We start from the raw sequence: 57,671 nt of genomic DNA on the forward strand, positions 1-57,671 counted from the left end.
CCTGATGATGACGCGCACCATCATATCATTCCTTGTTCTGTACACGCTGTCCTCCAGCATCGCCCAAGGGCAGGATTTCAATGCCATCGCACGCATAGATACCAGCGAAGTGGTGATTGGAGACCAGGTGTGGTTGCATATCAAGGTCAAACACCCGGTGAATAAAACCGTGGTATGGCCAACGGTAGGAGACACCATCATCACCGGCATCGAAGTTCTGAAAGACTCAGGCATAGACACCGCCTTATCCAGAAACGAGAAAGAGATCATCCAATCACGCGCCTACCTCATTACCTCCTTTGATTCCGGGCATTACATGATCCCTCCGTTCACTTTCAGGTACCACACCGACACCTCTTCTATCGCACAAACAGACGCATTATTTTTTGATGTCCTGACCATCCAGGTAGATACAACACAGGCCATCAGGGATATCAAGGCTCCGTTGGAAAAACCATTCTCTATCAAAGAAATTCTCAAAGAACTGATCATCGGAGGCGTGGTCCTGTTGCTATTGATTGCGCTGGTCATTTACTACCTGAAAAGAAAAAAACAGGCACCGCCTCCGGTCACTGTGTCCGCTCCGCCTCCCCTCCCAATACCTCCCGGTGAAAAAGCATTGGTGGCATTGGAACAGCTGGAAGAAGAAAAGCTGTGGCAGAATGATCAACATAAAACCTACCACAGCAAGCTGACCGATATCATACGTATATACCTGGAAGAGCAGTTTGATTTGCATGCCATGGAAATGACATCGGATGAGTTGCTCACGCACATGCGCAGCCTTGCCATCGACGATCAGGCCAAACAAAAGATCCGGCCCGTGTTTCTTCTGGCAGACATGGTGAAGTTCGCTAAACTGAAACCACTCGTATCGGAAAACGAACTAAGTCTGAAGCAAGCCCGGGAATTTGTAATGTCAACACGGCTTGATCTTTTGGAAACCAATCAGGAGGATCAAAACCCATGAAGGATATAACCTTTGCATATCCCTGGGTGTTCCTTGCCCTCCTGCTCATTCCGGTGCTGGTATTTCTGTATTTCAGCAAACTCAGGCATGCCCGTCCTGCACTGATCCTATCTTCATTGCCGTATATCCCACGGGAAAAAGCAGGATTAAGAAGCCGGTTGGTTCATGTTCCGTTTTTTCTCCGGCTTCTCACGCTTGCTGTTATCATCACGGCTTTGGCCAGGCCACAATCCAGTCTCAGTCAGCGAAGCATATCAACGGAAGGAATTGATATTGTTGTTGCCATGGATATTTCCAGCAGTATGTTGGCCAGGGATTTCAAGCCGGATCGCCTGGAGTCATCAAAAAGACTGGCATCGGAATTCATCGAACGAAGACCAAATGACAGGATAGGCCTGGTGGTCTTTGCCGGAGAAAGCTTTACGCAGTGCCCGCTTACAACCGACCATTCAATCCTGATCAATCGCTTTGGCTCTATTCGCGTTGGCCTGCTTCAGGATGGCACTGCCATCGGATTGGGGCTGGCCAATGCAGTAAACAGACTGCGTTCAAGTGAAGCCAAAAGCAAGGTGGTAATCCTCCTTACCGACGGTGTGAACAATAGCGGTTCCATCACGCCTGAAACAGCTACCGAACTGGCAGAGACCATGGGCGTCCGGGTGTACACGATTGGCGTAGGCACCAAAGGGATGGCTTATGGTCCGATCGGGCAAAGGCCGGATGGGAAAGTGGTATTTGATATGGTTCCGGTAGAGATTGATGAAAAGGTCCTGGGAAGTATCGCTGACAATACGGGCGGTCAATACTTCCGGGCACAGAATGAAAATGAGCTCCGCACGATTTACAAGCAAATCGATCAGCTGGAAAAATCAAAGATCGATGTCACCGAATTTACCGAGAAAGGTGAGGAATTTTTACCCCTTGCCTTGCTAGCCATCGGATTGCTCCTGGCTGAATTCATCCTTAGTCAAACCTTGTTCAGAAGCACACCCTGATGTTCCGTTTTGAACATAGCGAATTTCTGCACGGGCTTTGGATCATCGCCCTGTTGTTTCTTCTTGCAATCCTCGGCGTGCGGATCAGGCGCAGGATTCTGGGTCGCTTTACGGATGAGAAGTTGACTGATCGCCTGGCACCTGACCGATCACGTACCCGTCCCTGGATAAAAACCAGTTTACTGATCATGGCTTTCGCCTTGCTGATCCTGGGCGCTGCCAATCCGCAACTCGGCTCGAAGCTTCAGGAGGCGAAACAGGAAGGGATTGACCTGATGGTGGCCTTCGATCTCTCCAATAGTATGATGGCAGAGGATGTCAAACCCAACAGACTGGAGCAGGCAAAACAAATGGTATCCCGGCTGGTTGAAAAACTGAAGGGAGACAGGATCGGTATCGTGGTGTTCGGAGGCAAAGCATATACACAGCTTCCCATCACGTCCGACTATGCTGCCGCCCGTCTGTACCTGTCAACATTCAATACGGAACTTATCCCCACGCAAGGCACCGCCATCGGTGATGCCATCCGCACATCCATGGAAGCGTTCAGTGAAGACAATGATCACGGCAAAGCCATCCTGGTGATCAGTGACGGGGAGAACCATGAAGATGATGCCATTGAAGCAGCCAAAGAGGCGAACGAAGCCAATGTGATCATCCTTACAATGGGCATCGGTTCACCTGACGGTGGCCCCATCCCCATATACCGTGGAAAAAACATGGTCGGGTATCGGAAAGACCAGGAAGGCAATACGGTGGTGACACGCATGAATGCAACGATGCTACAGGAGGTCGCAGCTGCCGGCCAGGGATCCTATATCACATATACCGGAAGCGAAAGTTCTGCGAAACGCGTTCTTGAAGAGATCGGTAAATTGCAGAAAGGTGAGATCGCCACGAGGTTGTTCACCGATTATGAAGACCGGTTTTACTATCTCTTATGGGCGGCACTTATCCTGCTGGTTGCGGAAACACTGATTCCGGAAAAACGAAGCAAATGGTTCGACAAATGGACAATATGAGACGGATTCCCTCTTTGCTCTGGCTGGCGATACTGTTGGCGGGAGCAGCTACATCCTTTGCTCAGGACGATGCGAAATATATCCGGGAAGGCAATAAACACTATGAAGCGCAGGCTTTCGACAAGGCCGGAGAAGCGTATCAGAAATCCCAAAAGGAAAATCCGGAATCCCGGGAGGCACGATTCAACCTTGGCGATGCCTATTACAAACAAAAGAAATATGAAGAAGCCGCCCAACAATTCAGGAGCCTGGCCAGCGAAGGAAAGGGAGATGAGGCATTCAAAGGAAAAGTTTACCATAATCTTGGAAACACATACCTTCAATCCAGGAAACTGGAAGAAAGCATTGAAGCCTATAAGCAGGCTTTGCGCCTTCAACCGAATGATCCGGAAACCAAGTACAACCTGGCTTATGCGCAATCCCTGCTAAAGAAGCAGCAACAGCAGGATCAGGAAAAACAGGATCAGGAGAATAAGGATAAAGACAAAAAAGACGAAGAGAACAAGGACCAACAGGAAAAAGAAAAGGAAAAAGAGCAAGACGAAAAGAAAGATCAGCAGGACAAGAAAGATCAGCAGGACAAAAAAGATCAGCAGGACGAGAAAAAGAATCAGGAGGACAGCAAGGAATCACAGGAAAAGGAAGGCCAGAAGAACGATGAACAGAAACAGGGAAATAAACCTGATAAGCCCGATAAGATATCCAGGGAAGATGCCGAGCGCTTGCTGGATGCTTTGCAGTATGAGGAAAAGAAATTATTAGATGAACAACAAAAAGTCATCAAAGGCAAAAAAGTACCTGTAGCGAAAGACTGGTAAATGAAAAGCCGCTATCACATATTGAGGTTGACCGGATACATCCTGATCCTGCTAGCCATGGCATGCACAGGATTGCATGCGCAGGTTAGGTTCCAGGCAAGTGTAGACAAGAACCAGGTGGGTGTGGGTGAATACTTCCAGTTGAATTATGAGCTGAATTCCATGGGTAGTGACTTCCGGCCTCCCAGCGTGGCAGGCATCGAAGTGGTTCAGCAGCTCGGCCCTAGCCGGCAAAGCTATAATATCAACGGACAGGTATCTGAAAAATGGACAATGAAATACCTTCTCCAAACCAAGCAGGAAGGTGAAGTGGTTATTCCGCCCGCATCCATTAAGGTCAAGGGAGAAGTATATGAGACAGAAACGATCCGCGTTAAGGTTACCAAGGCAGCGAGCTCAGGCAGCGCTGTTGCCGAATCAGGAGACAAGGATGTTTTCCTTAAACTGGAGAGCTCAAAAAACTCCGCCTATGTCGGTGAAGTACTGACCTTATCATGCTACCTCTACAGCAAAGTAAACATCGGGAATTTCGAACCCTTTGACATTCAAAAAGACGGCTTCCTCCACTTCACCGTACCACCGGTCAGAAAGCCGGGAGAACCCGTATCTGTTAACGGTGTCCGATACACCAGGTGGCGTATGCAAAAAGACATCCTTGTGCCTCAGAAAGCCGGTCAACTCGAGATCCCCGCCATCTCTACCACCTTTTATGTGCAAGAGGCTATTCCAGGGCGCCGGTCGTGGGCGGATGCCATATTCGGCACACCCACCCGAAACGTTCCCAGATCGGTAAAGACCCCCCCGATGAGGTTTAACATCAAGCCCTTGCCGGAGGAAGGAAAGCCGGTAGGGTTTACCGGTGCAGTGGGTGATCTGCGCATGAAAGTTGAAACGGACCGCAACCGCCTGAAAGCAAACGAAGCTGTTACGCTTACCATTACGCTTTCCGGTAACGGCAATTTACAGTTACTGGAAACGCCCCATCCGGATTTCTCGGCATCTTTTGAGGTTTACGACCCGAAGAAATCCGAGAACATATCCATCAATGAAAATGGCATCTCCGGGAGTGTAAAATTCGAGTATGTGCTGATCCCGCGACGGGACGGAAAGATCACCATTCCATCATTCCCGTTTCACTATTTCAATCCGGTCAGATCCAGTTACGTAACCCTGGAGTCCCCGGAATTTGTCATTGAAGTTGAACCCGGAAGCGCACCCCATACCAATGCGGTTCGTGCACCCGGACAACCGGAAATGATCGGAGATGACATCCGTTATATTCACACCGGAAATGGCCAGCTTGCTTCCATTGACAACAATTTCTTCGCATCCGCCACCCACCTGGCACTGTCAGGTTTACCGGTGCTGGCGTTGTTCTGGCTGATCGGATATGCCCGGAAAAGAAAGCGCGAAGACGCCGATGTACAGGGAAGCCAAAGCCGGAAGGCTCGGAAAATGGCACGTAAAAGATTGGCCAAAGCGGAATCCCTGCTGAAAGCAAATCAAAAGGAAGGTTATTATGAAGAAGTCCACAAGGCATTGTGGAACTACGTAGGCCACCGGTTACGCATCGAACCGGCAGATCTGTCTATGGAAAAGGCCCTTGATTCTCTCAAATCCGGAGGCGTAGATGATGATACGGTTGCTTCACTCGGCAGGTTGATCGGGCAATGTGAAATGGCACGTTATGCACCTCCCGGCAGTATCGGTGAATTGGAGAACTTCCTGGAGCAATCGATCCAGGTAATCGCTAAAATTGAAAACCAGTTGCAATGAAACGGTTGATCATACATACGCTTGCCTTGCTCTTCACCGCGTTATCAGCCATTGCACATCCTTCGTTTGAAGAAGGCAACAAATACTATGCGGAAGGCAAGTACAGCGACGCCATCAAAGCCTATGAACAAGTATATGAAGACGGATACCAAAGTGCCGATTTATACTACAACCTCGGAAATGCATACACCAAACTTAAGCAAACCGGGAAGGCCATTCTATACTACGAGAAGGCCCTGAAGTTGGAACCGGGACACGAAGATGCCCGCAACAACCTGGAGTGGATCAGTGCACAGACCCGCGACCGCATCGAGGTCATCCCAACCCTTTTCTACCAACGATGGATTCAAAGTTTCACATCTTTGTTTCAGCCTGCAGGATGGGCATGGATAACACTCTTATTTGAATGGCTGGCAGCCGGCGGATTTTCACTTTACCTGCTGATGAAGAACCGGCGTATTGCACGCAATCTTTTCTACCTGTCCTGTATGTTGGTCACTTTTACCATCATTGCATGGGTAGCCGGTTCAGGAAGACTGCATCAGATTAACCGTTCGGATTCTGGCGTCATCATGTCCTCCTCCGCTGTGGTAAGAGCTGCACCGAACGGTACCGGCAGTGAGTTGTTCATCCTGCATGAAGGTGCCGTATGTGATGTACTGGAGCAAGATCAGGATTGGATGAAGGTAAGACTCACCAACGGTAAAGAAGGATGGGTCGAAGCCGAAGCGATGGAGATGATTTAAAAGTTTAAGGTTGAAAGTTTAAGGTTGAAAGTTTAAGGTTCCTGGTTGGCTAACTGCATACCAATCGTTTGACCGGAGTCTTCCGATGAAAAAGATACTGCTGATATCAGATACACACGGCTACCTTGACCCGAGGTTGATGCCACATATCACCTGGGCGGACGAGGTATGGCATGCAGGTGATATCGGCAAGGAGTCGGTTCTGGATGCCATCGAGGCCTTGAAGCCCGTAAGAGCCGTCTGGGGAAATATCGACAGTGGAGAAATGCGCCGCCGGCTTAAAGAGGAGCTACGGTTTGACTGCGAGGGAATGGATGTGTGGATGACCCATATCGGCGGTTATCCGGGAAGGTATGACCGGAGGATCGTTGAAAGGTTGAAAAAGGATCCTCCCGGTATGTTCATTTGCGGACATTCGCATATCCTGAAAGTGATTTACGACAAGAATCTGCAACTGCTCCATGTGAATCCGGGCGCTGCGGGTAAACATGGCATTCATCATGTGATCACCGCCATCCGGATGGAAATTGATCAGGGCAAGGTGAAGGAACTAAGTATCGTAGAGTGGCCCAGAAAAAACATCAGCGGATCCGATCCATCGAACGAACCAACTCCTCGTCTTTCCGGATCGCCCGAAGGGCAAGAATAACAAATACCACAGACACAACGGGAAGTACCGTGACCGGTGACATCTCAAACACCCAGGCTTCATTATGACTGATGATGGCATAGGCGTAGTAGAATATCGCCACCTGAAAGATCAACAAGGCCACCAGAATAATTCTTCCAATCAGCATCTGACGTGTCCTGTTCTTATAAAGCAATACAGTTACAAATGAGAGCAGGATTGATAGAGACAGCAGCACAAACAACGGAACGGTGAATAACTTTACATTCCCGCTAAGTCCGTCCATTAATCCATATACATAAAATGGAGCCGCTTCTTCAGCTTCTGCCATTTTAACTTCGCCCAAAGGAAAATAAAGCAGAGGCATCACAAAACCCGCAGCCAGAATAAGAAAAACAGTTTGAATCCGTTGCAACATAACGAGCGCGAAATTGACAATTTTTTTTTGATCTCAACTTGCAATCCATGAATTATTTGTAATATTGCATTGTCTTTACTCAGTTCCTGCACGCATTTCAAAGGCGGGAAAAACCAGCAAATGACATACAAAGTAGTTTAAACGGAAGGTTAGCACCGCGGGAAGGCATTATTGTTCATTACAAGAATTGATCGCAATACAGCACTGAAATCATCCTACTCAATCATAAAATTTACCCCTTTACTTATTCCAAAATTACCAAGGCATGTATAGTATCCTTGAACTGAACGACAAACTGGTCGCCGAGTTAAAAGAAATAGCCAAAGCATTAAATATCCCTGATTACAATGCACTCCGCAAACAGGAGTTGATCTATAAAATACTTGACCAACAAGCCATTTCTCCCCAAAAAACTGCCAACGCAACAATCGCGATGAAGGAAGAAAAAAAAGCCGACCAAGCGAAAGAGACAACCACGGATCAACCATCCAACACTCCGTCTCCTGAAAAAACAGAAAAACCGGTAGAAGCAAAACAGCAGTCTCCCCAAGCAAGTGCTGAAGAGAAAAGTCGGCCACCACGGTCTGAGAAACCCACAGAGGAAAAAAGAGAACAACAGGAGAAAGTAAGTTCGGAATCAGCTCCATCTTCTTCCAACCACTCCAGAAACGAGGGAGGAAAACCATCTCAGAGTAATGGTCAGAACCACAGCGACCGGTCTTCCAACCAGAATAACGATCGTCAAAGGAACTTTCAACAGCAGAGACCGCAGCGTCAGGAGAAAAAAACACCACCGGAAGATCTGTTCGATTTCGATGGCATCATCGTTAGTGAGGGTGTACTTGAAATCATGCCTGATGGCTACGGATTCCTCAGGTCATCCGACTACAACTACCTGACCTCACCCGATGATATTTATGTTTCCCAGTCACAGATCAAATTATTCGGTTTGAAAACCGGTGATACCGTTCGGGGAAGCATCAGACCTCCAAAGGAAGGTGAAAAGTATTTCCCGCTGATCAAAGTTGAAAAGATCAATGGAAGGGAACCTGACTACGTTAGGGATCGCGTACCTTTTGATCACCTGACACCCCTGTTCCCGTTTGAGAAGCTACAGCTTACCGGACATCGTAAAAGCAACTTGTCCACCCGTGTTATGGATCTCTTTACCCCTATCGGTAAAGGACAACGCGGATTGATTGTTGCGCAACCAAAAACCGGTAAAACCACTTTATTGAAAGATGTGGCCAATGCCATTGCAGAAAATCATCCGGAAGTTTACCTGCTGGTATTGCTGATCGATGAACGTCCAGAAGAGGTGACAGACATGGCCAGAAGCGTTCGTGCGGAGGTTATTTCATCAACGTTTGATGAGCCTGCAGAACGCCATGTAAAAGTGGCCAACATTGTTCTGGAGAAAGCCAAACGCATGGTGGAATGCGGACATGATGTTGTGATCCTGCTGGATTCCATCACCCGTCTGGCACGTGCTTATAACACTGTTTCACCGGCATCCGGCAAAGTGCTTTCCGGTGGTGTTGATGCCAACGCTCTTCACAAACCCAAGCGCTTCTTCGGTGCGGCCCGGAAAATTGAAAACGGCGGCTCATTAACCATCCTCGCTACTGCCCTTACAGAGACAGGTTCCAAAATGGATGATGTGATCTTTGAAGAGTTCAAAGGAACCGGTAACATGGAGCTGCAACTCGACAGAAAGATCTCCAACAAGCGTATCTACCCTGCCATCGATATCGTTACGTCAAGCACCCGTCGCGAAGATCTCCTCCTGGACAAAGAAGTACTGCCACGTATATGGGTGCTTCGCAATCACCTGTCCGATATGAACGCGGTGGAAGCCATGGAGTTCTTATTGGATAGAATGAGGCATACCAAGACCAACGAAGAGTTCCTGGTCTCCATGAACAGCTAGAAAGCACGTATCAATTCCGGGACTTGTTCAGCTGTGCAAGGGCACCGCTACCCATCACCCATATCAGGGTGAGGATTCCCAGGACAAGAAACATTCCTCCGGCCATCCACAAGGCATGGTCCAGCGAATATACATCCGCTAACCAGCCAAGAAAAGGGGAGGCTATCGCAGCGATACAGCGAATTACAAAACTGCGGATGGAAAGGACGGTAGCACGCATTCCTGCCGGACAAAGGATATTGATATAGCTTCTCATCAGTGGCGTCGCCAATCCGCGGATGGCATAAAAGATCGAAAACAATATCAACACGTACCAATTCCCAAAGAATGGCATGCACAAAAATCCACCGGTGATGCCACACAGCATCACCCATGCCATTGTACGTTTGCCAAATTTATCATCCAGATGGCCGGAAAAATATGCGGTGATACCAACAATGAATTGCAAACCGGTCCACATAAACCCAAACCAAAAGACCGGCAAACCTATTCGCTGAAAGGTCGGTTGCAGGAAAATCTTTGCCATCAACAACGTGGCAACGCCAAGCACCGCCGAATACATCATCACCGCACTTAACGCCTTATTTTCCGTTGAAAGAAATCGCAGGATCTCTCTGACAGGAGTGATCTTTCTATTTTCCGGGTCAGTGACTTCCGCTTCCTTCAAACTCCAGGCTACGGGAACCGCGATGAGAGAAACAGCACACTGAGCAATGTACGGGTAACGCAAACTAATACCTGCCAATATTCCTCCGGCTATACCAGCCAGGCCTTCTGCAAAATTCCCTATAGATACGACCCTCCCTTCATGGCGGATATAGGTGGCTTCCTTACCAGTGGCTTTCAGTGATTCAAACAACAAGGCGGAATCTGTTCCTGATACAAAACTCATGCCTACGCCCAAACAAATTTCCGCCAGGAGTAACCATAAGAATGATGAAGCGAACGTGTATAGGAGAAAGCCGGTAAATGTGGCTGTGGTGCCAATGATCAGGGTATTGCGCCTGCCATAGCGATCGGAAAAATAACCCGATGGTATTTCCAGTATAGCAATGGTCAGGTAGTATCCGGATTGTAGCAGTGTAATCTCCCGCAGGGTCAGGCCCAGGTCTTCATAGAATAGGATGAAGATGGGCATGAAGAGCATGAACCATCTTGAAACTTTCAGGACATATAATTTCCAGATGTTACCGGCAACAGCTTGCATGCCTGCAAAGGTAAGCATGTAATGGATTCAGAATCCGCAAATAGCGTATACACCCTAAACTTTAGGCCTCATCGTATTGCGGATCAGCGCTACTTCACGCTGAAGATCAACGACTGCCTGGGCGAGTTCGTCACGGCTCAGGTTAGGCTCAGGAAGTTCTGCGCTGATATAATGTTCGAAGCGCCATATCTCACTTACTTCGGCCACGTTGATCGCGTACGGTTCATAGGCCGGATTGGTGGAACACAAAAGGAAGGTATTGTCTTTTTCCAATTGATTGGTCACCATTTTAAATACGATCCCGTCATTCTGGGTGATAATGATACAAGGTTCACCATCCTTGATCCTGTTCCAGTTCTGCACAAAGGATGCCGTTACCCATGAGCCCGGTGAGACGGGTGGCATTGAATCTCCTTTGATCGGGAATGTTCGGTACTTTCTTTCCCTGGGCATAAATGGGAGTCTGAAAGTGGGCAGCACTTTAATATAATCCGGATCGGCGAAGCCACGGGTATAACCGGCACTGGCTTCTACAGGCACCAGCTCGATATTCTCGAGGCCATCCTGATCCACCGTGGTCGATAAGACCCGTAGCTTCTTGCCATCCGTGTCAATGGTAACCCCCTTTTCAAGATCTGTCAGGGCTTTCTCGGAAAGTGCCGAGAGATCTTTCCTGATCAGAATATCCAAAGGGATCTGAACCAAATCCGCCAGTACGACCAACACCTCCAGATTGGGCTGGGCATGCCCGAGTTCATAACCACTTAATGAGGCGCGTTTCACACCCAATTCAAGGGCCATTTCCTCCTGGGAAAGCCCTTTCCTTTGCCGGAGAATTTGCATGTTGCCTGCTAAAAAATGTACAGGCTCATGTCCGGTTGACGACTTTTTTATCATGGGAATGACGGATTTATCGTCAAATATAACAGATTCTCCTGAACAAAAAAAGCCCCCCGTTGTGCGGGAGGCTTTTTGCATTGGTTTACCAAAAAACCGAGCAACTTTTATTTCTCAAACTTCACGTATCCTTCAGGCACCTTGAACTTATCGTCGCCTACGGCTTGCTTGGTGATCTTTGTCACCTCCATACGGGTACGTTCTTCCCTGAGCAGTGAATATTCAACTGACAAAAAGGGAAATGAGGCTTCCACACCGTCCAGGACGAGGTAGTAGACCATCGCATTTTCTTTTCTGTTGACTGTTGTAACCAGATTCAAAAAGAACCCGAACTCTCCTGGTGCCAGCCAGTAGGTCACTTCTGTATTCTTTGCCTTATTCCGAACACGAACCTGTTCGCATTCATAACCATGAATGGATTTCTTGTTGCCTGTCTTGATCACTTCGTAGTCGCTTTTAGTACCCGGATCAATCGGTGAGTTGTTTACATCCATGTACAGTTTCCTGTCCGGGCTCAACGCGAGCAATGTTTTCTCCTTCAGATCCACCAGCATCACACCTTTCACTTCTCCCTTCACCGTATTCTCAATCCTGATCTTGTCTCCCTTCACATAATACACATAATTGGATGTATCCGTGGTGGTCATTTTTACGAACTCGATGACACCTTCGAAGTCACCGGCCGAACTTGAACTGATGCCCGCAGCTAACATAACTACAAGCAACACAAACGATCTGATGGTTTTTTTCATGGTAAGAATTGATTTCAATCCGTGAACAAATTAACTCTTTTTTAATTAAGATAACAAAACAAATGCCACTAACGCAACGGTTTTGATATCAACATCTTAATGTTGATATCAATCCCATTATGGTTCTGAAAGTTCCGGATTGAAAAGAAAACCGTAGTCGGACAGTGTCTTCAGAAAAGCGATCAGATCCGCCTTTTCATCGGGTGATAACTGCACTCCGCCTTTGTGAACATTTTTCATCAATGGGTCAATGGTGGCGGAGTTTACCAAACCCTCACTGTAAAAGTCTATCACTTCCTCCAGCGTCTTGAATCTTCCGTCGTGCATATAAGGGGCGGTAAACTCAATATTCCTCAGTGTGGGGGTTTTAAATTTACCCCGGTCCTTGGCAAGTCCTGTTACCGCCTCCCTGCCCACGTCGGAAAAAACGGAATCAAGGCCATTGTTATGGAAGATATTATCCATAAACAATCCACCAGTCACCGGGTGACAATGGAAGCAATCTCCTTTCTCAGTGGTATATATCTCCCTGCCTCTTAATTCTTCCTCTGTAAAGAAGTCCTCGTTACGGAGAATCTTATCATAGCGGCTATCTGCAGAAATCATGATCCTTTCAAACTGGGCGATCGCCTTTACCACAAGGTCCGAAGTAATCACCTTGGTACCAAAAGCATCCAAAAACATGTCCGGGTACTCCGGGTGGGCATTTAGTTTTTTTTCCGCGTCGAGCCACATCTGGTGCATTTCTACCGGATTGGGCACCGGCTCAAGTGCCTGTTCTTCCAAGCCTTTGGACCGACCTTCCCAAAAGAAATCCTTACTCCAGATCACATTCATGATGGCTGATGCATTTCGGTTGCCTTCTATGCTGTCTATTCCTGTGCTGAACTGGCGGCCGCTATCAGAGAATGCATACTTCTGGGCATGGCAACCCGCACACGACAAGGTGCTGTCTGCCGACAGGATCGGATCGTAAAACAACCTTCTCCCCAGCGCGATCCCTTCTACCGTTGTGGGATTGTCAGGCGGAAACTGAATATCAGGAAATCCTGCAGGACGTAAAATGGTGTAAGGCGTGCCCGTGACCTCATCCTTAATAATGGTAAGATCATCATCGCGCATGAGATCATCTTTTTTGCATGCCCTTCCGAGCAATGCAACAACAATAATCAATGCTATGCTGATACGCTTCTTCATTTCTACTATCTCCACCCGTCAGCGTGCTTACACACTCCTGCGTCAGGGCATATATTCAAAGTTATTGATAAACCTGGTGTCTGTCAATGCCTCCAGAAAGTTAACCAAATCCTTCTTCTGTTGGGTCGTCAACGAGAATCCCTGAATCAATGAACTTTTATTGCGGTGTGGTTGTCCCCCGGACACATAGTGCTCAACCACGTCCTCCAGGGTAGCCAGTGAACCATCGTGCATATATGGTGGTGTCAGTGCCACATTCCTTAATGTAGGCACCCTGAACCGACCGACGTCCGAATCCTTTAATGTGATCCTGGCCCTACCGGTATCCACATACGTCAGGTAAAGACCATTGTTTTCAAACTGGTCATTTGTGAATCGGAACCCGGAATGACAGGAAGCACAATTCGCAGGTGCGCTGTTAAAAATATCCATGCCACGTATCTCGGAAGGTGTCAGCGCATTCTTATCTCCCTGAAAATGGTATTGGTCAACCCTGGAATCACCGCTGATCAGGGTTCGCTCAAAAGCAGCAAGGGCACGCGATAAGCCGAAGGCATCCGGCTCTCTTCCGAATACTTCGCGAAACAGTGCAGGATATTCGGGGTGCTGCTGCAGCCGCTGAACCGCTTCCAGCATGTTCAGGTTCATTTCAACCTCTCCCTGAATGGGCGCCAGCACCTGAATCTCGAGGGTCGGAACACCGCCGTCCATGAAAAAGAAGGGGCTATAGGCCAGGTTCGCAAGGGTGGGAGCATTCCTGAAGCCTGTCCCGCCATCAACACCTTCGCTCAACTGGCGGTCATCGGCAAAGGCAATAGCCTGCTTATGACACGTTCCACACGATACGGTGCTGTCTTTGGATAAAATCTTTTCAAAGAACAATCTTTTCCCCAGGGCGACCTTGCTTTTGGTCATCGGATTATCAGCCGGCACAGGCACCTCGGAAAAACCTTCGGGCAATGAGAAATGATAGGTATCGTCTATGGCGGGCTCCAACCCGGCATCCTTGGCGCAACCGGCCAATCCGCCCACTACAACTACCAATATGACCGCAACCCTTGTCCGCATAGCAATATCCGGCCGTTAATACATCGCGCCGATAAAATTGTCGGTCACCCTCCGTGCCAGTTCAAAGTTGTTGGTGGTGTGGGTGATGTTGTCTCTGACAAAATCTATGGTATCGTTTGTTCCGTAAAACAACCGGTCCGCATCTAAATGCAGATCAATATTGGAAGTATTGCCATTGGTGATGTGGAATGGCAACACAAGATGATCCACTTCCCTGTACAGACTATCAAGTCCGGTATGGTACACAAATGAATAATCGAAGTTGCCGTTGTTCAACGTGTCGGTTTTGCCTTCGATGAGAATAAACCGGTATTTGCTTGACCAGGTCCAATAGGTATTATTAAAAATACTGAGCGGATGTCCAGCGGGGTATACCGAAGGGTCGGCAGCATTGAGGGTTGAGTCCACACCAAGGCCGAAGCGAATGGTCTGATAATGGCCGGGGGCTACGTCCAGTTTTATCACCAATGAACCGGGATCCTCCATATCAAGAAGCAGCACATCGGCCACCTGGACCTCACTCATATCATCTTTGACCAGGCGCAGATCCGATAGGTAAAACTTCAATACCTCCATCCGGAAACCGATACTGTCACGATTAATATAGCTGCTGTCCAGATGAAGGACGGCACCTGCATGCTCCGGTTTAAATGTAATGGTCAGCGTACCTGTTTGCGGCATATCGATATCTTCCGGCATCTCTTCCTTGCAACAAGCTACGGCAACGAAAGCAAGTATGACAGCAAAAAATATTCTACCCGTGTTTCTCATAGTGTAAAAAAGCAGGGGGCATGCGCCCCCTTATTGTTTATTGAATCGTAAAGACCTTGCTCACATTATCAGCGACCTTGGTAGCCAACGGCATGTTATCCATGGTGTGTGTGGTATTGTCCGTCCTCAGATCAATTCCATCAAAGAACTTCAGATAATCGACCATCACGGTATAGGTAACATCGGTACCTTCTTCCACATCCTGGTGCTTACTCAGACTTATGCTGCGCTTCATAGCATCCGTTCCCACGTGAATCTCGAAGTCGAAATCCGGTGTACCGTTCATGGCGGCAGTGGTGTCCACTTTGCCTTCCAATGCAATAAAGATGTAGCCACTGCTCCAACTCCAATGCATAGACGGGTTCTGGGATGCCAACGGGTGACCGGCAGAATAGATGGACGGGTCACTGTGATTGGCGGTTGAATCCACACCCACATCAAACATCAATTCATGGTAATGTGCCGCGGTGAAATCACCCAATTCATACATCATGGTTGAGGGTGACACCAGCAAGTAATCATCAAAACTGTAATCTGCATCCCCTCCGAGGACAACGCTGCTTACATAAAATGAGGCGCGGGTGAACTGGAGTTTCCTTCCGTTCGCATCGGTATATGTGGTATTGAATGCAAGATCCTGCATCCCGGCCATCGGATGAAAATGTACGGTCAAATGGGCGGGTTTAGCTTCAGGTTCAATACATGAACCGTCGTCTTTCGTGGCTTTTGAATCATAGTTGGTTGCATTCTCATCGGTGCATCCCTTCCGGGCACAACTGCTTAAAGCAACGGATAGAGCGGCAATCATAACTACAGTGATCACATGTTTCATGGTCATATTTTTTTAGAAGTTACGAATATTTATGGTCGCAGACATCACCCTTAACGATCATGCAAGCTCTTAACTTGTGTGGTGTGTGAGATACCTTCAGATCTTAAACAAATATATCGCTTCACCTATTAAAGAAACGAAATTTAGATATTTTAATTGGTAACAAAAGTAACAAGGCAACAACCTGCGGACTGGTTGTTGCCTTGTTAAACATATTGATTCTATCAATTAAATTCAGTGGAATGCGAACCCATTGGGGGCCACGCCTACCTGGAAGCTGTCGACCACGGCACCTGTCTCCTCATAGCGGAGCACTTTCCCCTCCGAGGAAAAATTACCGGCATCGCATGCATACAGGTATTTGGACACGGGGTCGAAACCAAGGCCATAAAACCCACGGCTGATCAATGGTGTCGCTGCCAGCGTGGAAGATGAAATATCATGGGCATACAGCTTACTGTTAAACATATAATACAGTTTATCACCTGCGTCATTGATGACCAGCGATGATGCGGTAGAGGCAGTGGAAAACGGAAGTGTCAATTCTACATTCCCGGTGGAAGGGTCTATCCGCACCAGTCTTGCCGGAGCCTCAATGGCACTATTGTCGGATTTCCACCGGCCGCCACACAATACCCATAACTTATCATTGGCATCCAGTTGAAGGCTATTCGGATTGGGGCCAACTTCCCAGTTTGTAAGAAGTGTATCCACCTGAGCATTGATGACGCTGACCACACTGTCATTGCCGAAACCTCCCGCACATGCAACAAATAAACGGTTGTTCAGGAATGCCATCCGCTCTGCACCTTTTCCGGTTGAAATGGTTTTATCAATGGTATTCTTAAAAATGTTCAGCACTTTCACGGCGCCTTCATTTCCCGTTTTTCCCCATTCAGTGATATATGCCCTTGAACCATTGACCAGAACATAGCGCGGTGCATCCAGACCGGTGATCGTTGCTGTGGATAAGAAGTCGCCGGATTCAACCACTTCCACTTTATTGGCATTGTTCACAACAACATAGGCCATGTCATCATTTACTGTCACGGATTGCACGATATTTCCCAGAGGAAAGCCGTTCTTGGACTCAAATATTTTAGAGGTCACATCCCCTGTGGTCCGGTTATAAAACGAAACCGTACCACTACCCGATCCAAACAATCCTTCGTTCACGACAAAAATTCCCGAAGTGTATGCCGATGGAGTGACGGTATCATCTTTATCCTCATCATCTTTCTTTTTACAGCCAACAGCAAGTATACTCATGGCCAGCAATACGACCCACAGCTTGTTGATTGAGCCAAAGTGTCCGGACTTCTGATCGGGAAATTCAATTAAACTTTTCATGGTGTTTCAGGTTTTTCGGATGTTGATTTAAATATTTGATAGAATAGGTTGATGCCGAAATTTCTTCCCGGCATCGCATAGTAAGTCATGACCTGGTATGTTTTATCCAGGATGTTATTGCATCTGAGTTGCAAGCTCAGTTCCCTGCCCCACGCATGGCCTCTCCAACCGGTAAACGCATCTGCCATCATATATCCGGGCAGGGAGGATGTATGATCGGGAGCGGTATATCTGATACCCTGGTATTGCAAAGCGCATCCTGCAGACCAATGTTTGTTTCGCCACTCCGGACCGGCACCCGCCATCCACTCCGGCACGTAGGGAAGTTGTTTTCCCAAGGCAGTTTCATTGCCGACCTGGGTTTCCTCCTGGGTAGATCGCACCCATTGTCCGTGGGTTTTCAGGAAGAGGCTATGCTTTCCGAATGATTTCTCGAAATTAACGGAAACCTCTACCCCCCTGGACCAAACCTTCACAAGATTGCGCGGTGTCCATATCCCGGATGTGGCGGGCAACCATATGATCCATTGATCAATGGCGCTGTTAAACCAGGCCACATCCATTTCGTACGCTGATTTTACCTTGTTCATACGCCAATGCAGGCCGAGTTCTCTTCCCCACCCGCGCTCTGGCAGGATATCCGGATTGCCACCGGGAACCCAATACCGTTCGTTGTATGTTGGTTGTCTGCCATCACGGGACAGGCTTCCCCTTAGAATGAACTTTGGTTTTAACTTCACTTCTCCACCAAAGCGATAGGTAAACATGTATTGCCCGTTGCTAACACGGGCATACCGTGTTGCAGCAGACCAATTCCAAATGCCTGCTTTGCTTTGACCTCTGTAGCTTGAAAAAATGGCTGCCCGGTTTTCAGAAACCTCACCATTCGTATAATTCGGAGTTGCCGCAATGTATCTCCCGGCGTTCACTCCGCCTTGAATGTGGTGCTGCGGATGAATCCGCCAGGTTAGTTCCGACTCCAGAAGACCTGTTCGGGTATGGGTGGTATCTGCTGTGGAGATGGATGGATCTGTATACATCAACCATTCACTCAACCCTACCGCTTTTACGGACCACTGTATTTTCCTTAATGTCCACTGCCATTCCAACATGGACCGTATCGGGGCATCTTCCTGGGTTGCCTGACTTTCCTTCATGATCATACTTGCCGGAAGTTGTCTGTGGGTGTACTGTCCCCAAATCAGCAACAACAAGCGATGTGCTCCGATTCGAAAGGCCTGATCAATGACCCATCCATTGGTACGGGATGAGGCATGCTGCAAATACTCTTTCGGCATTCCCGCACGTGCGGTATTGATGTAAGGGAAATTATTTTGTGCTTCCCCATGAATCAAACGAAAACCTCCTGAATACCGGTCGTTGGAATAGCTTGTTCCAAAACCGGTATGGAGGTTTAAGAAACTTCCACCATGTATCCAGAAACGTCCCTGCCACCCCTGACCGAAGATCACCCGATTATTCAATTGGATATTTCCTCCGATCGCTCCGTTGCCCCATAAGGAAGCACCTCCTCCGTGCTGCACCAGGATCCGGTCGAAGAATGCAACCGACAAGAGGTTCATATCCACTACCCCATTGGATGAGCTGGCCAAAGGCACACCGTTCCAGAGGATGGCCGTATGTGAAGAACCGGATCCCCTGAATGAAGGCAGCGACAAAGCACCCCACCCGTATGACTTTACGGCTATTCCTGTTTCCGATGAAACAAGTTGACCAACGGTTTGCGATGCATTCCTTGCAAGAGACGCTGAATCCACTTCCGTGGTCTTTCTTCCCACCTCCTGAAGCATTCGTCTTTTAGCTACAACCTCAACCGATTTCAGATCGATGATGGTATCCGCGAATACTTCCTGCCCTTTGGCCGAAAGACTTACCCCAACGATGAAACACATGCAAAAAATAACACAACGCATAGCAATGATCTTAAAAGATCATCTGAGCTTATGGACATAGAACGAGATACAGGGATGCTTTTCCCGTGTCTCATTTTTGCTTTTATCCCGAAAGCACCAAATGATATGTTGCGATTGGCAGGTCTTCTGGCTCGTTCCGTTTCTGATGCCTTCCCATCCCGCACGTGCGGGACAGTGGCGTGGTTACAGAAACCAAATGGAACTTACAGCTGCGGGTACAGCCCCGGATTCACACCGGGTTCCCTATTCTCTCCGCCCACAAGATTTGGTGGACAAAGAACCAGTTCGCGAGCCAAATGTAGGTAATAATTTTTTCGGGGCAAAAAAGAAATGTTGACACAGGAAGCGTATCGTGGACAACTGTATGCTGTTGCACCACACTCGTGCTGATCATGTGGGACCTGGCAGGTTCGAACTGCCGACCTCTTGCCTGTCAAGCAAGCGCTCTGAACCAGCTGAGCTAAGGTCCCATATACCCCAGGCCGTCTGTTAAAAAAGCCCGGAGACCGGCAAAAGTAAACAACATTTCTTATTGTCACAATGAGCATAACCCTTTCTGTCCTTGTTCGTATACATGCCTTAATCCGTATTCGAAATCGGAGGTGAACAGCTTAGAACAATCAGGTGATTAAAAACCGTGTCCATTTCATTATTACCCTCATTACCGTAGTCTGGAGCTCCCAGATTTATGGACAGCGTTATCATTTTAAAAAATACTCGAACGAAGAAGGTCTGTCCCAATCCCAGGTACAGGCGGTGCTGGAAGATACCTACGGACATTTATGGGTTGCGACGAACGGAGGCGGTGTCAACCGGTTTGACGGAATGCAGTTTACCGTTTTCACGAATAAGGAAGGCTTACAGCACAATCATATCACCAAAATGTATGAAGACCCGGACCACCGGATCTGGTTCCTTACCGAGTATGCTGCAGGGGTTGCTGTTTTCGACGGAAGCCGGTTTACCATCATCAACAACAAATTGGGCCTTCCGGGCAACATGGCATACGATATTGTCTGCGACACACTAGGCAGAATCTGGCTTGCCACACCCGGCGGGATTTGCCAGGCCGACCCGCAAATGGGCATCAATGAACCGATGACAACCCGTAATGGTCTGCACAGGGACACCATCACCAACCTGTTCAAAGATAGCAGAGGATGGATATGGGGCTACAACCCCAAAAGGCCCGGAGCCACTCAGTTCAACATGAACTCATTCCAACCGCTCATCACCAACGGAAAGTTATTCAGTGATACCATTCTGGATATCGCCGAAGATCATGACCACGCCCTTTGGGTGAGAACCCCCAATGGAATTCAAAGGATTTTCATCGATGAAGGAAGCAATGACCATCGCATGAAGGTGATGATCGGAAAAGCAGAGTTAAAGGATACCCGGTTACGTTCCCTCATTTCAGATAAGGATGATAACATCTGGATCCTGACCGACAAAAACCTGCTGCATTGGGTGGATGGACAAATTGCGAGGGTTGAAAACAATATGTTGCCTGAAGCTGTACCCGATAATATGATCACCGATAATAACGGTAGCGTAGCCCTCATTTATAACCGCATCGGAAATGCGATATACCATAAGGAGAAATGGACCCTCTACCCCACTGACAATTCATTCATTGACAATCCGGTTAATTGCTTCCTGAAGGACACCCAGGGTACCCTATGGCTGGGCACCAACGGCGCTGGGATCATCAAGTATCCATCCCTTGCATTTAATTATTACGACAATGAAAATGGCATGTCCAGCAAGATCGTTTTCGGCATTGAAGAGGATAAGATGGGGCGGATGTGGTTCGGAACCCTTGGCCGGGGCATCACGGTATATGACGGTCTGCATTTCAGTTATTACAACAAAAGCAATGGCTTCCCTTCCAACAGTGTATGGTCCATTACCCGGGATCAGGACGGTATCTTGTGGTTCGGTACTTCGGATGGACTGGTAAGATATGACGGTAAAAACTTTCGCACATTTACCACAAAAGACGGACTATTAAGCAACACTGTTTTTGTGGTAAAAACCGATTCTCAGAACCGGTTGTGGATCGCATACAGTGAGAATGGCTTCTCCGTTTACGATCGTAAAAGTTTCCGTCACTATACAGAAGCGGACGGCGTGGAACGGGTGGCTATGAGTTTCACCGAAAATCGTGACAGCAGCATATGGGTAGCAACCGATGGACAGGGCCTGTTGCATCTGACAAAAAAAGGCATCAAAATCCTCAATGCCCAGCAAGGTCTTTCATCAGACTACCTGATGTGGGTCACACACGACTCAGAAGATAACTTATGGATCGCTACACAGGATAATGGTATCGTAAAATACGATGGCCATGATTTCCTGCGAATCAACACCACCAACGGTTTGAGCCATAATGCGGTCATGTCGCTCATGTTTGACAGGGATGGAAATCTGTGGGCAGGCACAAACATGGGGCTCAACAAAATCTCTTTTAACGATTTCGGAAATGTCAAGAACATCAGGCACTATCAGAAACTGGATGGTTTTGTGGGAATCGAATGCAATTCAGGAGCGATCATGCAGGATAGCCGCGGCAAGATATGGATCGGATCCTCTGTCCTGGTCAGATATGACCCCGAACTTGACATCCAGAATTCAATCCCACCCAAAACGCATATCACGAAGGTAAAACTGTTCTTCAAGGATCTCGACCTTTCGATCTATGCAGATAGCATGAGGCCTTTGTACAATGTCCCCTACTCCATCACCCTGCCATATGATCAGAATCACCTGACCATTGAGTTTATCGGCATCAGTCTGAAGGTACCTGAAAAGATCATCTACTATTATAAGATGGAAGGACTGGACAAAGACTGGTCGCCATATGACTCCAAAACGGAAGCACGTTATTCCAGTATCCCACCCGGAAACTACACCTTTATGGTGCTTGCCCGAAACGAGGATAAGGTATGGAATGACATGCCAGTGACCATGCAGATTACCATCCTTCCTCCGCCCTGGCAAACCTGGTATTTCTATGTGCTTTGCGCCATCATCTTTGCCCTGATAGCCTATGCTCTGGTACGTTGGCGTGTGCGGAGCTTCAAGCGGGCGCAGCAACACCTTGAGGAAAAAGTCACGGAACGGACGGAAACAATCACGCGTCAGAAGAACGAACTGGAGTTTGCCTACAACGAGATCCGCGATAGTATCAAATACGCCAGACGTATACAGGAATCGATCCTTCCCCCTAAAGATGTGGTCAAATCACTCCTTCCGGATGCATTTGTTCTTTACCGTCCGAAAGACATTGTCTCAGGGGACTTTTACTGGATAGATCAAAAGGGAGATGTCGTGATGATCGCTGCGGTAGACTGCACCGGGCATGGCGTACCGGGCGCATTCATGAGTATCATGGGACATAGCAAACTCAACCAGGTGGTCAGTCACCTCGGAGATAAAGTAGATGCAGCTGAGATTCTGAACAACCTGAACACCGAGGTCTCCAATTCGCTCAAGAAATCTTCCCTGGAAGAAAGCGCCAAAGACGGGATGGACATCACGTTTTGTGCCATCAACTTACAAACGCGGGAATTGCAATTTGCCGGTGCATACAATCCGCTATACCTGATCAGGGATGGCATTTTCAGAGAGGTAAAGGGTGATAAATTCCCGATTGGTATTTTCCTTGGCAAACAAACGCTGCCGTTTACAAACCATACCCTGAAGTTACAGGAGAACGACGTCTTCTACCTGTTCTCAGATGGTTACGTAGACCAGTTCGGCGGTCCCCGCAACAAAAAGTTCATGTCTGCCAGGTTCAAGAGCCTGCTCATGGACATTTACCATCTTCCTATGGAAGAGCAATCCACGATCCTGGAAGAAAACCTGGATGAATGGCGGAATGGCTCCGAACAGGTGGATGATATCCTGGTGATGGGGGTCAGGGTATGACCGCACGTGCCTTCACGTACTGAAACTGTTCGTAAACCTTTTTGTTTTCAATAAAGTCATTCTTGTAAGCGGGCCCCTGTACTGCGATCTGTTCGAACTCAAAGCTTACGGAAGCAGGATCCACACCACGTTTTTTCAACTCTTCCACAATCTTGGCCTTCAGTGCATCCGCCCGGCTTTTTGCCAGGGCATCATTCGAAGGATACCGATGGGTAGGCACATGAGAAGCACTTGATGAAATGATCACCTTCACCCCTTTCGGAGCCGGCAGATATGTTGCCAGGGCGGTGATGAATTTGTTGAAGGATGGGTCCGCATCAGGTACGCCCTTCTTGTCGTATGTATAAAACTTCTCATACGGCTCAACAACCAAAGCCTGCTGGCTTCCGCTCCTGACACGGCGGGGGGATTCAACCGTTCCGGTGATTTGAAGTATCTCCGGCTCACCGCTTGCTGTTGAAAACACGATGAGTTGTTTTTGAAAGGGACCCGGGTGCCCCTTCGGATCATACACCGCCCAGACTATGGTCGTATCACCGGGAGGAATAGGGTCGGTTGTCCAGTCAGGTGTGGTGCAGCCACATGAGGCCGTTACCTGATTGATCACAATATCCCCATTGCTGTTGTTGATCATTAAAAAACCGTGCTTCACTGAACCGCTGTCTTCATAGATCACACCAAAATCGTGTATGCGTTCCGGGAAAATGGCCTTTTGTGCAGCAACATTAGAAAGACCTGCAGACCACATCAGGATTATCAAAAGAATGTTTTTCATAGCTAACTGTTTCAACAGGACCATTATCTCAACATAACGATTTACTTCCCAAAAGTAATGCGTTCATCTTGCATAATGAAGGCAAGATCATATCAAATGACAGGTTTGCCTAAATTATAGTTCATTAACACCGACCGGCACCTTCAGGACACATTTTTACCGTATTTTGTGCAAATGAAGGATTCATCAGAGTTCCGGCGGTTCTTATACAGAAACATTTTGCGTGCAGCTGTATGGTTGATTGCAGTTGTTATTGTTATTATTTTCTGGAATCGCCTGGTTCCGGAGGATTTGCTGGCAACCATCAAAGCCTATACCTCCAATCCCTTTCCGATATTCCTGGTCTTTTTTATTTCAGAGACCATCATCGGAATTCTTCCACCGGAGCTATTTATCGGCTGGGCGCTTTCCCATGAAGAGATTCCTTTCGCAGTGAATGTATTGTTTCTGAGCATGGTCTCCTACCTGGCCGGGATCCTCGCTTACGGAATGGGGCGTTGGATCCGGAACTTCTCCTATGTAAGGATCAGGCTGCGTGCAAAGAAGGTCCGGAATTATGTTCAGTATTATGAACGATGGGGAGGATTGCTCATCATCATTTCAGCTGTTACGCCTGTCCCGTTTGCTACGATCAGTCTCATCTCCGGAACATTCAGCTTCGGAATATGGCGCTACCTCCTATACTCTTCCGTTCGTTTTGCACGGTTTGCGATGGTGGCTTACATCATCTTCCGGGCCTCGGCATTATAAATAAAAAAAGGCTGCCCGACCGGACAACCTTTTCTCAGAATTCTTGCTATCGTTTATTGAACGGGTGCCGGACCTTCGACCTCCTCTACAAACGCGGTAATATTCACACGTGTTTGTGCAGGCTCGGTATTGGCGGTAACAGTCACCGTTTTTGTTTGATTTCCCTTTTGGGTACCAGGCTTGTATTCTACATTGATGACACCGGTTTTACCTGGAGCGATCGGTTCTTTCGGATAATCCGGTACGGTACATCCGCAGGAGCCGGTTGCATTGCTGATGATCAGCGGATGCTCACCGGTATTGGTGAACTTGAAAGTATGCTTGTTGGTTGAATGCTGAGGCACGTTACCAAAATCAAAACTTTCCTCTTCAAACTTAATACCGGTGGTAGGACCGGCCGGAACCGGAGGTGTAGCAGGCTGGTTAAAGTCCGGCTGTTGCAATGGGTTGGTAGCCGGCTGGGCAGATGACATTGCTGTATTTGCTCCTACCGTGGCATTTCCCGAATTACCACCATTCAGCTGGAGTGCGGTTTGCACGATCAGCGTTGCAGCAATCAGGCCCAATAAACCTAGTTTGATTTGCTCGTTCATATCATTTGGGGTTTGAATTTACTTTCACAATGTAAAGCAAAAGTAAAAAAAATGAATTGTTCCTGCCTTTGAATGGATTGTTAATTTTTGCAAACCATTCAGGAGACCCCCTCCTTCACATTCACCTTTGGTGCTGCTGCAAGTATCTCTTCACTGGCAAACGTTGCGAATTTCTCGAAGTTCTTATTGAACTTCGCAGCAAGTTCGGATGCCATTGCATCATAGGCTGCCGCATCTTTCCAGGTCTTTCTGGGGTCCAGAATCTCATCGGGAACATCCGGACAGGTTGCTGGTACCTCCACACCAAATACAGGATGTTTGGTAAAGGTCGCATCGTCGAGTTTTCCTTCAAGTGCTGCATTGATCATGGCACGGGTGAAGCGCAGTTTGATCCGTTCGCCAACACCATAATTTCCTCCGGACCATCCGGTATTGATCAGCCAGACACGGGTATTGTTTTTCTTCATTTTTTCTCCCAGCATTTCCGCATACTTTGTAGGGTGTAAGGGAAGAAACGGTGCGCCAAAACAAGCGGAAAATGTTGCCTGAGGTTCATTCACTCCGACTTCCGTTCCGGCCACCTTGGCGGTATATCCGGAAATGAAGTGGTACATCGCCTGACCGGATGTTAGTCTGGATACCGGAGGCAATACGCCAAATGCATCAGCGGTGAGAAAGAAGATATTTTCAGGAATCCCTCCAATAGAAGGTGTTGCAATATTCTCAATGAAATCAATGGGATAAGCAGCACGCGTATTTTGCGTTTTTGTCACATTGCAAAAATCCACCGAGGTGGTTTGCGGATGGAATTCCACGTTCTCCAGCAATGTACCAAACTTAATGGCATGGTAAATTTCCGGCTCACGTTCTTCAGACAGGTCAATACACTTGGCATAGCATCCACCTTCAAAGTTAAAGACACTTTTATCGCTCCATCCATGCTCATCATCGCCGATGAGCTTGCGTTCCGGATCGGCAGACAACGTGGTTTTTCCCGTACCGGACAATCCGAAGAACACAGCAGTATCCCCTTTTTGTCCGATGTTAGAAGAACAGTGCATCGCCAATACATTTTTTTGATGGGGCAATACAAAATTCAGAACAGAAAATATTCCTTTTTTGATCTCTCCGGTATACGCCGTTCCACCGATCAGGATCACCTTTCTGGTGAAATTCAGGATGGCAAAATTCGGGTTCCGTGTGCCGTCCTTCTCCGGATCCGCATAAAACCCGGGGGCGGCTACAACCGTCCATTCCGGATCAAACGTCATTAGCTCTTCTCTTTCAGGCCTCAGGAAGAGATTATGGGCAAAAAGATTTTGCCATGGAAATTCCGTCAGCACCCGGATGTTGGTGCGATACTCTGGTTCTGCACAGGCATACGCATCTCGCACATAAACCTCTTTACCGGACAGGTAAGCCATGACCTTATCGTAAAGCCGATCGAATTTCTCCGCATCATAAGGCTGATTGATATCACCCCACCAAACCGCTTCTTCGGTGATGGCATCCTTCACGATATACCGGTCTTTGGGACTTCTCCCTGTAAATTCTCCGGTATCAATGACAAGGGCCCCTGTATCGGCCAGGAGCCCTTCACCCCTGATCAGGGTTTCTTCTACTAATTCTGCCGGACTCAGGTTCCAGTAAGCTGCGGTTACGTGATGTAATCCAAGGTCTTTAACACTCGCGTCCGGAGCTTTAATTCCGTGTTCATTCATGACTCTCGACTGTTGGTTCTCGCTCTATTTTTTGGAAAGAAAGCACAAAAGTATACGAAAAATCCTTACAAACCGGCCTTTTCCGTGATCTTCTATTCACAATTGTGATACTTTTTTTCACATTAATACAATATTCGTCATTGGAAATCAATAAGGGATAATACTGGCAAAGTCCTATCAATGTTACATTTAGAACAAATCTCTTTTAGGAAGTCCGACGGACGCCCAAAACCAGGCATAACCAGCCCGTGATCAGCATCAGTCCACCCAACGGTGTCACCGGACCCAACCACATCAAACCTGCCAAGCCGGTAATCTCACGTGTACTCAACAAGTACAACGAACCGCTGAAACAAACAATGCCGGCCAAAAACGCCAGAAAGGAAATGCGTAACCATCGCTCGTTTATTTTATCTGAAAGTGCGGCCAATGCGAGTAAGGCCAGACTATGAAACATATGATACTGGGTTGCTGTCGTAAAGGCATGTCCGTGTGCTTCACTAACCATCGGAACAATTTTATGAGCGCCCAGAGCGCCCAGGGCCACCGCTAGTGCTCCGGAAATTCCGGACCAAAGGATGATACGATTTTGCAAAAGTTTGGTCATGGTGCAAAGATAGTAGATAGTAGTTAGTACGAGACGCGTTGAGATTAGAGGGAGGGTTTGATCCGGTGCACGTGGGGGATGTGTTATTTGGTGATGTGGTGAGGTGGTGATTTGGTGATTTGGTGATTTAGTGATGTGGTGATTTGTCCCGTCGATGTTATGCAGAGAATATACAGTGCATACAAATCCCTCGCGTCTGGATAACAGGATGTGAGGAATTCAATCATCACACCAGCCTGCACTGTCCTAAGCTTCGGCTGGCAGGTTTTCAAATTGATGAATTTTCAAATCGTCACATTAGCACATGATAGCATTCATCTCTTATTAATGCTACACGCCGGATCCTCTTATCAAGCCCGGCAACTGCCTACTGCCTACTATCTACTATCTACTATCTACTATCTACTAAACACCCTCTCCCCAACATTTATTAGCTTAGTCCCGGCAAAATCATTCCTTAGTTTATACATCATGAAAAAAATTCTCGTGCTGGGCGCCGGCAAATCGGCTTCATCATTAATCAAATACCTGCTGGATAATGTTTCCGGAAACCAATGGCAGATTACCGTCGCTGATGTTTCGGAATCCATGGCCAGAAAAAAAACCGGTGACCATGCTCACGCACAAGCAGTCGCACTGGATGTGACCAGTGAGGAAGAACGAACGAAAGCGATACATAAGCATGACATTGTCTTATCTCTCCTGCCTCCACAATTACATGAACTTGCCGCCAAAACCGCGTTGGAAGTGGGTAGAAATCTGGTGACCGCCTCATACACCTCCACCAACATGCAGCAACTTGACAGTGAGGTGCGCAGGAAAGGGCTGATCTTTCTGAATGAGTGTGGACTTGATCCGGGCATCGACCACATGTCCGCCATGAAAGCCATTGACCATATCAAAGCGTCCGGCGGAGAACTGATTGCATTCCGATCATACACGGGAGGATTGGTGGCACCGGAATCCGCCGACAATCCATGGGCCTATAAATTTACATGGAACCCAAGGAATGTTGTCATGGCCGGACAAGGAACTGCCAAATTCATTGAAGACGGAAAGTACCGCTATATACCATACAGCAGGCTATTCACGGATACCGTGCCTATCGAGGTGAAGGGCCACGGTCGCTTTGAAGGATATGCCAACCGTGATTCGCTTCTTTACCGAAAAGCATATGGGATTGAAAACATCCCTACGCTGATCAGAGGTACGCTTAGGGTAGATGGCTTTTGCAAAGCCTGGGATGCGCTGATCAAATTAGGGTGGACCGATGATTCATGCATCATACATAATGACAACCTCACCTATACGGATTTGCTGGAAGCTTATCTACCAAAGGGAAACGGTGATATCAAAGCAAGGGTCATGCAATTCCTAAACCCGGAAGAGGACCCCGGACTGACCGAACGGCTGGAATACCTGGGCCTCTTCGATCACATTCCCCTGAAAGGTGATCATAAAACCGCCGCTGTGTTCCTTCAGGAACTCCTTGAACAAAAGTGGGCTCTGGGAGAAAAGGATATCGACATGATCGTGATGCAGCACCAATTCACCTACATGCAAGAAGGAAACAAAAAACACCTTACTTCAAGTCTGGTGGTCAAAGGCGATGATGCCACTTACACCGCCATGGCCAAGACCGTGGGTATTCCTATGGGCATTGCAGCAAAATTAATCTTACAGGATAAAATACAATCACGGGGTGTAATGATACCTGTGAGCCAGGAAATTTACCAACCTGTTCTGGAAGAACTGGAATCTCTGGGTATCGGTTTTACAGAAGAAGAGGTCCCGGCGGAAGCTTAACTTTCCAATGGAAATTATTCGGCAGCGTTCCCGTTGCTGTCGTTGGAATCATATACCTCTTTGAGGCCTTCAGGGATAAACATGGTGATTGATCGTAGTTCGCGATTGACGTTCGCTACCCACTCCCGATTCAATGGCACCAGACGCTCAGTTCCCTTGTCATCCAATTGCAGGACAGGCTGCCCCGGGCGCTCCATCACCTCCGTGACCGTTCCATAGGAAATACCGTGTGTATCTATCACTTCAAAACCGATCACTTCATAGAAGTAAAAGTCATTGCCAACTTTTTCGGGAAGGGTTTCCAGCGGCAGAAACACCGCTTTTCCGATAAGTGGTTCCACCTCGGACGACGTGGCTAGATCCTCAAAAGCCAGGATGGCTTCATGGTCGTTACGCAGATTAACACCTCGTAAAAAAAAAGGAAGTAGTCTACCATCTTGTTCGATGTACACTACTTCCTGATTTAAAATATATTCGGGATGATCTGCGTCCAGTTTAAGGAGAACCTCTCCCTGGTAGCCGTGGCACTTCTTCACATAACCCAACACATAGCCTTCGTGCGGCTCCATGGTGCGCAGACTTATGCCTTCTCTTCAGCGCTATCTTCAGCCTTTGGGGCTTCCTCTGCAGGGGCAGCAGCCTCTGCTTCAGCGGCAGGTGCTTCGGGAGCGGCAGCTTCAGGAGCATTTGCTTCGGCTTCCTTCTTCTTAGCTTCTGCCTTGGCCTTGGCTTTTGCTTCTTTCCTGGACTGTTGCTTGTTTACTTTTTCCTCCGCACGCTTCTCTTTACCACTCACCCAGGCACTGAATTTCTTCTCGGCATCCTCTGCCGTCAAAGCGCCCTTGGTCACACCCTGATCGAGATGCTTCTTCAACATCACACCTTCCTGTGACAGGAGTACGCGGCAGGTATCGGAGGGCTGTGCACCCTTCTTTACCCATTCCACGGCACTGTCGAAGTTCAAGGTCACAATGGCCTTCTCGTGATTGGGATCATAGCTGCCCAGTCTTTGGATGAAACGTCCGTTTCTGGGGGAACGACTATCGGTTACCACAATGTGGTAAAAAGGACGCTTCCGTCTTCCGTGTCGTTGTAATCTGATCTTTACTGACATAAGTTCGATTCTGTTTGCTAAAAACAATAGCCCTGAAAGGGGGTGCAAAGATGCAACAAATACCAAAAACAAGCAAACAATTGCGAAACTTTAGATTTTGAGCGGGAAACACCGGCCATTACGGGACCACGACACTTTTCAATACTTTTCAACACCGGCGCGTGCCCACCCTCTTGATTTGTAACTTTGTTAGCCCGTACAAGTCGTCTTCCGAACCAATAATTATCGCATATGCCTACCTTTTCCCATCTGCACGTTCACACCCAGTTTTCCCTGCTTGATGGCGCTTCCGACATCTCAAAGTTAATGGAAAAGGCAAAAGCAGACGGCATGCCCGCCGTGGCCCTGACCGACCATGGCAATATGTTTGGAGCATTCAAATTCGTGGCAGAAGCCAACAAAGCAGGGGTCAAACCCATTGTCGGCTGCGAATTTTATGTGGTGGAAGACCGATTCAGAAAGACATTCACGAAGGAAAACAGAGATCATCGTTATCACCAGCTATTGCTGGCAAAGAATGAAGATGGATACCGCAACTTGTCTAAGTTATGCTCCCTCGGATACATTGACGGCCTTTACAGCAAATGGCCCCGGATAGATAAGGAAATTCTGCTTCAATATAAAGATGGCCTGATCGCCACCACTTGTTGTATTGGCGCGGAAGTTCCACAAGCCATCATACACAAGGGGGAAGAGGAAGCGGAGAAAATATTCCGCTCCTGGCTGGATATTTTCGGGGAAGACTACTACATCGAATTACAACGGCACCACATCAACAATATAGATAATACCGGTGTCAGCCAGGAAGACATCAACCAGCTCCTACTTAAATGGGCGGCAAAGTATAATGTTAAAACCATCGCCACCAACGATTCACATTACACAGACCAGGTGGATGCGGAAGCCCACGACATCCTGTTGTGTGTCAATACGGGAGAATTAAAAAGCAAGCCGGTGGGTGACGGTCAGGGTTTCCGTTTCGGCTTTCCAAACAATGAGTTCTTTTTCAAGAGCCAGGCGGAGATGGCAAAATTGTTCAGCGACCTACCGGAAGCACTGGACAACACCAATGAGATCGTGGATAAGATCACTCCGCCTCAATTAAAAAGAGATATCCTCCTACCGAATTTCATACTCCCCGAAGGATTTCAAACTGAAGATGACTACCTGAAACACCTGACCTTTGAGGGTGCAAAAAAACGTTACCATGAGGTAACTGCAGAGACTGAGGAACGCCTGAACCATGAGCTGAATATCATTAAGACGATGGGCTTTGCCGGATACTTCCTCATCGTTCAGGATTTCATCGCAGCAGGCCGGAATCTGGGTGTCTCCGTCGGGCCCGGACGCGGATCCGCTGCGGGATCTGCCGTGGCATTCTGCATAGGCATCACCAACATTGACCCCATCAAATATGACCTGCTGTTCGAACGCTTCCTCAACCCGGAACGTGTCTCCATGCCTGATATCGACATCGATTTTGATGATGAAGGCAGACAAAAGGTCATTGACTATGTCGTGGATAAATACGGCCGGCAACAGGTAGCTCAGATCATCACCTTTGGAACCATGGCCGCAAAATCATCCATCCGTGACGTGGCACGTGTTATGGACTTTCCTTTGGCAGATTCGGACCGGCTTGCCAAACTGATACCTGAAACACCAGGCATCAGTCTGAAAAGGGCATTTGATGAAGTACCCGAGTTAAAAGACGCCCGGAAAAAAGATGATAGCCAGGGAGCTGTTCTGAAATTAGCCGAACAACTGGAAGGATCTGTTCGCAACAGCGGAATCCACGCCGCCGGAATTATCATTGCCCCGGACGATATCACCAAGTACATTCCGGTGTGTACCTCAAAAGATACCGATCTTTGGGTCACCCAATTCGATGGCAAATACATCGAAGATGCCGGCATGCTGAAGATGGACTTCCTGGGCCTCAAAACCCTGACCATCATTAAGGATGCCATAGATATTATCCGATTAAGGCATCAGATCCACATCGATCCGGATGAGATCCCACTGGATGATCTTAAAACATTTGAATTATACCAGAAGGGTGATACCATCGGAACTTTCCAGTTCGAATCGGAAGGTATGCGTACCTACCTCCGTGACCTGAAGCCCACGAACATTGAGGACCTTATCGCCATGAACGCATTGTACCGGCCGGGTCCCATGGATTTCATCCCTCAATATATTTCCCGGAAGCACGGAAAAGAAAAGGTAGAATATCCTCATGAGTTGCTGGAAGGCATCCTGAAAAACACTTTCGGCATCATGGTTTACCAGGAGCAGATCATGCAAGCAGCCCAGATCATGGCTGGCTTCTCGCTCGGCGCTGCGGATCTTCTTCGAAGGGCCATGGGAAAGAAGAAGCACGATGTGATGGAACAGCAAAAAGCTGTATTCGTTGAAGGAGCCGGGCAAAAAGGAATCGACGCAAAGAAAGCTGCGGATGTTTTCGACGTGATGGCCAAGTTCGCATCATATGGTTTCAACCGTTCACACTCCGCCGCATATTCCGTGGTGGCCTATCAGACCGCATACCTCAAAGCCAATTACCCCGCCGAGTACATGGCCGCCGTGCTTACCAATAATATGAATGACATCAAGAAGATCAATTTCTTCATGGATGAATGCAAGCGGCAGAACATTCCCGTGCTGGGTCCTGATGTGAATGAAAGTTCACTCAAATTCACCGTGAACCCGGAAGGCGCCATCCGGTTTGGACTCGGCGCTGTGAAAGGCGTTGGTGAGGGCGCCGTACATGCCCTCATCGGGGAGCGCCAGGAAGAAGGTCACTATAGGAATATCTTTGACCTTGTTCGCCGGGTAAACCTCCGTGCCGCCAATAAAAAGTGCCTCGAAAGTCTGGCACAAGCAGGTGCATTCGATAGTTTCGAAGGTAGCCACCGTGCACAGTACTTCTATCAGGAAGCCAATGAGGGACCCATATTCCTGGAAAAGGTGATCCGTTTTGGAAGCACCTATCAGGAAGCCAAAACAAGTTCACAGACCTCCCTTTTCGGTGATGACGAATCGTTGATCCAGATCCCGGAGCCTTCCCTGCCCGATTGCGATACCTGGGGGAAGCTCGACAGGCTGCAAAAGGAAAAAGAAGTAACCGGCATTTATCTGTCGGGACATCCTTTGGACGACTACAAACTGGAAATGGACAGCTTCTGTACCTCCGGGGTGGAATCTCTCAAAGACCTCGATGCGCTCAAGAACAAAAGCATAAGTGTGGCAGGTGTGATCATCTCTGCCCGGCACCGGACCACCAAAAATGGCGTGCCCTTCGGCAGTTTTGTACTTGAGGATTTTTCGGATTCCATAACCTTAAACCTTTTCCAGGAAAGCTATATGAAGTTCAAGCATTTCCTGGAAACCGGCACATTCGTATTTATCAAAGGCAAGGTACAACCGCGGTTCCGAAACAGCGATAGCATGGAATTCTCCGTAACAGATATTCAGTTGCTTTCGGAGGTAAGGGAAAAGCTGGCCAAAACGATCGAGTTTAATCTGACACTTGGAGATATCTCTGATGAATGGGTGGAAAAGTTCACACAACTGGTAGATAAACATCCGGGCCCCTGCCGCATCAGGTTTAATATTACAGATCCATCGGAAAAATGGAAGATTTCCATGCCCTCCAAGAAAAAAAGCGTAAGCCTGAGCAAGGAGTTTATCGACTCACTGCAAGCCATGCAGGATCTGGAGTTTCAATTGAATTGATGACATTAACAGCATACAACACCCGGAACATGAATGTAAAAGCGTCGGGTTAATTTCATAATAAATGTCAAAATGTCACAGAATATACCATGGCAATGTTTTTGACTACGTATCTTTGTAAATAGAATTACTAACCTTTAAATTCAAGCAACAATGGCTTTAGAGATCACAGATTCAAACTTCCAGGAGGTGGTATTAAATTCGGACAAGCCTGTGCTGGTGGATTTTTGGGCAGAATGGTGCGGACCTTGCCGGATGGTAGGCCCGATCGTGGAAGAGCTGTCCAAAGATTATGACGGCAAGGCTGTGGTCGGCAAAATGAATGTGGACGACAACCCCGAAATTCCAATGAAATACGGGATCCGAAATATCCCAACCCTTCTCGTTTTCAAAAACGGAGAGATGGTTGACAAGCAGGTAGGCGCTGCACCCAAGTCCGTACTATCCGGAAAACTGGAAGCACAGATGTAAGGCAACATGCCACTGGTAACACCTAAACGGCAGGCAGATCGAAAGATCCCTGCCGTTTTTTTCATACCTTCACTACCATGAGTAATCACGGGCAAATAGACCTTCAAAGTCTGACGCATTTTGACAACCTGGAGCTGGTGGCCCGCCAGGTGGTGGAAGGCTTTATCACCGGGCTTCACAAAAGTCCGTTCCATGGATTTTCCGTTGAGTTCGCCGAACACCGACTTTACAACAAGGGAGAATCAACCCGGGACCTAGACTGGAAATTATTCGGGCGAACAGAAAAGTTGTTCGTGAAACGGTATGAAGAAGAAACGAATCTCCGCTGCCAGATCGTAATTGACAATTCTTCATCCATGTATTTCCCCTATGATGAATTCAATGAATCCGGCCAGCCCTTCAATAAAATGGTGTTCTCGGTATATGCTGCGGCCGCGCTCATCCAGCTGTTTCGCAAGCAACGGGATGCGGTAGGCCTGAGCCTGTTTTCTGAACAACTGGAAATGAATACCGAAGCCCGTTCAAGCTCCCTGCATACCAAACGGTTGTTTCATGAACTGGAGAAATTGCTTGTTCCGGCAGACCGGAATGACCGAAAACCAACAGCTGCCAGCGGCGTATTGCATGAGATCGCTGAGAAGCTACATAAGCGTTCACTGGTCATCATCTTCAGCGACATGATGGAGTCTTCAGGTGACCCTGAGGCCGTATTCTCTGCACTTCAACACCTGCGCCATAATAAGCACGAAGTTCTCCTTTTTCATGTGACAGATAAAAAACGGGAAGTGGATTTCGACTATGACAACCGCCCATACCGATTCATTGACGTTGAAAGCGGCGAGGAATTGAAACTGCACCCCAAGGAAGTCAGGGAGCAATACAGAGAGCAGGTGGGTAAGTTTTTCAAGGAACTCAAAATACGATGCGGCCAGTACCAGATTGATTTCATTGATGCGGATATCCGGGAAGGGTTCCGGCAGGTGCTTCTACCCTACCTTCTAAAACGGCAAAAGCTATATTGAACGATATGTTAACTTTGTTCAATCAAAGCGATGCCGAAAAAAAAGGACAAACGAACGATCGGAAGGAAAGACAAGATTGACCTTCCGGACCTGGACCTGATCGACCTGGATGCCAAAGTAGATACAGGCGCCTACACCTCCGCTTTACATTGTCATAACTTCTCTACCAAAAAGGTAAAAGGCAAGGAGTGGGTTTGCTTTCAGCTCCTCGACCCCGAACACCCATTGTACAACGAACAGACTTACAGTCTTCCGGTACACACACGCCGGACCATCAAGAATTCCTTCGGATCAAGTGAAGAACGCTTCACAATCCTGACCACCATTGTGATCTTCGGAAAAAAACGCCCTATTGAAATGTCACTTTCCAACCGCAGTGACCTCAGGCATCCGGTACTTCTCGGCAGAAAATTTCTGAGGAGCAAGTTTGTAGTCGATGTCAATAAGTTCAATCTTTCATACCGGTTAAAACAGAAGCCTGACTAAGGTCCTCCATCCATGTCTACATCTCCTCTAGTGATCAATGGCACGGAAGTGCTTCCCGGCGAACGTAAAATCATCAACCTGAATATTGCCAGTCTGCCCAGCCGCACACCCATTGACATTCCAATACACATCTTCCGGAGTAAAAAAGAGGGACCAACGATGTTGCTTCTGGCTGGCATGCACGGAGATGAGGCCGGTGGAATTGAGATCATACGTCGCATCATCAGTGACGCCCGAATGAAGCGCCTTCTTAAAGGAACGGTGATGGCCATCCCAATTCTTAACATGTATGGATTCCTGAACTACTCCAGGGAGGTTCCGGACGGAAAAGATGTAAACCGCAGCTTTCCCGGTAACAGGGCAGGATCTTTGGCCAGCAGGGTTACATGGCATTTTGCCCACGAGATCATGCAATTTGCAGACTACATTATAGATTTTCATACCGGAGGTGCAAGTCGGAGCAACTACCCTCAGGTTCGATGTGTGTTGGACAGGGGTCCCATTGAAGAAATGGCGGTGGCCATGGGTGCGCCCTTTGTGATCAATGCCAACCTTAGGGACCGGTCACTGCGCTGGTATGCCACAAAAAAGGGGATTCCTGCCCTGGTATACGAAGCAGGTGAATCGCTGAGGTTTGACGAACATGCCATCTCGGAAGGAGTAGATAGCGCCTTTCGGTTTATGAAGCACCTGAAAATGATCTCAAAGGCCCCACAATCAAACAATGTAACCATCCTTCGAAGAAGCGGTTGGATCAGGGCCAAATCGGCAGGCTTGTTCAGACCGTTTGTGGAAAGTGGTGAGAAAGTACGTAAAGGTACCATTATAGGTACCATCTCAGGCCCGTTTGGCGACTACAACAAGAATGTTCGCGCGAAAGAAAGCGGTTACATTATCGCGGTAAACCATATGCCAGTGATCAATCAGGGCGATGCACTGTTTCACATGGGATATGTTTCTGTCTAGAAGTTAGTAGATAGTACTTAGTAGTTAGTAGTTAGTGCATTGACTACGCGAAAGGAGGTTTGCCTTCTGTTATGCCTGGGATCTGGACGCTGAGACTTTGGATGTTAGAAGATACCACATTGGATCATGGAATCCGCATTGACCCTCAACTAACTACTAAGTACTATCTACTAACTACTTTATACTATTTCGACATATGCACCTGCACCTGCGGGAATGGGATTTCAATGCCCTGTTCGTTGAATGCCTTATAAACTTTGTCGTTCATATCAAAATAGACAGCCCAGTAATCAGGCGATTTCACCCAGGCTCTTACCACAATGTTTACGGAACTATCGGCCAGTGCGGAGACTGCGGTAAACAATTCAGGGTCTTTGAAGATACGTTCATCCTGTGAAGCAAGATTTGCGATGATCTCCCTGGCTTTATCTGTGCTTGTTCCATAACCGACACCAAAAGTCCAATCCACCCTCCTCTTGTCTTCCGTGGAATAATTGATCATCGAATTAGTGGCTAATTGTCCGTTGGGTATGATGATCGTTTTAAAATCAGGTGTATTCAAAATGGTATTGAAAATCTGAATCTCCTTTACGGTACCGGTATACCCGGATGCTTCGATCACGTCACCTACTTTATACGGTTTGAAGATGAGGATCATCACACCACCGGCCAGGTTTTGAAGTGTTCCGGACATCGCCATACCGATGGCAATACCTGCCGCACCAAGGAACGCAATAAAAGAGGTCATTTCCACCCCGAGCGTACCCAGCACACTCAGCACAAGCATGATCTTCAGGAGGGTATTGATCAGGCTTTTCATGAACGGTTTCAATGACGGATCCAGGTGGCGCTTTTCCATCACCGTATTCAATCCACGGACCACACCCCGGATCACCCAAAGCCCAATAACCCATACGGCAATCGCCACTAAAAGACGACCACCAACTGTGTACCCCCAGGTACGTGCCAACTCAATCAATTGATTGGGATCTGTAGATAGTCCCACGGATTCTAATTCATTCATTGCAAGTGATTTTTTACCGGATTTACTCCGGAGATTGTTCTACTTTCTTTTCACCATGTTCGTATTCGGCTTCTTCAGTCAGGTGGCCTTCTTCATCAAACACCCTATAGGTACCATGAGGTTCACCTTTATCGTCATAGCTCATACTTGCCTTGGTGGTGCCATCCGGGTAATAGACCACCCATTGACCCGATCTGACGCCGTTGGCAAAATTACCCTTTCTGTTCAAACTTCCATCGGGGTGGTAAAAAAACCACATTCCGCTTTCCTTTCCTTCTGAAAAAGAGCCGGTTTGTTTCGGTTTCCCATTCGGATAATACAGGAGCCATTCTCCGGTGTACATGCCCTTGCTATATTGGCCCTGCATATATAATTGCCCGTTTGGATGATAGAAGTACCATACTCCATCACGTTCTCCGTTTACATAATGCCCTTTTTCATACGGTATTTCCTTTTTCCCAGAGGCTGAATCGACCGTTGCACTGTAGAAAGACTCATACAATCCTTCGATCTTATTATGGACATAATTGCACCTGTTCATCAATGAACCGTCGGGATGGAAGCCCTGAAACGGACCATGAAGCTGACCGTTTTCGTAGAAGCATATCTTTTGAACACTGCCGTCGGGACCATCCTTGTAATAACCGGTAAACAAACTATCATATACGCCGTTACGCTTAAATGATTTTTCACGGATATGACCGTTATCAAACCAAACCTGCTGGGAGCCCTGTTCTAAATCATGTCTTATGGTTTTGATAAAATGCCTGTTTCCATTTTCGAAATAAGACTCCGATTCACCGTGCAGATGCCCATCCACGTAATCGGTTTTCTCACGAAGTGAACCATCCTCATAAAATATTTTCACCTCTCCGTTGACAAGATCATTTTTATAGGGTATCTCCTGATAAAGTGATCCGCTTTCATAATACACCTTTAACCGCCCCTGCAATCTTCCTTGCTCATATGGAAGTTGCTGCTTCAGCTTTCCATTGTAATGGTAGTCCTTCCAGATACCAACCATATTGCCATGCTCATACGTTCCTTCCTGCCAAAGCGTGCCGTTGTCATAATAGATCCGGTATTCACCATGACGCACATTCTTACCATCTGCGTCCTCATACGTCCAGGTTTCCCTGACCTGGCCGGGCACATCATCATAATAAGTGGTTTCTGTATGTTGCGCCTTTATTTCCGCCCCACACACAAAGGTGCAGACCACAAAAAGGATAATGGATTTCAGAAAAAATGGATGATAATAGGTCACGGCATATTTATTCAATCATGATCTGAACCGCCTCCAGCGCCGAACGATGGCCATAATCCAGAACAGCTGCCAGGGCATACTTCCGGCCTTTCTTGATATCCGACTTTGGAATGGTAAGTTTGAAAACCCCTTTACTTCCAGGCACCAGCGTTTTCTTGGTGGGTGAATAGCGGATCTCTTCTCCTGACTGGATGTCGGCCAGCACCAGATAGACTTTGGACTCCAACATTTTATCACCGGAATTCATCACTTCTACTTCGAATTCTCTTGAGGCAGGGTCTTTTGAGATCGGTAGCTCAGTCAGGTTCTGAATTTTTCCCTGGAAATTCGTATTGGATTTGGGAGACTGGCTTACAAAGATCACGATTCGCGGTTTCAGGAGCACACCGGCTGCCACGTTCTTATCTACATCCAGCGAAGTACGCTCTGTGGCAGCTTGTACATAAATAATTCCCCACCGGGTTTCCGAACCGTTCTTTGGTACGGTCATGATCACATTCACTTCAGCTTCTTCATTGGGTTTCAACTCCAGAAAACCAGGATTCACGCTGATCCAGTCCGCACAACTTCTCGATGCTGTTCCTGGAGGCAGTCGTTTCTTTTCTCCGTTATCATCCACCTCATAATCACCCAATTTGAATTCAAAATGCTGGGTTGTATTGGCATGATTCCGGATCAATACTTTTTCCGTGGCGATCCCTCCGGGCTCCACCGAAAAGTTCAACACCACCGGCGACACCTCAAAATCCTGGGTATATGCAGTGACATGTACCAGGAGCATGGCTAAAACAAACGCCCATTTTATGCGGATTTCAACATTTTTGATCATCATGGTCATAGGTCAATAATACACATTTGTGATTTTCAAAGATAATGATTCATGTGCTCAACAACAGTAATCGTTTATGCAAAGAAAAACTTACAAATTATCGGGTTAATTGGTTGATTAATCGAAACTTTTGCGGAAAACATACCCAAAAATACATATCCATCAACACTTTACGTAACCCGTCTGGAACATTACCAGTATAAACCACTGCATTGGTGTCCAAACCAAAAAACCAAATTGTATAACAAACAAACAAACAAACAAACAAACGTTATGAAAAGGAACTTACTGTTTATTGGTATGCTGGGTATTATATCCCAGGTATCTTTCGGACAGGCTGTAAGGGATAGACAAGTGATTCCTGTAGCCGTTAACTTGAACCAGGTATTGCGTATGACCATTACGAATGGCGGCAATATCGAGTTCGTATTTAATACCATCGATGATTATAAGAATGGTTTATCTGGGGACCAGGGTACATCATCTTCTGCGAACCCTGCAGCTTCCGAGCCTTTCTATAAGTCAGACTTCACCGTAGCTTCTTCCACCCGTTGGAAAGTGACCTATGGTTCAGAGGAAGCCACTTTCATCGGAACCGATAATCCGGCCAATACACTGGCACTTGATAATGTTGGCTTTACCATCGTAAACGGTGGTGGACACAACTTTGAAGGTACAGGTCTGGCCAAGGCAACCACCGCGGGTGCAGAGCTTTTCAGCACACCTACGGACAATGCCAATACCGGAACCGCGCTACAGGCGTATCCCGTTGACCTGATTGAGGACAATGATGATGCGACCAGCGCCAACGCCGGTGATGCCACCGACAACTCTTTCCAGTTGGTATGGCGCTGCGGAACCGCAGAGGCCTTCACAGTGAATCCGATGAATACGGTCAAGCTGATCGATCAGCAACCGTCTCCAACACCGGATCGCTATGTGACCAATGTGTTGTTCGAATTGGCCATTGACAACTAATCCAACAATTCGTTATGCGAAGGGACCAGCCGTACTTAACTGTGCGGCTGGTTTCTCGTATAATACTTCAAGTTTCGAGACCAGTCCGTGATCACTAAAAACTGAACACAGGAAATTGAAAGGCATGGTCAAATTATCACTGGTATTGCTGCTTACAACATTCGGGTTAAGTGCCTATGCACAAGACTGGAACACCGCACGGTTGAGTATACTTTCAGGAGGAAATATTCCCTTCTATTTCAATACCCTTGACAAATACAATAGCGGTATTGAAGTAACCAACGGCACCGTGCTTGGTATCAATATCGCAGATTTGCCCACAGATCCGCCAACCCCGAATTCAACACTCGTAGGCTGGTCTCTTGAATTCAATTCCTACAATGGTGCCACGGATCTTCAGGGCAGCGGTGCAAACACACTGCCGCTGAATACCATTCAACTTGAGGCCACCAACAACATTGGCCTGGATCCGGCTGACGCCACCTACTACGGACTAAAAGACCTGACCGTAGCCGGTGAAGTTCTGATGGAAACAACCAATGCGGCACACTTGAACTGTGACTGGACAACCCACCAGGTAAATATCACATACCAGGCAGGAATGGCGAATGGAAGTTTGTTGGGAGAAACACCGGATTATTATGTCGTGGAAATTGAGATCATTCTTATTCCACAATTTTGATTGACTGGTCCTAAAAAATGAAAAAGCGCATCCTCCACTTAACAAGCCTCCTGCTGTTTGCTACGGCGGGTGTTCTGCTTGCCCAGGATACGCTGAACACAAACCCTGCGCCTGGCGAGACCATTGACAGTACCAACACAACACCACCAGACTCTGCGGGAACAGCAAAAAAAGAGGACCCTAACAAGGTACTCGTCTTCACGCGCGATCATATCGAACAAAGCGCAGATTCTACCTTTTTTAATGTATTAAAGGTCAAGAACACATCATCTGAACCGATGACAGGAACCATAGAGTTCTTTGTCCCTTTCGGTTGGGGAATCGCATACACACCCAAGGCAAGGTATACCATCGCTCCCGGACAAACAGAATACATTCCATTCAGATTATCTATCCCGGGAGAAGCAAAGGGCGGAATGGCACATGTGGTTAACGTTACCTTCAGAACCAACCAGGCACTATACTCCGAGAATTGCTATATCAAAATCATACGAAAGAGCAGGTGGAGCTTAAGCACCAATGCCAACGTGGTTTACTTCAATGCCTACTATAACGACGTTCAATTCAAGGTCATCTTGTCTAACAAAGGGAATACACCAGAGGTGGTTTACCTGCAATTTGATGTTGGCAAAAATCTGATCATGCCGGAATTCAACGGTGTAAAGAATGCCAGATACGTGGAACTACCACCCTACACCGATACCACGCTGACCTTTGCCGTGGGAGGTGCTATGAAGGATGAAGATACCCCCTCATACCTTGAACAGATATGGAAAGAATCAACGGTGACCATTAATGCTTCGACAGACTACACCAAACTCAAGGAAACGATCTGGTTCAAAAAAGTGGATAGCGAATATATCAACACCAAAGAGCAATCTGCGTCGCCATTGAATGCTGAAGTTCAGTTTTACAACCTGATGAGCACGGCTCAACCAAGAATCAATACTTCCGTATTCGGGTCTGTGCTGTTTCCGGAGTCCAGGGAAGTCAATTATCTGGTGAATGCCAGAAATATTCCCTTTTCCCCTGGAGGAAGCAGAAGTGGTATATTCGTTGAACCTCAGAATTTAACGGCCTATGTACGTTACCGCGATACCAAATGGAATGTGATTGCCGGGGAAAACATTATTTCAACGGGTATCTTCAATTCCAGCGGTAGAGGCGTATCTGCCAACTACAAATTTAACAGGGACTACGATGTATACGCTTCCGCCTTTCAAAACACCCTGTATCCCATCTATAACTATTCGGTCGGAGGAAGCGCCCTGGTATTAAAAAAGTTTCGGGTTAGCAGTGGTCTGAGTTATGAAGACAACCAGCGGAACAGTACTTCTTCCCTCGCTTATCAATTGATGACCGGCACGACGCTTTTCAAAAAGCATTCCATCAACGGCGGTGTGATCCTGGGGCGCTCCACATTTAACAAAACCCCTACCATTCCATCTTCATTTGACACAACCCTGTATGGATTCCGATACCGTCTCTCGTACAACTTCTCGGGAACCAAACTAAAGGTGAATGCCACCACCACCGGAAGCACCAGGTACTTTGCACGTGGTGGCGGAAACTCAAATGCCAGGGCTGCATTCATGTATATGCTGGATAAGAAAAAGAGGGTGAATCTCATTTATGATCGCTATGGTCAAATGGCCAGCAGATTTCCGGATATTCTGTATTATGATGGCAACCGGTTCGACCATGATATGGTTCGGTTGACATTATCCGAAAACCGCAGTCAGAATTTGTATATAGAAACCGGTCCCACAGCCCGCCGTACAAAACGGTCTGCATACTATCCCGCTTACAATTTCACCACCCGTACCCTGAACACTTATGCCGGCATGTATATTTCAGCCAGGTACAGCATCTCCAACACTCAATCAATCACACCCACGGCCATTGCGGGATATTCATTCATTAAGGAAACCAATTTCGATTCCGTGCAGGTTTTTACTCCGGACAGGGGCATCTTCAGCACGAATTTAAGTCTGAGCTATCGCATGCGTCACTGGACCTTAGGCGCCTATTATGTTTACGGATCACTGAATATTGTAGATGCCCAATACCTGATCCAGACCGGTAAAATGAATCAGGTATTTTATCTGCGTCCCAACTACGAGCGTTGGTTGCGGAACAGGACCCTGAAGATCTCACTGTACATGAATTACAGCATCAGAATGCCTTCTAACCGCGAAAACAGCAGCATGAGCGCCCGCATTGACGTGTTCTCAAAGAAAGGTTGGATATTCTATGGCATGGGCAATGCCTTTATCAATTCATGGACGGATATAGAAGAAGGAAGACAATCCTATAAGACTTACAATTTCTCCCTTGGTGTGAGAAAATCATTTGACCTGCCCCAGCCCCGGTTGAAATATTACAATGTAAAAGTAGTATGCTTCCGTGACGTAAACGGAAACAAAAAGAAGGATGAAGGTGAGCCTATGATCGCTAATATCCTGACAGACATCAAACGCCTGGAATATGACAAAGCCCGTGGTCATGGTAACTTTGCCCAGATGGAATTGCTCACCGGACCCAATGGTGAGATTAACTATTACAATCTGCCGGAAGGAAGCTACCGCCTTACATTCCTGCCGCTGACCAACCTCGGGGATCTGTATAATGTGAATGGTGACAAGCAGACCATTGTGGTGAAAAGTCACACCACGGTTTACATTCCTTTTGCCGCATCCTACAAGATCAAAGGAAAGATCGTGCTGTTAAGGGATAAATTCAGCAGCGACGGCGCCATCAATGTGGAAGGTATACGCGTGACCGCAACGGGTCAGAATGGTGATACTTATAGTGTTCTGACCGACAAAAACGGAGAGTATATATTGAACGTACCCCAGGCGGGCTATTTCACGGTGAAAGTAAATAACATCTTTGGTGACCGGTTCAAATCGGACAAGGAAGAATTCCTGATTGAGTTCAATGGTTTTGATACCTTTAATGTGGACTTCACTTTCACGGAGAAGAAACGCCAGATCAATCTGCAGGGAGGCGATTACCAATTCCAGTTCCTGAAGGGAGATAATCAGGAAGAAGATGATGATGGCGGAGAATAACCGTGCCTTACAGATTGAATTTATCCGCTACAAGTTTCCTGCAGTATTCCCTTATCTCATCTCTTGTATCAGCGAATGCCTTTTTGATCTCCCCTTCTGACCCTGTTGCCTTTGCGGGATCCGTAAAGCTGTGATGCACCCTTTCCGCTTCAGTTGGAAACCATGGACAATTCTCACGTGCATGATCACACACGGTAATAACCAGATCAAACGGCACTTCCCGATATTCATCAATATGATTAGATGTGTGTCCGGAGATATCGATATGATCCTCCGCCATGGTTTCTATAGCCCTTGGATTTACGCCATGGGTTTCAATGCCTGCACTGTAAATGGCATGTTTTCCTCCCGTAAAATGCCTGAGGTAGCCTTCGGCGATCTGACTTCTGCAGGAATTTCCCGTGCATAAAACCAGAATATTCTTCCTATTCATTTATTAAGCGTTATTATCATTAATGGTATGTTTTGACTGTAAAAAACGGCAAAGCAGAACGGCAGTGGCAACTCCGGCTAGCGGTCCTGCCAGATAAATCCAGAAGCCATTCCAATGCCCCGACATAATTGCGGGTCCCAGTGTTCTGGCTGGATTCATGGAAGCCCCGGTAACAGGTCCGCCAAATAATGCCCCAATCGTTACCGTTGCGCCTATTGCAATGGCTGCGGTAATGCCCTTTTCTTTTGCGCCGGTTGATACCGAAAGAATCACCATCATCAGGACAAATGTCAGGATAACTTCCACGCCCAATCCGGTGAAGTACCTGTCATTGACAGGGATCGTCTCTCCAAACGTAGCTGTTTCTGGAAACAACAACCACAACAATGCGCTTGCTGCAATCGCACCAATACCCTGCGCCAGGATATACATGGATACTTGTGATCCGGGAAATCGTCCTGCCAGACTAAACCCAATCGTTACAGCAGGATTCAGGTGTGCACCGGAAATATCACCCACCGCATAAATCATCACCATCACGATCAGACCAAACATAGCGGAGATACCGATATGCCCTAGCAATTCTCCGTAAATGCTGTTAATAACCACCGCCCCGGTGCCAAAGAACACCAGGGCGAAGGTTCCGATCAATTCAGCCACCCACTGACGTTTCATGCGCAGCAGCCATCACCACAGCATGCTTCCGCTTTTCTTCCGAAAACTGTAATGCTGTATATTCCGGTACTGCCCGAACGAAACGTTTCGATCTGATCCTTATCCATGTATTTTAAAAGAATATCATCAGGAATAAAGATGACCTTTTCCTTTTGGACCGTAATGTCTACAAATCCTGCTTTGCTGATTAAATCCAGATACGTGCCTTTCTGGATGGCACCGGATACACAACCGGCATACATCTCCGCAGCCTGCCTGATAGCTTCAGGTAATTCGCCTTCCAATACAATATCCGAAACGCTGAAGTGACCTCCCACCTTCATGATCCGGAACATTTCCGAAAACACGCGGGGTTTATCCGGTACCAGGTTCAGCACGCAATTGCTGACCACCACATCTGCCATTTCAGATTTCATCGGGATATTCTCCAGATCGCCAAGGCGGAACTCAACGTTACCATAATCCAACTTGGCGGCATTGGCTTTTGCCTTGGTGATCATGGCCTCAGAGAAGTCGATACCGATCACACGCCCGTCGGCACCCGTGGCAGCCCTTGCCACAAAGGCATCGTTACCTGCTCCGGATCCAAGATCCACAACAGTATCACCCTCCTTAATTCCGGCGAATTCCGTTGGGAGTCCACACCCGAGGCCCAGATCCGCATCAGGAACATACCCATCCATTGGGCTGTAGTCATCAGTCATTATATTATACACTTCGGTGGAGCATTCACCCGCTCCGCAACATGAGGACCGGTTTACGGATACCTCCTGGTTCGCAATGGCCGTATACTTCTGACGGACCATTTCCTTTAGTTCATTATTATCATTCATAACATCGCATTTAGACGATTATACATAAGCTCAGCAACAATCCTTCATGGATGGCTTCACATTGAAGAAAGCTTCAAATATTTCCCTGGACTTCCCCCAGGCCTCCAGATCAATACAATAGCACACACTCTTCCCATCTACGTTCCCTTTAATAAGACCTGCGCTCTTTAATTCCTTGAGGTGCTGAGAAACGGTAGATTGCGATAAAGGCATCTCATTCACAATGTCTCCGCAGTAACAGGATTCCTGTTCAAGCAAAAACCTCAAAATAGCCACTCTTGCAGGATGTGACAACGCTTTTGCAATCACTGCTATCCGGTTATCCCGAAGACTAAATTCATCTGACTTTGATATTCCCATATCGCAATATTACGATTAATAAGTATAACTACCAAACTTTTTTAGAAAAAAGACACATTTGCTCTTCAAACAGGTAAGATCAACTCACATATTAGTACAATTACTTGCAGATCATTCAACAAGAAATTGGTATAAAGACAATGTTTTATAGAGAACAGGCGCCTGCAGACCTTATCTCATTCACCCGAAACAGATGGTATTCTAGCCATTTCACACACAACCCATCCTACCTCCTATTGTCTTCAACCGCCAGTACATCTAAGAAAAGACATAGTTCAGCCAGCGTGATGGATTGCTTAAAAAATTGATTTCTTACAAATGGCAAATCTCTGATCTCAATTGGCTTACATTTAGCGGTGCATAAATGACCGCTCAATAGCATACATAACTAACTTTAAAAAACAAGATTCATGGAAGGAACGATTGGAGAAATCAGAATGTTCGGGGGAAACTTTGCCCCGCGTACCTGGGCCCTGTGTGATGGTCAACTGTTACCCATCTCACAAAACACAGCGCTGTTCTCAATACTGGGAACCACCTACGGAGGAGACGGACGAACCACTTTTGCCTTGCCCGATATGAGGGGAAGGGTAGCCGTTCACGCCGGAAGCGGCCCCGGTTTATCAACTTACAGGCTCGGACAAAAAGGTGGAATTGAGCAAACCACATTAAACGTATTGAACATGCCGTCACACAATCACACGGCTGTTCCAAACCTGACCACCACGGTACAGGTAAACAATTCCGATGGAGAAGACACACGCCCGAATGGAAACTTTCTTGGACAACCTACCTCAGGTGACCTTTACATTGATTCGGCCGGAAGTAATCAAAAACTGGGTGGAGTAGCCACCTCCGGCACCGTGGACATTGGCAACAATGGCGGCAGTCAACCATTCAGCAATGTACAGCCGTTCTGTACGGTGAATTACATCATTTGCCTGATGGGTATTTTTCCTTCAAGAAACTAAAATCATAACCGAAAAGGAGGGGAAATTTGCATCACCCCTCCTTTTTTCTTCTCTTTACATTTCTTATGGCACTGGGAATCATATTGCCATCTTCCTCCCTTTACCCCCATTTGTCGTCCGATTTCATGAACGGACTCCGTCTGGGCCTGGGCAATCATTTGCTTTCAGATCTCTTTCATTTTGAAAGCATAGGCAAGGGATCAGACCCCGACAAGGTATCGGGAGTTATTCAGAAATTGCAGCTCCAACACGGGTGTACCCGGATCATCGCATGGTTTGCAAACCCGCTTGCTTCTTCCATTTATCCACTATTTACCGATGGCAACTGCACCCTGATACATACCAATGCAGGTGCACATCTGCCGCCTGAAGTGAATTCTCCCTACGTCGTATACCACTCCATTGATGCCTGGCAATCCACCTGGTCACTCGGAAAATACATGGCCACCCAGGGGCTTAAAAAAGTATTTTATATCGGCACATTTTACGACGGAGGCTACCAAACTGCCTACGCCCTGGACCAGGGACTATCAGAAGGTGGCGCTCAAATAACCGGATGGCATATTCCAAAACCTTCAGCACCCGACTTTGGTCTGGACATTTTAAAGAGCACCATTAAAGAGTCCGATGCTCAAGCCGTATTTCTTTCCCTTTCCGATCCGGATGCCGGCCCTTTCCTTCAGATGTTGCACGAAGAAAAAATGCTGGATGCACAACCCGTATTCTGCAGTCCGCTCATGACCGCTTCGAAAGATCTGGCTTACCATGAATTCGGAACTTCATTGACCAGCGCTACTTCCTGGATGCATGCCATTATACCCAACGAAGACAATCCGTTCGTTACCGCTTATTTGGATGCGCATCCTTCTCCCCCATCCGTATTTGCCCTGCTTGGATATGAATGCGGATTTCTGGCAAGCCTTACCTCTGCCGGCACACCTGTAAACCAGTTGATGCATGAAAAACTGGCCACATGGAGAAGTCCACGGGGCTTTCAGCAATTTATACCGAAACTGGGGAAGACAGAATCTTCCCACCAGCTTCTGAAATGGTCCACGGGTGATACCCAGGATGCCTGGCAATGGCTCGACATCCTTCCTTCCCCGGAAGCACTGGACGAGAAATTATTCAAAAGCCGCCAACAGGCATTCACCCTTTGGAAAGAACCCTATTTTTGCAATTAATGATGTTGATGTAAAACAAAATCCTATGAAACCAAACACCTACCTGGTTTGCCTGATGAGCCTCCTGTCCACCTTCGGCGTGGCTCAAACAAATCTACACACAGAATCCTTTGAAACAGATGGAGAAGGAAGTCGTTATACATCCGGTACATTTGCGGTGGTTTCCGGAGATTATTTTTTAAGAACCACAAGTGCATTTGCAGATTTAGAAGGCGATGTTTCGAGCGGAATAGATGGTTCCTATTTTTGGGTGGGTGAAGATGTTGATGATGCTACCAATAACCCCTTTTCACCACAGGCCATCCTGCAATTGCAGGATATCGATGTAGCCGGTTACAGCACACTCGAATTAAAAGTTTTGCTTGCTCAAACAGAAACCCCAAATGCGGATAGATTTGAGAACAATGACGGCCTTATTTTCCAGTACGCGATGGATGGTAATATTGGCACAATCATACCCGGAAGTGGCACTACCAGCGGCACATATACGACATTTGCGACCTTCCGAGGAAATGTATCCGGAGGTTTAGGAAGTCTTGCTTTAGATACCGACATGAACGGTGTAGGAGATGGCTCTGCTGTGACCTCAACACTTCAGGACTTCACCTTGTCTATTCCGGTTACAGGATCTACTTTGTCAATTCGTATTATCATGGCACAAGATCAGGGAACAGAAGAAATATACATGGACAACCTCCGCATCGAAGGAACGGTTGCCTGCACCGATCCCGACATCCCTACCGTTACCGCAACCGCATCCACCATATGCCCGGGGGCATCCTCAACACTTCAGATAACCGGCAGTCTCAACGATGCCACAGCCTGGAATGTCTACACCGGAAGCTGCGGTGGCAGTCTTCTGGGAACCACAGCTACTTCAAGCTTCAATGTTTCTCCGGCATCAACCACCACGTACTATATTCGCGGAGAAGGTGGGTGTGTAACCCCGGGAAGCTGCGGCACGGTTACGGTGACGGTGCAGGACAACACCGATCCGACCATCACCTGCCCAGGTAACCAGACCCTCATTGCCAATTCATCATGCCAGGCATCCTTACCCGACTATACCGGACTTGCCACTGCATCCGATGATTGCGATGCATCACCCACCATCACGCAATCTCCTGCACCGGGAACCACGGTCACAGGAGATGTGACTGTGACCCTGACCGCCACCGATGCCTCCGCGAACACCAAACAATGCAATTTCAATGTCGTCTTTTCAGACACCACCCGACCTTCTATCAGTTGTCCGGGCGATCAAACGGTTTATGCAAGTGCATCCTGCCAGACTTCCTTACCTAATTACACAGGACTGGCTGTCACTACTGATAATTGTGACGGATCTCCCGTTGTGACCCAGTCCCCTACCGCGGGCAATCCTATCTCTGCGAACACGGTTGTGACCCTGACTTCAACAGACGCCACCGGAAACACCAACACCTGTTCATTCAATGTGACCTTTTCAGACACCACCAGACCGGTCATCACCTGCCCATCGGATCAATCCCTTTATGCGGATGTCTCCTGCCAGGCATCTTTGCCCGACTATACCGGGATGGCTTCTTCTTCCGATAATTGTGACGGATCTCCTGTGATTACACAATCTCCTTCCGCAGGAAACATTATCACCGCGGACACAATGGTGGTGCTGACATCAACAGACGCTTCAGGCAATACCGACACCTGTTCGTTTATGGTGCACTTTTCAGACACCACACGTCCTGTTCTGGTGTGCCCTTCGGACCAGATTGCATACGTCAACGGGTCATGCCAGGCCACCATTGGGGATTATACAAGCTCCGTTACGCTATCGGACAACTGTGACGGTAGCCCGATACTGACACAGGCACCTCCTTCTGGAACTGTTATCACCGCAGACGCGGTCGTGACCATGACGGCAACGGACGGCTCTGGCAATGTGGCGACATGCACGTTCAATGTATTGTTTACAGACACCACCAAACCTGTAATCACCTGTCGGACGGATACGTTGATCTGCAATCCGGTATTCAGCTACACCCCACCGATAGGAACCGATCAGTGTGCGGGAGCCATCACCACCCAAACCGATGGCTCAGGGTATACATCAGGAAGCACATTCCCGACAGGCGAAACAGTACAGCAATATACAGTGACCGATGCCGGTGGAAATCAGGCCACCTGCCAGTTTACCGTGACCGTACCTCCCCCAAGCCAGGCCAATGCAGGCAATGACTTCTTCATTTGCAGTGCGGATGGTATGCTTGATGGAAATGTACCGCAGTACGGCACAGGAAGGTGGAAACTGATCCTGGGTTCTGCCAAGGTTCAGGACTCACTTGATCCGAAAAGTTCAATTACCGTGCTGGTTCCGCTACCCAGCGTAGCCTATTTCGAATGGTTTATTCAGGGGCCATGTGACTCCAGCAGAGACACGGTGATGGTCACACGCTATGCGCCTGTTGAACCTACGGTAATGGTAACGGATAGTCTTCTGACCTGCAATCCGGTTGCAACCACCTATCAATGGTTTTTAAATGGCGATACCATACCCGGCGCTACCAATAAAACATATGTTGCGCTTGTAACAGGCAGCTATACCGTTCATGTGCTGGACACAAACGGATGTCGCGACAGTTCGGAAATTGTGAACGTAATCATCACCGGCATTGCCGATGGTGGCAATCCTTACCAGGTGGAAGTTTTCCCCAATCCGTTCAGCCAGCAGATAAACATGGGCTTTACCCTTCCCGCAGGTCAAACATACCGGATCACGATGTATAATATCCTGGGCAAAGCAGTTGCCGGAGGTACCGGTACAGCATCAGGAGGCAGACAATCACATGCGATGGATGCAGCGGCGTTGCGCCCGGGTGTGTATTTTGTTTCGTTTGAATCAGGTCAGTACAAGGTTATGCATAAGCTGATCAGGGAGTAATGAAGGTTGCCGTATTTTTAAATTCTTACCTGGGCATTCCGGCGCTGGAAGAGATCCATCGATCCGGCATGCTGGGTCTGGTGGTCATTCCATCTGTGAATCACAGTGGAACGATCCGTGTTCAGGATATGATCAATGAAGGGAACCTTCCTTATGTCAGGGTCAGCCAGGACGACATGTCAACCAGGTTACCCGATATAATGCGTAAGGCAAATATTGACATCACGCTGGTATTCACATTCCCTTACCGCATTCCTGAAAATGTTCTGAATGCGCCCATCCTTGGGAGCATCAATTTTCATTTCGGAAAGCTACCAAAGTATCGCGGTGCCGAACCGGTTTTCTGGCAGATACGGAACGGAGAAAAAGAAGGCGCCATTGCCGTACATCGCATGACAGCAGACCTCGATGCAGGCCCCGTTTATCTCCAAAAAACACAACCGATTTCTCCCGGAGAGACACATGGGCTTCACATGATCAGACTGGCATTTCGCGCTGTTGAAGTACTGAAAGAGGCGTGGCCCATGATTACCGACCCGGCATTTCTACCCATCCCTCAGGAACGCTACGAAGGGCGGCATGCGAACAAACCCAGGTTGAACGACCTGTTGGTCGACTGGACATGCGATGCGGAAGATATTGCCGCACTGGTACGGTCCTGCAATCCCTGGAACCGCGGGGCAATCGCCTCCTTCAAAGGCATGGAGATCCGAATTACGCAGGTTTCGCCGCTACCTTCACATGGAGCGAATCCTGCTTCCCCGGGAACTATTCTCACTTCCAATGAGGTGGATGGTGTAACCATCCAATGCGGCTCGTCCACGTGTGTCCGGCTTGATGTGGTCTCTATGGACGAAGGCATCATGACAGGCATAGCCCTTTCAAGGCTTGGCTTTCCGGCAGGCGATCGGTTTGAAAATCTTGCCAAACGCACTCCACCTGTACATTCAGATCCCATTTAAGGGCACACCTTTCCGGAATGCCCTTAAATGGTCATGAAAATTTATTGAAACCGGGAACGCTCTTCAGGCAATCTCCACCAGGGTGATCTCAAATGTCAGATCTTTTCCTGCCAGTGGATGATTGGCATCCACAACAATGCTCTCCTCTTTCACTTCGGTTACGGTAACCACCATAGGCTGGCCACTGTCTTGCTGCGCCTGCAACTGCATACCGATCTCAGGTTTTAGCTCAGGCGGCAGGTTGGACTTGGCAACCTCTCCGATCAACTCTTCACGCACAGGACCATAAGCCTCGGCCGAAGGAATATTAACGGTTTTGTTCTCGCTTATGGACATTCCAACAACCGCCTGATCAAAACCAGGGATCACTTGTCCTTCTCCTACTGTAAACTCCAGAGGATCGCGTCCTTCTGAGGAGTCGAAAACTTCGCCGTTCTGAAGCGTTCCTTTATAGTGAACTTTTACGGTGTCTTTGTCTTTAGCTACGCTCATGATTGTAAATTAATCGATGTTGGCAGTCGTCTTTCGACTGCTTCCTTAGGGGGTCCTGTGGCGGCATAGCTTTTTCCGGCACGGGAGTATAAAGGTATGGAAAACATGGAGGAGAGCAAATTTGGGAGTAGACGGTAGACAGTAGATAGTAGATAGTAGATAGTAGATAGTAGATAGTAGATAGTAGATGGTGGGCAGGTGGTTGATTTGGGTTAGCAAATTTGTTGGCATTGGGTTTTGTATTAATAATTAGTGAATACAAAATTCGATGAATGTGCTTACCTCTTCTGTTCCGTCAATGTTGTATTGTCAATGCATGCAGGATACTCAACATGTTTGAGCCATTTTTGCATTTGATAAATCATTCAATTATTCGACGTATGATTCGCGCCGGTATATCTAATTGTCTAATTTCATCCCCGAACTTACAAATGCCATGAAAAAATCATCCTTCATACTCGGAATGGCAGCCCTGCTGCTCATCCTTGCAGCTGCCACCAACCCTTCTTCAGAAAAACACCGTGATGCGGTAAAATCCAAAGTGGAAAAGAAATTCAAAGACGTGGACAAGGAAAATAAACCGGAAAGTGCGCTGGGACGAATGGGCAAATCTTTGGGGCTGATGTTCGGAAAAGCATTCATGAATGAGATTACCGATAAGCTGGTGGACTGCGACAACTACATCTTCTTCTCCCTCACCAAGGTAAAAACCGACAACGGGGAACGGGTGATCGGCATGGGGATTTTCGGTCATGTGTTCTTATCTGAAAAAGTGGACCAGGCCATCAATGGCGAACTATCCGAAGATGACTGGGAATCATTGTAATTAACCGCTTGAATTCTTAACCTCCATGAAACAATATCCTCCACTGCAAATTGCAACAGCCGTTGGGTTGGTGCTTATCGCTTCTTTGCTTATCCAAATGGCCATGGATATTTCTCCGGTTTACTCTTCCACGATCTTGAAAGCCTTCAGTATGAATTTCCTGATCTTCTTTATTGATCACGATCAAAAACCAAAACTCACAAAAAGTATGAGCACACTCGCTTTTGACACATAAATATATGTAACACCTAACCTCCGAAAAATGAACCTCCACACCACAAACTACACAAACACATTTATTACAGTAGCAGAAGATTGCCCGGCTAAAACAGGCGAAATCCCACCGGCAGAAAAAGACAGATTAACTGCAGCAGCCATACAACATGAATGCATTATCAAACATCCATACCAGTACACATCGGATGACATTCTGTTTTTGGTCTATGCCCTGCACAACGAACTCAGCCTGTCGGAATATGACACCGCCAGAGAAGTGTTCTTCTCCAAGGATCAGCCATGTTTCAGATCCTCCCCTTTGCCCAGACGCTATGGATGGGGAGTGCATTTTGATGCACGAGGCAAGATCGCCATTTATGGAATGGAAACACCGGACTACAAGAAATTCGCGGAAGACAGGAACCTGAATGTGATACAAGCCATGCGATCCTCCAAGCTTATCAGATGACATCCACCAGATCTCCTTTGTTCACGATCGTGCTCTCGCAATTCTGCTGCACGTCGTTATGGTTTGCAGGCAACGCCGTCATGGGAGATCTGGTAAAGGATTTCGGTCTTCAAGCTGGCAGCCTGGGACATTTAACTTCAGCTGTGCAATTCGGGTTTATCACCGGCACGCTTGTTTTCGCCCTTCTCACCATTGCAGACCGATACTCACCGTCAAAGGTTTTTTTGATCAGTGCATTGCTGGGCAGCATGTTCAATGCAGGTGTGATCTGGGAAGGAAATACCATTAGCACCCTTCTCATTTTGCGGTTTCTCACAGGTTTTTTTCTGGCCGGTATTTATCCCATTGGCATGAAGATCGCCGCAGATCATTATGAAAAAGGACTGGGAACATCGTTGGGATTCCTGGTTGGCGCACTCGTGCTTGGCACAGCTTTCCCTCATTTGCTAAAGGCGTTGACATCCGGACTACCCTGGCGGATGGTTCTCATGCTCACCACATGCCTGGCCATCTTCGGCGGACTACTCATGAAAACCCGGGTAAGCGACGGACCATACCGAAAGGCAGGGCAAAAACTAAAACCAGCAGGCCTGTTTACAGCGTTTCAGGACACCCGGCTAAGGGCTGCCACATTTGGCTACTTCGGTCATATGTGGGAGCTATATACTTTCTGGGCATTTGTGCCGGTGATGCTCACAGCCTATGTTTCGGAACATTCACAAGCCAGTCTGCACATTTCCGCATGGTCTTTTGCCATCATTGCCATTGGTGGTCCTGCCTGTGTTGCAGGCGGGTATCTTTCCAAACGATGGAGTGAGAAACGAACTGCGGCACTGGCGTTATCCATCTCCGGATTGTGTTGCATTTTGTCATTGTGGTTCTTTCACGTGAACAATTCCATAGCATTCCTTTCGTGCATGCTGATCTGGGGCATGTCGGTCGTGGCAGACTCCCCCTTGTTCTCAACACTGGTCGCCCGCCATGCCCAACCGGAAATCCGTGGAACGATACTCACGATGGTAAACTGTATCGGTTTTGCCATTACCATAGTGAGCATCCAGGTTATGAACTTTTTAAAGAACGTATGGCACATGGAAGATGCCTACTGGATCCTGGCCTTAGGTCCTGCACTGGGGTTGATCGGAATGTTCCGAAAAAAGCAGAAGGTCCATGATATGGCCTGATTTCTCAGAAGTGTATCCGTTTGATAATATCGTAAAAGAATAGAAATGTTTTCCTTTGCACATTCAACAGGAAAGCATGATCAGGAGAATACTCAAACGCATACTCACGGGAACACTTGTACTGATATTAAGCATCATTATCATGGCAACAATATTCACCAAAGTGAGTCCGCAATTCGGGGGCAGTCACAGTTCGGCGGACCAGGAACGTTATCGCGCATCCGGGCACTACAACAATGGCAAATTTGAAAATCTGATCTCCACTGAGCTGAACGCAGGCCCGAAGGTCATACTCGGATGGATGAAAGAAACAATCAAGGGCATTCCCAACAGAGAACCCGCACATGCGCTTCCCATCGAGCACGTAGACTCTTTAACCCTTGTTGATCATGACAGGGCCGACCGGCTTCTATGGTTCGGCCACTCGGCATTCCTTTTGCAACTGGAGGGTAAAAACATCCTGCTGGACCCTATGCTGGGAGAAGTATGTGCGCCACATCCATGGCTCGGACCAAAGCGTTATTCAGATGAACTTCCAATTGAACTTGAAAAGTTGCCGGTGATTGATGCGGTGATCTTCTCCCACGATCATTATGATCATCTCGACTACCCTTCTGTGATGAAACTGAAGGATAAAACAAAAGCCTTTTATGTACCGCTCGGCGTGGGTGCACACCTGCGCTCCTGGGGCATTGAACCTGATCGGGTGCATGAATTGAATTGGTGGGAGACCGTATCCCATGAGCACATCACATTTACCTTCACACCCAGTCGGCACTTCTCCGGAAGAGGGATGACAGACCGCTATACCACCCTTTGGGGGGGCTGGGTGATCAAGGGAAGCAACAGAAATATTTACTTCAGTGGAGACAGCGGGTATGGTCCGCACTTCAAAGAAACCGGTGAGAAGTTCGGACCGTTTGACCTGGCATTGGTTGAATGCGGCCAGTACAATATGCGGTGGCATGACATCCATATGATGCCGGAAGAATCCGCACA

General features: G+C 47.6%; 52 protein-coding genes, 1 tRNA gene and 1 riboswitch (1 of these 54 running past the window's edge). Of the genes, 28 read left to right on the plus strand and 25 right to left on the minus strand.

Features of this window, described 5'->3' with window-relative positions; all coding sequences use genetic code 11:
- The 7 genes from KDD36_00720 to KDD36_00750 form a co-directional block, all read left to right on the plus strand.
- Positions 1-970 (plus strand): hypothetical protein (locus KDD36_00720; protein ID MCB0395141.1); only part of this gene is annotated, 970 nt, incomplete at its 5' end.
- A complete protein-coding gene (locus KDD36_00725) occupies positions 967-1,965 on the plus strand; it encodes a VWA domain-containing protein (protein MCB0395142.1) in 999 nt (332 codons plus the stop codon). The genes KDD36_00720 and KDD36_00725, both read left to right, overlap by 4 nt.
- Positions 1,965-2,987, plus strand: a complete 1,023-nt coding sequence (locus KDD36_00730; GenBank protein MCB0395143.1) for a VWA domain-containing protein — start codon at positions 1,965-1,967, stop codon at positions 2,985-2,987. The genes KDD36_00725 and KDD36_00730 overlap by 1 nt, the downstream gene beginning before the upstream one ends.
- Positions 2,963-3,805 carry a tetratricopeptide repeat protein gene (locus tag KDD36_00735; GenBank protein MCB0395144.1) on the plus strand — a complete coding sequence of 281 codons (843 nt, stop codon included), beginning with the start codon at positions 2,963-2,965 and terminating at the stop codon, positions 3,803-3,805. Before KDD36_00730 ends, KDD36_00735 begins: the two co-directional genes overlap by 25 nt.
- Positions 3,806-5,581 (plus strand): protein BatD, encoded by a 1,776-nt coding sequence (locus KDD36_00740; protein ID MCB0395145.1) that lies wholly within the window; start codon positions 3,806-3,808, stop codon positions 5,579-5,581.
- On the plus strand, positions 5,578-6,327 hold the full coding sequence (locus KDD36_00745; protein ID MCB0395146.1) for a tetratricopeptide repeat protein: 750 nt from the start codon (positions 5,578-5,580) through the stop codon (positions 6,325-6,327). Before KDD36_00740 ends, KDD36_00745 begins: the two co-directional genes overlap by 4 nt.
- A gap of 85 nt (positions 6,328-6,412) precedes the next feature.
- On the plus strand, positions 6,413-6,976 hold the full coding sequence (locus KDD36_00750) for a metallophosphoesterase family protein (protein MCB0395147.1): 564 nt from the start codon (positions 6,413-6,415) through the stop codon (positions 6,974-6,976).
- Here the strand turns inward: KDD36_00750 and KDD36_00755 are convergent.
- Positions 6,909-7,373: a DUF4293 domain-containing protein gene (locus KDD36_00755; protein ID MCB0395148.1), complete on the minus strand. Its 465-nt coding sequence runs from the start codon at positions 7,371-7,373 to the stop codon at positions 6,909-6,911. The genes KDD36_00750 and KDD36_00755 overlap by 68 nt on opposite strands.
- A 265-nt stretch (positions 7,374-7,638) precedes the next feature.
- Here KDD36_00755 and rho point away from each other — a divergent pair, with 265 nt between their 5' ends.
- Entirely contained in the window at positions 7,639-9,303 is a 1,665-nt protein-coding gene (rho, locus tag KDD36_00760; GenBank protein MCB0395149.1) for a transcription termination factor Rho, read from the plus strand.
- 10 nt (positions 9,304-9,313) lie between these two features.
- Here the strand turns inward: rho and KDD36_00765 are convergent, their stop codons facing one another.
- The 10 genes from KDD36_00765 to KDD36_00810 all read right to left on the minus strand — a co-directional run bounded on the left by KDD36_00765 (position 9,314) and on the right by KDD36_00810 (position 19,781).
- Complete coding sequence (locus tag KDD36_00765) at positions 9,314-10,528, minus strand: MFS transporter (GenBank protein ID MCB0395150.1); 1,215 nt, start codon at positions 10,526-10,528, stop codon at positions 9,314-9,316.
- A gap of 36 nt (positions 10,529-10,564) precedes the next feature.
- Positions 10,565-11,407 carry a helix-turn-helix domain-containing protein gene (locus tag KDD36_00770; protein MCB0395151.1) on the minus strand — a complete coding sequence of 281 codons (843 nt, stop codon included), beginning with the start codon at positions 11,405-11,407 and terminating at the stop codon, positions 10,565-10,567.
- A gap of 107 nt (positions 11,408-11,514) precedes the next feature.
- Positions 11,515-12,159: a DUF4412 domain-containing protein gene (locus KDD36_00775; GenBank protein ID MCB0395152.1), complete on the minus strand. Its 645-nt coding sequence runs from the start codon at positions 12,157-12,159 to the stop codon at positions 11,515-11,517.
- 117 nt (positions 12,160-12,276) lie between these two features.
- Entirely contained in the window at positions 12,277-13,371 is a 1,095-nt protein-coding gene (locus tag KDD36_00780) for a c-type cytochrome (protein ID MCB0395153.1), read from the minus strand.
- Positions 13,372-13,398: 27 nt separating this feature from the next.
- Positions 13,399-14,424: a cytochrome-c peroxidase gene (locus KDD36_00785; protein MCB0395154.1), complete on the minus strand. Its 1,026-nt coding sequence runs from the start codon at positions 14,422-14,424 to the stop codon at positions 13,399-13,401.
- A gap of 15 nt (positions 14,425-14,439) precedes the next feature.
- A complete protein-coding gene (locus KDD36_00790) occupies positions 14,440-15,195 on the minus strand; it encodes a hypothetical protein (protein ID MCB0395155.1) in 756 nt (251 codons plus the stop codon).
- 37 nt (positions 15,196-15,232) lie between these two features.
- Positions 15,233-16,027: a hypothetical protein gene (locus tag KDD36_00795; GenBank protein ID MCB0395156.1), complete on the minus strand. Its 795-nt coding sequence runs from the start codon at positions 16,025-16,027 to the stop codon at positions 15,233-15,235.
- Between the two features lie 234 nt (positions 16,028-16,261).
- On the minus strand, positions 16,262-17,377 hold the full coding sequence (locus tag KDD36_00800) for a hypothetical protein (GenBank protein ID MCB0395157.1): 1,116 nt from the start codon (positions 17,375-17,377) through the stop codon (positions 16,262-16,264).
- A complete protein-coding gene (locus KDD36_00805; GenBank protein MCB0395158.1) occupies positions 17,374-19,290 on the minus strand; it encodes a TonB-dependent receptor in 1,917 nt (638 codons plus the stop codon). The genes KDD36_00800 and KDD36_00805 overlap by 4 nt, the downstream gene beginning before the upstream one ends.
- Positions 19,291-19,409: 119 nt before the next feature.
- Positions 19,410-19,611, minus strand: a riboswitch (cobalamin riboswitch).
- Positions 19,612-19,706: 95 nt separating this feature from the next.
- Positions 19,707-19,781 (minus strand) — tRNA-Val (locus KDD36_00810).
- Between the two features lie 154 nt (positions 19,782-19,935).
- Between KDD36_00810 and KDD36_00815 the strand changes: the two genes are divergently transcribed.
- Positions 19,936-23,244, plus strand: coding sequence for a SpoIIE family protein phosphatase (locus KDD36_00815; GenBank protein ID MCB0395159.1), 3,309 nt, complete (start codon positions 19,936-19,938; stop codon positions 23,242-23,244).
- On the opposite strand, the gene KDD36_00820 is transcribed toward KDD36_00815, so the two are convergent.
- Positions 23,234-24,019: a DUF1573 domain-containing protein gene (locus KDD36_00820; GenBank protein ID MCB0395160.1), complete on the minus strand. Its 786-nt coding sequence runs from the start codon at positions 24,017-24,019 to the stop codon at positions 23,234-23,236. The two genes, KDD36_00815 and KDD36_00820, sit on opposite strands and share 11 nt — an antisense overlap.
- Before the next feature lie 219 nt (positions 24,020-24,238).
- Between KDD36_00820 and KDD36_00825 the strand changes: the two genes are divergently transcribed.
- On the plus strand, positions 24,239-24,769 hold the full coding sequence (locus KDD36_00825; protein MCB0395161.1) for a hypothetical protein: 531 nt from the start codon (positions 24,239-24,241) through the stop codon (positions 24,767-24,769).
- A gap of 53 nt (positions 24,770-24,822) precedes the next feature.
- Here KDD36_00825 and KDD36_00830 read toward each other — a convergent pair whose 3' ends face one another.
- The 3 genes from KDD36_00830 to KDD36_00840 form a co-directional block, all read right to left on the minus strand.
- Positions 24,823-25,242, minus strand: a complete 420-nt coding sequence (locus KDD36_00830; protein ID MCB0395162.1) for a DUF1573 domain-containing protein — start codon at positions 25,240-25,242, stop codon at positions 24,823-24,825.
- Between the two features lie 218 nt (positions 25,243-25,460).
- A complete protein-coding gene (pckA, locus tag KDD36_00835) occupies positions 25,461-27,083 on the minus strand; it encodes a phosphoenolpyruvate carboxykinase (ATP) (GenBank protein MCB0395163.1) in 1,623 nt (540 codons plus the stop codon).
- Between the two features lie 205 nt (positions 27,084-27,288).
- Positions 27,289-27,690 (minus strand): DUF423 domain-containing protein, encoded by a 402-nt coding sequence (locus KDD36_00840; protein MCB0395164.1) that lies wholly within the window; start codon positions 27,688-27,690, stop codon positions 27,289-27,291.
- A 471-nt stretch (positions 27,691-28,161) separates the two neighbouring features.
- On the opposite strand from KDD36_00840, the gene KDD36_00845 reads away from it, so the two are divergent.
- On the plus strand, positions 28,162-29,496 hold the full coding sequence (locus KDD36_00845; protein MCB0395165.1) for a saccharopine dehydrogenase NADP-binding domain-containing protein: 1,335 nt from the start codon (positions 28,162-28,164) through the stop codon (positions 29,494-29,496).
- A gap of 14 nt (positions 29,497-29,510) precedes the next feature.
- Here the strand turns inward: KDD36_00845 and rimM are convergent, their stop codons facing one another.
- The gene (rimM, locus tag KDD36_00850; GenBank protein ID MCB0395166.1) at positions 29,511-30,065 is read right to left on the minus strand and encodes a 16S rRNA processing protein RimM; all 555 of its coding nucleotides are present in this window, start codon (positions 30,063-30,065) and stop codon (positions 29,511-29,513) included.
- Between the two features lie 11 nt (positions 30,066-30,076).
- A complete protein-coding gene (locus tag KDD36_00855) occupies positions 30,077-30,610 on the minus strand; it encodes a 30S ribosomal protein S16 (GenBank protein ID MCB0395167.1) in 534 nt (177 codons plus the stop codon).
- Between the two features lie 231 nt (positions 30,611-30,841).
- Between KDD36_00855 and dnaE the strand changes: the two genes are divergently transcribed.
- From dnaE to KDD36_00880, 5 genes are all read left to right on the plus strand, one after another.
- Complete coding sequence (gene dnaE / locus KDD36_00860) at positions 30,842-34,348, plus strand: DNA polymerase III subunit alpha (GenBank protein ID MCB0395168.1); 3,507 nt, start codon at positions 30,842-30,844, stop codon at positions 34,346-34,348.
- A gap of 153 nt (positions 34,349-34,501) precedes the next feature.
- Positions 34,502-34,819, plus strand: a complete 318-nt coding sequence (gene trxA, locus KDD36_00865; protein MCB0395169.1) for a thioredoxin — start codon at positions 34,502-34,504, stop codon at positions 34,817-34,819.
- Between the two features lie 77 nt (positions 34,820-34,896).
- Positions 34,897-35,841, plus strand: coding sequence for a DUF58 domain-containing protein (locus KDD36_00870; GenBank protein MCB0395170.1), 945 nt, complete (start codon positions 34,897-34,899; stop codon positions 35,839-35,841).
- Positions 35,842-35,871: 30 nt separating this feature from the next.
- Positions 35,872-36,327 (plus strand): ATP-dependent zinc protease, encoded by a 456-nt coding sequence (locus KDD36_00875; GenBank protein ID MCB0395171.1) that lies wholly within the window; start codon positions 35,872-35,874, stop codon positions 36,325-36,327.
- Positions 36,328-36,339: 12 nt separating this feature from the next.
- Positions 36,340-37,293, plus strand: a complete 954-nt coding sequence (locus tag KDD36_00880) for a succinylglutamate desuccinylase/aspartoacylase family protein (protein MCB0395172.1) — start codon at positions 36,340-36,342, stop codon at positions 37,291-37,293.
- Between the two features lie 184 nt (positions 37,294-37,477).
- Here the strand turns inward: KDD36_00880 and KDD36_00885 are convergent, their stop codons facing one another.
- The 3 genes from KDD36_00885 to KDD36_00895 are packed head-to-tail and all read right to left on the minus strand — an operon-like array spanning position 37,478 to position 40,416.
- Positions 37,478-38,317, minus strand: a complete 840-nt coding sequence (locus tag KDD36_00885) for a mechanosensitive ion channel (GenBank protein ID MCB0395173.1) — start codon at positions 38,315-38,317, stop codon at positions 37,478-37,480.
- A 22-nt stretch (positions 38,318-38,339) separates the two neighbouring features.
- Positions 38,340-39,599 carry a toxin-antitoxin system YwqK family antitoxin gene (locus KDD36_00890; GenBank protein ID MCB0395174.1) on the minus strand — a complete coding sequence of 420 codons (1,260 nt, stop codon included), beginning with the start codon at positions 39,597-39,599 and terminating at the stop codon, positions 38,340-38,342.
- Positions 39,592-40,416 carry a hypothetical protein gene (locus KDD36_00895; protein ID MCB0395175.1) on the minus strand — a complete coding sequence of 275 codons (825 nt, stop codon included), beginning with the start codon at positions 40,414-40,416 and terminating at the stop codon, positions 39,592-39,594. The genes KDD36_00890 and KDD36_00895 overlap by 8 nt, the downstream gene beginning before the upstream one ends.
- Before the next feature lie 270 nt (positions 40,417-40,686).
- Between KDD36_00895 and KDD36_00900 the strand changes: the two genes are divergently transcribed.
- The 3 genes from KDD36_00900 (at position 40,687) to KDD36_00910 (ending at position 45,147) form a co-directional block, all read left to right on the plus strand.
- Positions 40,687-41,391: a hypothetical protein gene (locus KDD36_00900; GenBank protein MCB0395176.1), complete on the plus strand. Its 705-nt coding sequence runs from the start codon at positions 40,687-40,689 to the stop codon at positions 41,389-41,391.
- 124 nt (positions 41,392-41,515) lie between these two features.
- Positions 41,516-42,073 carry a hypothetical protein gene (locus tag KDD36_00905; protein ID MCB0395177.1) on the plus strand — a complete coding sequence of 186 codons (558 nt, stop codon included), beginning with the start codon at positions 41,516-41,518 and terminating at the stop codon, positions 42,071-42,073.
- A gap of 17 nt (positions 42,074-42,090) precedes the next feature.
- Positions 42,091-45,147: a hypothetical protein gene (locus tag KDD36_00910; GenBank protein MCB0395178.1), complete on the plus strand. Its 3,057-nt coding sequence runs from the start codon at positions 42,091-42,093 to the stop codon at positions 45,145-45,147.
- 7 nt (positions 45,148-45,154) lie between these two features.
- Here the strand turns inward: KDD36_00910 and KDD36_00915 are convergent, their stop codons facing one another.
- From KDD36_00915 to KDD36_00930, 4 genes are read right to left on the minus strand one after another with little or no spacing between them, the layout of a single operon-like run.
- Positions 45,155-45,580 carry an arsenate reductase ArsC gene (locus KDD36_00915; GenBank protein ID MCB0395179.1) on the minus strand — a complete coding sequence of 142 codons (426 nt, stop codon included), beginning with the start codon at positions 45,578-45,580 and terminating at the stop codon, positions 45,155-45,157.
- A 3-nt stretch (positions 45,581-45,583) separates the two neighbouring features.
- Positions 45,584-46,264, minus strand: coding sequence for an aquaporin (locus KDD36_00920; protein ID MCB0395180.1), 681 nt, complete (start codon positions 46,262-46,264; stop codon positions 45,584-45,586).
- Positions 46,252-47,088 carry an arsenite methyltransferase gene (locus KDD36_00925; GenBank protein ID MCB0395181.1) on the minus strand — a complete coding sequence of 279 codons (837 nt, stop codon included), beginning with the start codon at positions 47,086-47,088 and terminating at the stop codon, positions 46,252-46,254. Before KDD36_00925 ends, KDD36_00920 begins: the two co-directional genes overlap by 13 nt.
- A gap of 30 nt (positions 47,089-47,118) precedes the next feature.
- Positions 47,119-47,448 carry a winged helix-turn-helix transcriptional regulator gene (locus KDD36_00930; GenBank protein MCB0395182.1) on the minus strand — a complete coding sequence of 110 codons (330 nt, stop codon included), beginning with the start codon at positions 47,446-47,448 and terminating at the stop codon, positions 47,119-47,121.
- Between the two features lie 410 nt (positions 47,449-47,858).
- Between KDD36_00930 and KDD36_00935 the strand changes: the two genes are divergently transcribed.
- From KDD36_00935 to KDD36_00950, 4 genes are all read left to right on the plus strand, one after another.
- Complete coding sequence (locus KDD36_00935) at positions 47,859-48,419, plus strand: phage tail protein (GenBank protein ID MCB0395183.1); 561 nt, start codon at positions 47,859-47,861, stop codon at positions 48,417-48,419.
- A gap of 65 nt (positions 48,420-48,484) precedes the next feature.
- Positions 48,485-49,603, plus strand: coding sequence for an ABC transporter substrate-binding protein (locus KDD36_00940; GenBank protein ID MCB0395184.1), 1,119 nt, complete (start codon positions 48,485-48,487; stop codon positions 49,601-49,603).
- Positions 49,604-49,628: 25 nt separating this feature from the next.
- Entirely contained in the window at positions 49,629-52,523 is a 2,895-nt protein-coding gene (locus KDD36_00945; GenBank protein ID MCB0395185.1) for an HYR domain-containing protein, read from the plus strand.
- Complete coding sequence (locus KDD36_00950; protein MCB0395186.1) at positions 52,523-53,485, plus strand: hypothetical protein; 963 nt, start codon at positions 52,523-52,525, stop codon at positions 53,483-53,485. The genes KDD36_00945 and KDD36_00950 overlap by 1 nt, the downstream gene beginning before the upstream one ends.
- Before the next feature lie 63 nt (positions 53,486-53,548).
- Here KDD36_00950 and KDD36_00955 read toward each other — a convergent pair whose 3' ends face one another.
- Positions 53,549-53,977, minus strand: a complete 429-nt coding sequence (locus KDD36_00955) for a peptidylprolyl isomerase (protein ID MCB0395187.1) — start codon at positions 53,975-53,977, stop codon at positions 53,549-53,551.
- 436 nt (positions 53,978-54,413) lie between these two features.
- On the opposite strand from KDD36_00955, the gene KDD36_00960 reads away from it, so the two are divergent.
- The 5 genes from KDD36_00960 to KDD36_00980 all read left to right on the plus strand — a co-directional run.
- Positions 54,414-54,803 (plus strand): DUF4359 domain-containing protein, encoded by a 390-nt coding sequence (locus tag KDD36_00960; GenBank protein MCB0395188.1) that lies wholly within the window; start codon positions 54,414-54,416, stop codon positions 54,801-54,803.
- 25 nt (positions 54,804-54,828) lie between these two features.
- The gene (locus tag KDD36_00965; protein ID MCB0395189.1) at positions 54,829-55,038 is read left to right on the plus strand and encodes a hypothetical protein; all 210 of its coding nucleotides are present in this window, start codon (positions 54,829-54,831) and stop codon (positions 55,036-55,038) included.
- 27 nt (positions 55,039-55,065) lie between these two features.
- Entirely contained in the window at positions 55,066-55,488 is a 423-nt protein-coding gene (locus KDD36_00970) for a hypothetical protein (protein MCB0395190.1), read from the plus strand.
- Positions 55,485-56,672 (plus strand): MFS transporter, encoded by a 1,188-nt coding sequence (locus tag KDD36_00975; protein ID MCB0395191.1) that lies wholly within the window; start codon positions 55,485-55,487, stop codon positions 56,670-56,672. The genes KDD36_00970 and KDD36_00975 overlap by 4 nt, the downstream gene beginning before the upstream one ends.
- Before the next feature lie 76 nt (positions 56,673-56,748).
- Positions 56,749-57,671, plus strand: the 5' portion of a protein-coding gene (locus tag KDD36_00980; GenBank protein MCB0395192.1) for an MBL fold metallo-hydrolase. 199 nt of this gene lie beyond the right edge of the window; only the first 923 of its 1,122 coding nucleotides appear in the window; the start codon lies at positions 56,749-56,751; its stop codon lies beyond the right edge, outside the window.

The organism is Flavobacteriales bacterium (assembly GCA_020435415.1).
Classification (GTDB): Bacteria; Bacteroidota; Bacteroidia; order JACJYZ01; family JACJYZ01; genus JACJYZ01.

Bases quoted from the DNA above. Each gene is read 5' to 3' on its own strand.
- KDD36_00725 (MCB0395142.1), top strand. From the start codon at position 967: ATGAAGGATATAACCTTTGCATATCCCTGGGTGTTCCTTGCCCTCCTG.
- KDD36_00730 (MCB0395143.1), top strand. From the start codon at position 1,965: ATGTTCCGTTTTGAACATAGCGAATTTCTGCACGGGCTTTGGATCATC.
- KDD36_00735 (MCB0395144.1), top strand. From the start codon at position 2,963: ATGGTTCGACAAATGGACAATATGAGACGGATTCCCTCTTTGCTCTGG.
- KDD36_00740 (MCB0395145.1), top strand. From the start codon at position 3,806: ATGAAAAGCCGCTATCACATATTGAGGTTGACCGGATACATCCTGATC.
- KDD36_00745 (MCB0395146.1), top strand. From the start codon at position 5,578: ATGAAACGGTTGATCATACATACGCTTGCCTTGCTCTTCACCGCGTTA.
- KDD36_00750 (MCB0395147.1), top strand. From the start codon at position 6,413: ATGAAAAAGATACTGCTGATATCAGATACACACGGCTACCTTGACCCG.
- KDD36_00755 (MCB0395148.1), bottom strand. From the start codon at position 7,373: ATGTTGCAACGGATTCAAACTGTTTTTCTTATTCTGGCTGCGGGTTTT.
- rho (MCB0395149.1), top strand. From the start codon at position 7,639: ATGTATAGTATCCTTGAACTGAACGACAAACTGGTCGCCGAGTTAAAA.
- KDD36_00765 (MCB0395150.1), bottom strand. From the start codon at position 10,528: ATGCTTACCTTTGCAGGCATGCAAGCTGTTGCCGGTAACATCTGGAAA.
- KDD36_00770 (MCB0395151.1), bottom strand. From the start codon at position 11,407: ATGATAAAAAAGTCGTCAACCGGACATGAGCCTGTACATTTTTTAGCA.
- KDD36_00775 (MCB0395152.1), bottom strand. From the start codon at position 12,159: ATGAAAAAAACCATCAGATCGTTTGTGTTGCTTGTAGTTATGTTAGCT.
- KDD36_00785 (MCB0395154.1), bottom strand. From the start codon at position 14,424: ATGCGGACAAGGGTTGCGGTCATATTGGTAGTTGTAGTGGGCGGATTG.
- KDD36_00790 (MCB0395155.1), bottom strand. From the start codon at position 15,195: ATGAGAAACACGGGTAGAATATTTTTTGCTGTCATACTTGCTTTCGTT.
- KDD36_00795 (MCB0395156.1), bottom strand. From the start codon at position 16,027: ATGAAACATGTGATCACTGTAGTTATGATTGCCGCTCTATCCGTTGCT.
- KDD36_00800 (MCB0395157.1), bottom strand. From the start codon at position 17,377: ATGAAAAGTTTAATTGAATTTCCCGATCAGAAGTCCGGACACTTTGGC.
- KDD36_00805 (MCB0395158.1), bottom strand. From the start codon at position 19,290: ATGTGTTTCATCGTTGGGGTAAGTCTTTCGGCCAAAGGGCAGGAAGTA.
- KDD36_00820 (MCB0395160.1), bottom strand. From the start codon at position 24,019: ATGAAAAACATTCTTTTGATAATCCTGATGTGGTCTGCAGGTCTTTCT.
- KDD36_00830 (MCB0395162.1), bottom strand. From the start codon at position 25,242: ATGTCATCTGCCCAGCCGGCTACCAACCCATTGCAACAGCCGGACTTT.
- pckA (MCB0395163.1), bottom strand. From the start codon at position 27,083: ATGAATGAACACGGAATTAAAGCTCCGGACGCGAGTGTTAAAGACCTT.
- KDD36_00840 (MCB0395164.1), bottom strand. From the start codon at position 27,690: ATGACCAAACTTTTGCAAAATCGTATCATCCTTTGGTCCGGAATTTCC.
- KDD36_00845 (MCB0395165.1), top strand. From the start codon at position 28,162: ATGAAAAAAATTCTCGTGCTGGGCGCCGGCAAATCGGCTTCATCATTA.
- rimM (MCB0395166.1), bottom strand. From the start codon at position 30,065: ATGGAGCCGCACGAAGGCTATGTGTTGGGTTATGTGAAGAAGTGCCAC.
- KDD36_00855 (MCB0395167.1), bottom strand. From the start codon at position 30,610: ATGTCAGTAAAGATCAGATTACAACGACACGGAAGACGGAAGCGTCCT.
- dnaE (MCB0395168.1), top strand. From the start codon at position 30,842: ATGCCTACCTTTTCCCATCTGCACGTTCACACCCAGTTTTCCCTGCTT.
- trxA (MCB0395169.1), top strand. From the start codon at position 34,502: ATGGCTTTAGAGATCACAGATTCAAACTTCCAGGAGGTGGTATTAAAT.
- KDD36_00870 (MCB0395170.1), top strand. From the start codon at position 34,897: ATGAGTAATCACGGGCAAATAGACCTTCAAAGTCTGACGCATTTTGAC.
- KDD36_00875 (MCB0395171.1), top strand. From the start codon at position 35,872: ATGCCGAAAAAAAAGGACAAACGAACGATCGGAAGGAAAGACAAGATT.
- KDD36_00880 (MCB0395172.1), top strand. From the start codon at position 36,340: ATGTCTACATCTCCTCTAGTGATCAATGGCACGGAAGTGCTTCCCGGC.
- KDD36_00885 (MCB0395173.1), bottom strand. From the start codon at position 38,317: ATGAATGAATTAGAATCCGTGGGACTATCTACAGATCCCAATCAATTG.
- KDD36_00895 (MCB0395175.1), bottom strand. From the start codon at position 40,416: ATGATGATCAAAAATGTTGAAATCCGCATAAAATGGGCGTTTGTTTTA.
- KDD36_00900 (MCB0395176.1), top strand. From the start codon at position 40,687: ATGAAAAGGAACTTACTGTTTATTGGTATGCTGGGTATTATATCCCAG.
- KDD36_00905 (MCB0395177.1), top strand. From the start codon at position 41,516: ATGGTCAAATTATCACTGGTATTGCTGCTTACAACATTCGGGTTAAGT.
- KDD36_00910 (MCB0395178.1), top strand. From the start codon at position 42,091: ATGAAAAAGCGCATCCTCCACTTAACAAGCCTCCTGCTGTTTGCTACG.
- KDD36_00915 (MCB0395179.1), bottom strand. From the start codon at position 45,580: ATGAATAGGAAGAATATTCTGGTTTTATGCACGGGAAATTCCTGCAGA.
- KDD36_00925 (MCB0395181.1), bottom strand. From the start codon at position 47,088: ATGAATGATAATAATGAACTAAAGGAAATGGTCCGTCAGAAGTATACG.
- KDD36_00930 (MCB0395182.1), bottom strand. From the start codon at position 47,448: ATGGGAATATCAAAGTCAGATGAATTTAGTCTTCGGGATAACCGGATA.
- KDD36_00935 (MCB0395183.1), top strand. From the start codon at position 47,859: ATGGAAGGAACGATTGGAGAAATCAGAATGTTCGGGGGAAACTTTGCC.
- KDD36_00940 (MCB0395184.1), top strand. From the start codon at position 48,485: ATGGCACTGGGAATCATATTGCCATCTTCCTCCCTTTACCCCCATTTG.
- KDD36_00945 (MCB0395185.1), top strand. From the start codon at position 49,629: ATGAAACCAAACACCTACCTGGTTTGCCTGATGAGCCTCCTGTCCACC.
- KDD36_00950 (MCB0395186.1), top strand. From the start codon at position 52,523: ATGAAGGTTGCCGTATTTTTAAATTCTTACCTGGGCATTCCGGCGCTG.
- KDD36_00955 (MCB0395187.1), bottom strand. From the start codon at position 53,977: ATGAGCGTAGCTAAAGACAAAGACACCGTAAAAGTTCACTATAAAGGA.
- KDD36_00960 (MCB0395188.1), top strand. From the start codon at position 54,414: ATGAAAAAATCATCCTTCATACTCGGAATGGCAGCCCTGCTGCTCATC.
- KDD36_00965 (MCB0395189.1), top strand. From the start codon at position 54,829: ATGAAACAATATCCTCCACTGCAAATTGCAACAGCCGTTGGGTTGGTG.
- KDD36_00970 (MCB0395190.1), top strand. From the start codon at position 55,066: ATGAACCTCCACACCACAAACTACACAAACACATTTATTACAGTAGCA.
- KDD36_00975 (MCB0395191.1), top strand. From the start codon at position 55,485: ATGACATCCACCAGATCTCCTTTGTTCACGATCGTGCTCTCGCAATTC.